Annotated in this window: 49 protein-coding genes and 1 other RNA gene (2 of these 50 only partly in view); 22 read left to right on the top strand and 28 right to left on the bottom strand. The window is 62.2% G+C overall.

The features are described 5' to 3' along the window. The 7 genes from HA052_RS01045 to dapC form a co-directional block, all read right to left on the bottom strand. A protein-coding gene (locus tag HA052_RS01045) for an STAS domain-containing protein (protein WP_043636725.1) crosses the window boundary here: on the bottom strand, window positions 1–172 show its 5' portion. Its footprint begins 122 nt before the window's first position; 172 of the gene's 294 nt are visible here — the first part of the coding sequence; the start codon lies at window positions 170–172; its stop codon lies off the left edge, out of view. After that, on the bottom strand, window positions 172–801 hold the full coding sequence (locus tag HA052_RS01040) for an MlaC/ttg2D family ABC transporter substrate-binding protein (RefSeq protein WP_166450449.1): 630 nt from the start codon (window positions 799–801) through the stop codon (window positions 172–174). Before HA052_RS01040 ends, HA052_RS01045 begins: the two co-directional genes overlap by 1 nt. Window positions 802–890: 89 nt before the next feature. Then, window positions 891–1,364 carry an outer membrane lipid asymmetry maintenance protein MlaD gene (gene mlaD / locus HA052_RS01035; RefSeq protein WP_081544975.1) on the bottom strand — a complete coding sequence of 158 codons (474 nt, stop codon included), beginning with the start codon at window positions 1,362–1,364 and terminating at the stop codon, window positions 891–893. Window positions 1,365–1,375: 11 nt separating this feature from the next. Further along, entirely contained in the window at window positions 1,376–2,161 is a 786-nt protein-coding gene (gene mlaE, locus HA052_RS01030) for a lipid asymmetry maintenance ABC transporter permease subunit MlaE (RefSeq protein ID WP_081544974.1), read from the bottom strand. Then, complete coding sequence (locus HA052_RS01025; protein WP_176219479.1) at window positions 2,154–2,972, bottom strand: ABC transporter ATP-binding protein; 819 nt, start codon at window positions 2,970–2,972, stop codon at window positions 2,154–2,156. Before HA052_RS01025 ends, mlaE begins: the two co-directional genes overlap by 8 nt. 379 nt (window positions 2,973–3,351) lie before the next feature. Then, window positions 3,352–4,173 carry a 2,3,4,5-tetrahydropyridine-2,6-dicarboxylate N-succinyltransferase gene (gene dapD, locus HA052_RS01020; protein WP_166450516.1) on the bottom strand — a complete coding sequence of 274 codons (822 nt, stop codon included), beginning with the start codon at window positions 4,171–4,173 and terminating at the stop codon, window positions 3,352–3,354. Window positions 4,174–4,257: 84 nt separating this feature from the next. Then, a complete protein-coding gene (gene dapC, locus HA052_RS01015) occupies window positions 4,258–5,460 on the bottom strand; it encodes a succinyldiaminopimelate transaminase (RefSeq protein ID WP_166450448.1) in 1,203 nt (400 codons plus the stop codon). 58 nt (window positions 5,461–5,518) lie between these two features. Here dapC and HA052_RS01010 point away from each other — a divergent pair, with 58 nt between their 5' ends. Further along, window positions 5,519–6,433 carry a DMT family transporter gene (locus HA052_RS01010; RefSeq protein ID WP_166450447.1) on the top strand — a complete coding sequence of 305 codons (915 nt, stop codon included), beginning with the start codon at window positions 5,519–5,521 and terminating at the stop codon, window positions 6,431–6,433. After that, the gene (locus HA052_RS01005; protein ID WP_166450446.1) at window positions 6,430–7,005 is read left to right on the top strand and encodes a GNAT family N-acetyltransferase; all 576 of its coding nucleotides are present in this window, start codon (window positions 6,430–6,432) and stop codon (window positions 7,003–7,005) included. The genes HA052_RS01010 and HA052_RS01005 overlap by 4 nt, the downstream gene beginning before the upstream one ends. A gap of 108 nt (window positions 7,006–7,113) precedes the next feature. On the opposite strand, the gene HA052_RS01000 is transcribed toward HA052_RS01005, so the two are convergent. Together HA052_RS01000 and HA052_RS00995 are read right to left on the bottom strand one after the other, a co-directional pair. After that, window positions 7,114–7,335 carry a SlyX family protein gene (locus HA052_RS01000; protein WP_166450445.1) on the bottom strand — a complete coding sequence of 74 codons (222 nt, stop codon included), beginning with the start codon at window positions 7,333–7,335 and terminating at the stop codon, window positions 7,114–7,116. Window positions 7,336–7,345: 10 nt separating this feature from the next. Then, window positions 7,346–8,659 (bottom strand): Na+/H+ antiporter family protein, encoded by a 1,314-nt coding sequence (locus HA052_RS00995; RefSeq protein WP_166450444.1) that lies wholly within the window; start codon window positions 8,657–8,659, stop codon window positions 7,346–7,348. A gap of 335 nt (window positions 8,660–8,994) precedes the next feature. On the opposite strand from HA052_RS00995, the gene HA052_RS00990 reads away from it, so the two are divergent. Next, window positions 8,995–9,291: a DUF2325 domain-containing protein gene (locus HA052_RS00990; RefSeq protein WP_166450443.1), complete on the top strand. Its 297-nt coding sequence runs from the start codon at window positions 8,995–8,997 to the stop codon at window positions 9,289–9,291. After that, on the top strand, window positions 9,288–9,443 hold the full coding sequence (locus HA052_RS00985) for a hypothetical protein (protein ID WP_166450442.1): 156 nt from the start codon (window positions 9,288–9,290) through the stop codon (window positions 9,441–9,443). The genes HA052_RS00990 and HA052_RS00985 overlap by 4 nt, the downstream gene beginning before the upstream one ends. A gap of 19 nt (window positions 9,444–9,462) precedes the next feature. On the opposite strand, the gene rlmH is transcribed toward HA052_RS00985, so the two are convergent. The 5 genes from rlmH to HA052_RS00960 form a co-directional block, all read right to left on the bottom strand. Further along, on the bottom strand, window positions 9,463–9,933 hold the full coding sequence (gene rlmH, locus HA052_RS00980; protein ID WP_019101316.1) for a 23S rRNA (pseudouridine(1915)-N(3))-methyltransferase RlmH: 471 nt from the start codon (window positions 9,931–9,933) through the stop codon (window positions 9,463–9,465). A 217-nt stretch (window positions 9,934–10,150) separates the two neighbouring features. Further along, on the bottom strand, window positions 10,151–10,519 hold the full coding sequence (gene rsfS, locus HA052_RS00975; protein WP_019101317.1) for a ribosome silencing factor: 369 nt from the start codon (window positions 10,517–10,519) through the stop codon (window positions 10,151–10,153). A gap of 173 nt (window positions 10,520–10,692) precedes the next feature. Further along, window positions 10,693–11,331 (bottom strand): nicotinate-nucleotide adenylyltransferase, encoded by a 639-nt coding sequence (gene nadD, locus HA052_RS00970; protein ID WP_217806190.1) that lies wholly within the window; start codon window positions 11,329–11,331, stop codon window positions 10,693–10,695. Between the two features lie 4 nt (window positions 11,332–11,335). Continuing rightward, window positions 11,336–11,914, bottom strand: a complete 579-nt coding sequence (locus HA052_RS00965) for a beta-class carbonic anhydrase (protein WP_081544966.1) — start codon at window positions 11,912–11,914, stop codon at window positions 11,336–11,338. A gap of 260 nt (window positions 11,915–12,174) precedes the next feature. Beyond that, a complete protein-coding gene (locus HA052_RS00960; RefSeq protein WP_206118729.1) occupies window positions 12,175–13,212 on the bottom strand; it encodes a DUF2804 domain-containing protein in 1,038 nt (345 codons plus the stop codon). A gap of 159 nt (window positions 13,213–13,371) precedes the next feature. Here HA052_RS00960 and HA052_RS00955 point away from each other — a divergent pair, with 159 nt between their 5' ends. From HA052_RS00955 to HA052_RS00910, 10 genes are all read left to right on the top strand, one after another. Beyond that, on the top strand, window positions 13,372–13,689 hold the full coding sequence (locus HA052_RS00955) for an ArsR/SmtB family transcription factor (protein WP_166450441.1): 318 nt from the start codon (window positions 13,372–13,374) through the stop codon (window positions 13,687–13,689). Further along, window positions 13,686–14,117, top strand: coding sequence for a YeeE/YedE family protein (locus HA052_RS00950; protein WP_166450440.1), 432 nt, complete (start codon window positions 13,686–13,688; stop codon window positions 14,115–14,117). Before HA052_RS00955 ends, HA052_RS00950 begins: the two co-directional genes overlap by 4 nt. Before the next feature lie 2 nt (window positions 14,118–14,119). Continuing rightward, the gene (locus tag HA052_RS00945) at window positions 14,120–14,548 is read left to right on the top strand and encodes a DUF6691 family protein (RefSeq protein ID WP_166450439.1); all 429 of its coding nucleotides are present in this window, start codon (window positions 14,120–14,122) and stop codon (window positions 14,546–14,548) included. After that, on the top strand, window positions 14,545–16,269 hold the full coding sequence (locus HA052_RS00940; RefSeq protein WP_166450438.1) for a SulP family inorganic anion transporter: 1,725 nt from the start codon (window positions 14,545–14,547) through the stop codon (window positions 16,267–16,269). Before HA052_RS00945 ends, HA052_RS00940 begins: the two co-directional genes overlap by 4 nt. Before the next feature lie 57 nt (window positions 16,270–16,326). Further along, window positions 16,327–17,763, top strand: a complete 1,437-nt coding sequence (locus HA052_RS00935; protein ID WP_166450437.1) for a M48 family metalloprotease — start codon at window positions 16,327–16,329, stop codon at window positions 17,761–17,763. Between the two features lie 312 nt (window positions 17,764–18,075). Then, window positions 18,076–20,739, top strand: a complete 2,664-nt coding sequence (gene aceE / locus HA052_RS00930; RefSeq protein WP_166450436.1) for a pyruvate dehydrogenase (acetyl-transferring), homodimeric type — start codon at window positions 18,076–18,078, stop codon at window positions 20,737–20,739. A gap of 120 nt (window positions 20,740–20,859) precedes the next feature. After that, complete coding sequence (gene aceF / locus HA052_RS00925) at window positions 20,860–22,497, top strand: dihydrolipoyllysine-residue acetyltransferase (protein WP_166450435.1); 1,638 nt, start codon at window positions 20,860–20,862, stop codon at window positions 22,495–22,497. A 114-nt stretch (window positions 22,498–22,611) separates the two neighbouring features. Then, window positions 22,612–24,411: a dihydrolipoyl dehydrogenase gene (gene lpdA / locus HA052_RS00920; protein WP_166450434.1), complete on the top strand. Its 1,800-nt coding sequence runs from the start codon at window positions 22,612–22,614 to the stop codon at window positions 24,409–24,411. A gap of 335 nt (window positions 24,412–24,746) precedes the next feature. Continuing rightward, window positions 24,747–26,489: an autotransporter assembly complex protein TamA gene (locus HA052_RS00915; RefSeq protein ID WP_166450433.1), complete on the top strand. Its 1,743-nt coding sequence runs from the start codon at window positions 24,747–24,749 to the stop codon at window positions 26,487–26,489. A gap of 13 nt (window positions 26,490–26,502) precedes the next feature. Next, complete coding sequence (locus tag HA052_RS00910) at window positions 26,503–30,315, top strand: translocation/assembly module TamB domain-containing protein (protein WP_166450432.1); 3,813 nt, start codon at window positions 26,503–26,505, stop codon at window positions 30,313–30,315. Window positions 30,316–30,372: 57 nt separating this feature from the next. Here HA052_RS00910 and HA052_RS00905 read toward each other — a convergent pair whose 3' ends face one another. Beyond that, the gene (locus HA052_RS00905; protein ID WP_166450431.1) at window positions 30,373–31,320 is read right to left on the bottom strand and encodes a LysR family transcriptional regulator; all 948 of its coding nucleotides are present in this window, start codon (window positions 31,318–31,320) and stop codon (window positions 30,373–30,375) included. Between the two features lie 164 nt (window positions 31,321–31,484). Between HA052_RS00905 and HA052_RS00900 the strand changes: the two genes are divergently transcribed. Together HA052_RS00900 and HA052_RS00895 are read left to right on the top strand one after the other, a co-directional pair. Beyond that, window positions 31,485–32,678, top strand: coding sequence for a M20 aminoacylase family protein (locus HA052_RS00900; RefSeq protein WP_166450430.1), 1,194 nt, complete (start codon window positions 31,485–31,487; stop codon window positions 32,676–32,678). After that, window positions 32,675–33,967 carry an MFS transporter gene (locus tag HA052_RS00895; RefSeq protein ID WP_166450429.1) on the top strand — a complete coding sequence of 431 codons (1,293 nt, stop codon included), beginning with the start codon at window positions 32,675–32,677 and terminating at the stop codon, window positions 33,965–33,967. Before HA052_RS00900 ends, HA052_RS00895 begins: the two co-directional genes overlap by 4 nt. Before the next feature lie 49 nt (window positions 33,968–34,016). On the opposite strand, the gene HA052_RS00890 is transcribed toward HA052_RS00895, so the two are convergent. Next, window positions 34,017–37,196 (bottom strand): bifunctional diguanylate cyclase/phosphodiesterase, encoded by a 3,180-nt coding sequence (locus HA052_RS00890; protein ID WP_166450428.1) that lies wholly within the window; start codon window positions 37,194–37,196, stop codon window positions 34,017–34,019. Between the two features lie 106 nt (window positions 37,197–37,302). Between HA052_RS00890 and rnpB the strand changes: the two genes are divergently transcribed. From rnpB to purD, 6 genes are all read left to right on the top strand, one after another. Further along, window positions 37,303–37,766, top strand: an RNA gene (gene rnpB, locus HA052_RS00885) — RNase P RNA component class A. A 128-nt stretch (window positions 37,767–37,894) separates the two neighbouring features. Beyond that, the gene (gene dusB / locus HA052_RS00880; RefSeq protein WP_081544955.1) at window positions 37,895–38,938 is read left to right on the top strand and encodes a tRNA dihydrouridine synthase DusB; all 1,044 of its coding nucleotides are present in this window, start codon (window positions 37,895–37,897) and stop codon (window positions 38,936–38,938) included. A 30-nt stretch (window positions 38,939–38,968) separates the two neighbouring features. Then, window positions 38,969–39,205 carry a DNA-binding transcriptional regulator Fis gene (gene fis, locus HA052_RS00875; RefSeq protein WP_019100932.1) on the top strand — a complete coding sequence of 79 codons (237 nt, stop codon included), beginning with the start codon at window positions 38,969–38,971 and terminating at the stop codon, window positions 39,203–39,205. Window positions 39,206–39,278: 73 nt separating this feature from the next. Further along, window positions 39,279–40,856: a bifunctional phosphoribosylaminoimidazolecarboxamide formyltransferase/IMP cyclohydrolase gene (purH, locus tag HA052_RS00870; RefSeq protein ID WP_166450427.1), complete on the top strand. Its 1,578-nt coding sequence runs from the start codon at window positions 39,279–39,281 to the stop codon at window positions 40,854–40,856. A 65-nt stretch (window positions 40,857–40,921) separates the two neighbouring features. Continuing rightward, on the top strand, window positions 40,922–41,479 hold the full coding sequence (pagP, locus tag HA052_RS00865; RefSeq protein WP_166450426.1) for a lipid IV(A) palmitoyltransferase PagP: 558 nt from the start codon (window positions 40,922–40,924) through the stop codon (window positions 41,477–41,479). Window positions 41,480–41,536: 57 nt separating this feature from the next. After that, entirely contained in the window at window positions 41,537–42,814 is a 1,278-nt protein-coding gene (gene purD, locus HA052_RS00860) for a phosphoribosylamine--glycine ligase (protein WP_081544953.1), read from the top strand. 69 nt (window positions 42,815–42,883) lie between these two features. Here purD and rfbC read toward each other — a convergent pair whose 3' ends face one another. The 12 genes from rfbC to HA052_RS00800 all read right to left on the bottom strand — a co-directional run. After that, a complete protein-coding gene (gene rfbC, locus HA052_RS00855) occupies window positions 42,884–43,429 on the bottom strand; it encodes a dTDP-4-dehydrorhamnose 3,5-epimerase (protein ID WP_166450425.1) in 546 nt (181 codons plus the stop codon). A gap of 16 nt (window positions 43,430–43,445) precedes the next feature. Then, window positions 43,446–44,333, bottom strand: a complete 888-nt coding sequence (rfbA, locus tag HA052_RS00850; RefSeq protein WP_081544951.1) for a glucose-1-phosphate thymidylyltransferase RfbA — start codon at window positions 44,331–44,333, stop codon at window positions 43,446–43,448. Next, window positions 44,330–45,256, bottom strand: coding sequence for a dTDP-4-dehydrorhamnose reductase (gene rfbD, locus HA052_RS00845; RefSeq protein WP_166450424.1), 927 nt, complete (start codon window positions 45,254–45,256; stop codon window positions 44,330–44,332). Before rfbD ends, rfbA begins: the two co-directional genes overlap by 4 nt. Beyond that, complete coding sequence (rfbB, locus tag HA052_RS00840) at window positions 45,249–46,310, bottom strand: dTDP-glucose 4,6-dehydratase (protein WP_081544949.1); 1,062 nt, start codon at window positions 46,308–46,310, stop codon at window positions 45,249–45,251. The genes rfbD and rfbB overlap by 8 nt, the downstream gene beginning before the upstream one ends. A 245-nt stretch (window positions 46,311–46,555) precedes the next feature. Then, window positions 46,556–47,788, bottom strand: coding sequence for a capsule polysaccharide biogenesis protein (locus HA052_RS00835; RefSeq protein ID WP_166450423.1), 1,233 nt, complete (start codon window positions 47,786–47,788; stop codon window positions 46,556–46,558). Window positions 47,789–47,798: 10 nt separating this feature from the next. Then, complete coding sequence (locus HA052_RS00830) at window positions 47,799–49,838, bottom strand: capsular polysaccharide export protein, LipB/KpsS family (RefSeq protein WP_166450422.1); 2,040 nt, start codon at window positions 49,836–49,838, stop codon at window positions 47,799–47,801. After that, window positions 49,835–50,707, bottom strand: coding sequence for a UTP--glucose-1-phosphate uridylyltransferase GalU (galU, locus tag HA052_RS00825; RefSeq protein ID WP_166450421.1), 873 nt, complete (start codon window positions 50,705–50,707; stop codon window positions 49,835–49,837). Before galU ends, HA052_RS00830 begins: the two co-directional genes overlap by 4 nt. Continuing rightward, a complete protein-coding gene (locus HA052_RS00820) occupies window positions 50,691–51,692 on the bottom strand; it encodes an acyltransferase (protein WP_081950242.1) in 1,002 nt (333 codons plus the stop codon). The genes galU and HA052_RS00820 overlap by 17 nt, the downstream gene beginning before the upstream one ends. Window positions 51,693–51,732: 40 nt before the next feature. Beyond that, complete coding sequence (locus tag HA052_RS00815; protein WP_081574767.1) at window positions 51,733–54,018, bottom strand: bifunctional glycosyltransferase/CDP-glycerol:glycerophosphate glycerophosphotransferase; 2,286 nt, start codon at window positions 54,016–54,018, stop codon at window positions 51,733–51,735. Window positions 54,019–54,055: 37 nt separating this feature from the next. Further along, window positions 54,056–55,132 carry a stealth family protein gene (locus HA052_RS00810; RefSeq protein WP_081574768.1) on the bottom strand — a complete coding sequence of 359 codons (1,077 nt, stop codon included), beginning with the start codon at window positions 55,130–55,132 and terminating at the stop codon, window positions 54,056–54,058. Further along, on the bottom strand, window positions 55,129–56,784 hold the full coding sequence (locus tag HA052_RS00805; RefSeq protein ID WP_166450420.1) for a polysaccharide biosynthesis/export family protein: 1,656 nt from the start codon (window positions 56,782–56,784) through the stop codon (window positions 55,129–55,131). The genes HA052_RS00810 and HA052_RS00805 overlap by 4 nt, the downstream gene beginning before the upstream one ends. A gap of 7 nt (window positions 56,785–56,791) precedes the next feature. Continuing rightward, window positions 56,792–57,528, bottom strand: partial view of a KpsE/RkpR family capsule polysaccharide export protein gene (locus HA052_RS00800; protein ID WP_206118728.1) — the 3' portion only. 382 nt of this gene lie beyond the right edge of the window; 737 of the gene's 1,119 nt are visible here — the last part of the coding sequence; its start codon lies off the right edge, out of view — the gene reads right to left on this strand; its stop codon occupies window positions 56,792–56,794.

The following is a 57,528-nucleotide window of genomic DNA, read 5'->3' as shown; positions in this document are numbered from 1 at the left end:
CGCCGAGCAGCAGAGCCAAGGCGGCGGAATCGGCTCCGGCTATGCCGGACAAGTCCAGCCGCAACGGCGCTTCGCCGGCGAGTTTGGCCAGCGGCGCGGCCAAGGGGCCGCAGCTGTCCATGTTCAGCCGGCCGCTGAGCCGCGCTTGGCCGGGAGCGGTGCGTTCCAACATCAGCTGTTGCCCTTGCTTGCGGGCGCCGCGGCCACGGGGGTGGCGTTCTTGTTCTGCAGCAGTTTGATCAGACCGTCCACGCCGCTTTTGCGCACTTCTTCATTGAAGGAGTTGCGATAGACGGTGACCAGGCTGGCGCCTTCCACGCTGACGTTATAGATCTTCCAGCCTTGCGCGCCCTTGTTCAGGGAGTAGTCCACCGTCACCGGGTTGGCGTTGCCCGGCAGGCTTACCGTGGTTTTCACCGTGGCGTCGCGATCGCCGTTGCTCATCACAGGGTTGGGCTTGACATCTACCTGGGCGGTTTTGAAGCGGGTCATGGTCGCGGAATAGGTGCGCACCAGCAGGGTCTGGAACTGCTGAGTCAGTTGGGCGCGCTGTTCGGCGCTGGCCTGACGCCAGCCCAGGCCCACGGCTAGCGCGGTCATGCGCGGGAAATCAAACATCGGCACCGCCACCGCTTCCGCCTGCTGGCGGACTTGCTTGGTGTTCTTGCCGTTGTCCTGTTTCAGCACTTCCAGCACCTGGCGGGATGCGTCTTTGATCACGTCGGTGGGGGCGTCGCCGGCGGCTTGGGCCACGGCGGACAGGCCGAACAGCAGACAGCAGAATGCGAGCAGTTTTTTCATCGTTTTTCCAATCGATTGCGAGTGAGCCGGCGGCGCGGACTGCGCGCCGGCCGGCAGTTTGTTGCGGGCTGCCCCGTCTTTGTGCCGCGCTATTTGTCAGCGCTCTTGTTGCTATCGGTAAAGCCCGTCATGAACTTACCGATCAATTGTTCCAGCACCATGGCGGAGGAGGTGATGGTGATGGTGCCGCCCGGGGCCAGATTAGTTTCCGAGCCGCCTTGCAGCATGCCGATATATTGTTCGCCCAGCAGGCCGGCGGTCAGGATGGACGCGCTGGTGTCGTCGCTGATCTGATAGGCCTTGTCAATATTCAGAGTCACGCGGGCGCGATAAGTTTTCGGGTTGAGCCGGATGTCGGCTACGCGTCCGATCACCACGCCGGCTTCCTTGACCGGCGCTTTGACCTTCAGTCCGCCGACGTTGTCGAAGTCGGCGTACAGCACATAGGTCTGGTTGGCGCTTTGCGGGACCAGGTTGGCCACTTTCAGCGACAGGAAGGTGACGGCGGCAATGCCCAGCGCCACGAAAATGCCTACCCACAAGTCAATAGTAGAGCGTTTCATTCGGGTTTTTCCTAGAACATGAAGGCGGTCAGGATGAAATCCAGCGCCAGGATGACCAATGCGGAGGTGACGACAGTCCGGGTGGTGGCGGCGGACACGCCGCTGGCCGTCGGAGTGGCGTCATAGCCTTCGAACACGGCGATCAGGGTGACGGCGACGCCGAAGCACAGGCTCTTGATCAGTCCGTTGACCACGTCGAAATGCAGGTCGACGTTGGCCTGCATCTGCGACCAGAACGTGCCGACGTCCAGGCCTATCATCACCACGCCCACCAGGTAGCCGCCAAAGATGCCGACCACGTTGAACAGTGCGGCCAGGATGGGCATGGAGATGACGCCGGCCCAGAAGCGGGGCGCCACCACGCGGGCGATGGGATCGACCGCCATCACGCTCATCGCGTCCAGTTGCTCGGTGGTTTTCATCAGGCCGATTTCGGCCGTCATCGCGCTGCCGGCGCGGCTGGCGAACAAGAGCGCGGCCAGTACCGGGCCCAGCTCGCGCAGCAGCGCCAGCGCCACCACCGCGCCCAGCGCGTCGGCGGAGCCGAACTTGGCGAGGGTGCTGTAGCCTTGCAGGCCCAGCACCATGCCGACGAAGAGGCCGGACACCAGGATGATGATCAAGGACATCACGCCGGCGAAATAGACCTCGCGTATGGTCAGCTGCGGCCGCAGCAGGCTCTGGCCGCTGCCCCGCAGGATGGCCACGAGGAAGCGGCAGGCGAAGCCCAGCCGCCAGACGGCGTTGATGGCGAGGTGGCCGAGCTTGCGCAGGGGCGCGGCGATCAAATCAAGCATGGCGGCCTCCGTTGAGTCCCAGATCTTCGGCGAGCGAGCGCTCCGCCGGGTAGGCGTAATGCACCGGGCCGTCGGCCTCGCCCCAGATGAACTGGTGAACCCATGGCGAATCCGAGTTGCGCACTTGGTCCGGCGTGCCCTGGGCGACGATCTCGCCGCCGGCTACGAAGAGCACGTGGTCCACGATCTCCAGCGATTTGTGCACGTCGTGGGTGACCATCACCGCGGTGGTGCCCAGCGCGTTGTTGAGCTTTTTGATCAGGTGGGCGATCACGCCCAGCGAGATCGGATCCAGGCCGGTGAAAGGCTCGTCGTACAGCATCAGCTGGGGGTCCAGCGCAATGGCGCGCGCCAGCGCCACCCTGCGCGCCATGCCGCCGGACAGTTCGGCCGGCATCAGCTGCTGGGTGCCTCGCAGGCCGACGGCTTCCAGTTTCATGGTCACCAGGTCGCGGACCATGCTGTCCGACAGCTTGGTGTGCTCGCGAATGGGGAAGGCGACGTTGTCGAACACCGACAGATCGGTGAACAGCGCGCCGAACTGGAACAGCATGCCCATGCGGCGGCGGTGTTGATAAAGTTCGGCCGAGCTCATCTTGGCGACGCTCTTGCCGTCAACCAGCACTTCGCCGCTTTGCGGACGGTTCTGGCCCGAGATCAGCCGCAGCAGCGTGGTTTTGCCACTGCCGCTGCCGCCCATGACGGCCACCAGCTTTCCGCGCGGAATAGCGAGGTTGAGGTTTTTCAGAATGGGCCGCTCGCCATAGGCGAAGCTGACGTTTCTGAATTCGATGAAATTGTCAGAAGACACAAAGTTTCCAGATAGCATGCGTGAAGCCGCGGACGGCTTCGGTTGAAACGGCGGACCCGGAGCGGTGCGATGGCGGGCCGTTCAGGCAAAGCGGCTCTTGAAGCCCGTCACCCCAGCGCTGATCTTGCGCTGCGCCTTGGCTTCCGGCGCGTCGCGGCCTGGGCTGAGCGGTGCTTGGAGAGCGGCCGCTTTTTTGCCGATTCTTTTCGAACTGGAGATTTTATAGACTTGTCGTGGACTAGCCAAATTTCAACAGCATTCGCGATGCAAATATGCTGCACCGCAATGCGGTTGGAGACGCCGAGAGGCGACGACGGAGGGGAGAAAGGCGGGCAGCGGGCGAACCGACTGTCCGCCCGGGCCGGCGGACGGAGGGGGGTTACACGCCGCGCAGCAGCTCGTTGATGCTGGTTTTGCTGCGAGTCTGAGCGTCCACCTTCTTAACGATCACCGCGCAGTAGAGGCTGTGGCTGCCATCCTTGCTGGGCAGGTTGCCGGACACCACCACCGAGCCCGGCGGCACGCGGCCGTAGCTGACCTCGCCGGTTTCGCGGTCGTAGATCTTGGTGGATTGACCGATGTAGACGCCCATGGAGATCACCGAACCTTCGCCGACGATCACGCCTTCGACGATTTCAGAGCGCGCGCCGATGAAGCAGTTGTCCTCGATGATGGTGGGGTTGGCCTGCAGCGGCTCCAGCACGCCGCCGATGCCGACGCCTCCGGACAGGTGCACGTTCTTGCCGATCTGGGCGCAGGAGCCGACGGTGGCCCAGGTGTCCACCATCGCGCCTTCGTCGACGTAGGCGCCGATGTTGACGTAGGACGGCATCAGCACGGTGTTCTTGGCGATGAAGCTGCCCTTGCGCGCCACCGCGCCCGGCACCACGCGGAAACCGGCTTCCTGGAAGCGGGCCGGGGTCCAGTCGGCGAACTTGGTGTCAACTTTGTCGAAGTAGCGATTGACGCCGTCGTCGGAGATGTCATTGTCGCGGATGCGGAAGGACAGCAGCACCGCCTTCTTCACCCACTGGTTCACCACCCAGTCGGCCCCCTGTTTTTCCGCCACGCGCAGGCGGCCGGCGTCCAGTTCGGCGATCACCTGACCGATGGCGGCCTTGAGTTCGGCGGAGACGGTGGCGGGCGTGATCTCAGCGCGCTTCTCAAACGCTTCTTCGATCAGGGTCTGGATCGGATGCATGGTGTTCAGTCCTTTAGCAATGTGGATGGAAGTCGTCATTCAATTCGCTTTCAAGCGGCCGCGCCAGAGGCGGACCGCGTGGATTCAGGGGGTCTGGCGCTGTCTGCGTTCGGCGAAGGCGACGATGCGCTCGACGCCGGCCACGCACTCTTCCAGCGTGGCCACCAGCGCGACGCGGACATAACCGGCGCCGGGGTTGACGCCGTGGGCGTCGCGCGCCAAGTAGCTGCCCGGCAGCACGGTGACGTGTTCTTCGGCGAACAGCGCCTTGGCGAAGTCTACATCATTCCCGTCCGGCACCTTGGCCCACAGGTAGAAGCTGGCGTCCGGGCGGCGCACCTCCAGCCCCATCGCCAGCCGCGGGGTGACCGCGTCGAACTTGGCGATGTATTGAGCCCGGTTGGACTCCACGTGATCCTCGTCGTTCCAGGCCGCCACGCTGGCCGCCTGTATCGCCAGGCTCATCGCGCTGCCGTGGTAGGTGCGGTAGAGCAGGAATTTCGCCAGGAGCGCCGCGTCGCCGGCGACGAAGCCCGAGCGCATGCCGGGGACGTTGGAGCGCTTGGACAGGCTGGTGAACATCGCCAGCCGCTCAAAGCCGCGGCCCAGCTTGCGCGCCGCTTCCAGTCCTCCCAGTGGGGGCCGGCCGAAGTGAATTTCGGAATAGCACTCGTCGCTGGCGATGACGAAGCCGTAGCGATCCGACAACTGGAACAAGGTTTCCCAGTCGGCCAGCGACATCACCGCGCCGGTGGGATTGCCGGGGCTGCACACGATCACCAGCTGGGTACGCCGCCACACGGTTTCCGGCACCTGGCTCCAGTCCGGCTGGAAGCGCTGTTCGGCCAGGCAGTTGACATAGTAGGGTTCGGCCCCGGCCAACAGTGCCGCGCCTTCGTAAATCTGGTAAAAAGGATTCGGGGATATCACTACCGGCGCCGGCTCAACGCTTGCGTCGATCACTGTCTGCACAAAAGCAAACAAGGCTTCACGGCTGCCGTTGACCGGCAGTATCTCGCTTTGCGCATCCAGGTTCAGATCGTAGCGTCGCCGCATCCAGGCGGCGCAGGCCTGGCGCAGCGCTTCGCTGCCCAGCGTGGCCGGGTATTGCGACAAGCCGCCCAGATTGGCTATCAGCGCCTGTTCCACCAGCGCCGGCGTCGGGTGCTTGGGTTCGCCTATCGACAAGTTGATGTGCGCCTTGTCCGCGGGCGGCGTCGCGCCGGCGAGCAGGGCGCGCAGGCGTTGAAACGGGTAGGGCTGCAATTGGGCCAGGCGAGGGTTCACGGGTATCTCCAGAAAAGCGGGCGCAAGCAAACGAACAGCGAACATCTTAAGAACAGCAATGACACCTGTAAAACAAAAGTTTCTGGCCACCACCGGCATTCTGACCACTGCGCTGGTGTGGGGGCTGATGTGGTATCCGTTCCGGAGTCTCAATCAGAGCGGCGTCAGCGTGGCGATGACCTCGCTGGTGGTGTATCTGGTGGCGATCACCCTGGGCGTGATCACCTTTTTCGATGTCTATCGCCGCCAGTTCCGGCTGCAGCCGGTGCTGCTGGTGCTGACCGCGGTGTTCGGCTGGTGCAACTACAGCTATACCTGGGCGGTGTCCGAGGGGCAGGTGATGCGGGTCTTGCTCTTGTTCTACCTGTCGCCGCTGTGGACGGTGTTCCTGTCGCGGCTGATCCTGAAGGAGCGTTTGACCCGCAGCGGCTGGCTGGTGGTGGCCTTGTCGCTGCTGGGCTGCTTCATCTTCATATATCGGCCCGGCCTGCTCGCCGGCGAACTGCCGCTCAGCCATCGCTACGAATGGCTGGCGCTGTCCGGCGGCATGGCCTTTGCGTTGGGCAATGTGATCAGCCGAGGCGCCCAGTCCATCCCGGTACCGGTCAAATCGGCGTCGATCTGGTTTGGCGTGGCGTCCATCGGCGCGATCAAACTGGCGCTGGCCGGGCAGTTGGGCGGCATCCTGCAAATACCGCCGCAAAGCTGGCTGGTGTTGGGCATTCTGGGCGTGACCCTGTTATGCACCAGCGTGATATCGCAGCACGGCGTGTCCATTCTGCCGGCGACGCAGACGATGACGCTGATGCTGATGGAGCTGTTGTTCGCTGCGGCGTCGGCCTATCTGTTGGCCGGCGAGGCGATGACGCCGCGCGAATGGGCGGGCGGCGCCTTGATCGCCAGCGCCAGCTTGTTGTCCGGACGCATGACCAGGAAGCCGGGGACGGCGCAACTGAAACAGGAGGCGGCATGATTACGATCCGACCGATGAACGACGGCGATTTCGAGCGTTTCTGGCCCGTGTTCCACGCGGTGGTGGCGGCTAGGGAGACCTATGCTTTCGATCCGGAAATAACGTGGGAGCAGGCGCGAGAGCTGTGGCTGCGGTTGCCCTTGCACACGCTGGTGGCGGAGGAGGATGGCGTGCTGCTGGGTTCGTATTTTCTCAAACCCAATGCGGCCGGCCCGGGCGGCCATGTTTGCAACTGCGGCTATATGGTGGCCGTGGAGGCGCGCGGCAAAGGCGTGGCGCGGCTGATGTGCGAGCATTCTCAGAAATTGGCGCGGGACAGCGGCTTTCTGGCGATGCAGTTCAATTCGGTCGTGGCCAGCAACGAAGTGGCGGTGGCCTTGTGGCGCAAGCTGGGCTACGAGCAGGTGGGGCGTGTGCCGCGCGCTTATCGTCACGCGCGGCTGGGGCTGGTGGACTGTCTGGTCATGTACAAGTGGCTGGGAGACGCCGCGCCGGAGATGCCGGAGCCGGCGCCGCTGATTGGCCGCAAGAACATTGAGGCGACGGTGTCGCGGCGCAAGGGCGGCCGCTAGAACCTGTTCAAAGCCCGCTGCGCGTAGGCGATACGGCGTTGAAACCGTCTTCGCCTTGTCTCGCTCTTGCTCGCGAGATCGTAAACACGTTCTAAAGCCGCCGTCGGTTCAATAATGCGGCGGAAGCTCGTCGCGCAGGCTGAGGCCGGACGTGGCGTCGTCCGGTTGGGCCTGACGGAATTGCTGGTAGAGCAGGCGTATTTGCTGTTGCAGCAGTTCCATGTCTTTTTGCTGACGCGCCACGGTGGCGTTCAGCGCGTCCAATAGTTCGTCCTGGAAGGCGAGCTTCACTTCCATTTCGGCCAGGCGGGCATCAATTTGATCATCCATGCCGGCCATTCTACAACACCATCGCCGCAATCCAGCCGGCCGCCAGTACCGGCAGGTTGTAGTGCAGGAAAGTGGGCAGCACGGTGTCGCGGATATGGTCGTGCTGACCGTCCACGTTCAGGCCCGAAGTCGGGCCCAGCGTGGAGTCCGACGCCGGCGAGCCGGCGTCGCCCAAGGCGCCGGCGGTGCCGATAATGGCCACCGTGGCCAGCGGCGAGAAGCCCAAGTGCATGCACAGCGGAACGTAGATGGCGGTGAGAATGGGCACGGTGGAAAAGGACGAGCCTATGCCCAGGGTCACCACCAGGCCAACCAGCAGCATGGCGAAGGCGGCCACGCCCTGATTGCCGGCGAACAGGCCGGCGCTGGCGGTCACCAGCGCGCCCACCTGGCCGGTGGCCTTCAGCACCTCGGCGAAGCCTTGGGCGGTGATCATGGTGAAACCTATCATCGCCATCATCTTCATGCCTTCGTTGAACAGACCGTCCGCGTCCTTCCATTTCACCACGCCGGTGGCGAGGAACAGCAGAAAGCCCGCCAGCGCGCCCATGATCATCGAATCGGTGTACAGCTGCACTGCGAAGGCCAGCGTGATCGCCAGCAAAGCGGTGGCCAGCGATTTGCGGCTGACCTTGGCGCGGGTGCGCTCGGCGTTTTCTATCTTGCCCAGGGCGTACTGGCGCGGTTTGCGGTAGCTGACCAGCACCGCCCACAACAGGCCGGCCAGCATGCCCAGCGCTGGAATCGCCATCGCGTGCATCACATTGAGGCCGCGCACGTCCATGCCGGATTTGGCGATGTTGCCGAGCAGGATCTGTTTCAGAAAAATGTCGCCGAAGCCCACGGGAAACACCATATAGGGCGTGACCAGGCCGAAGGTGATCACGCAGGCGACCAGGCGGCGGTCCAGATGCAGCCGCGCCATCACATAGAGCAGCGGCGGCACCAGCAAGGGAATGAAGGCGATGTGGATGGGCACCAGGTTCTGGCTGGCGATGCTGACCAGGGCCAGCAGCAGGATCAGCGCCCATTTCAAGCGGCTTTGGCCGCTGTCGCGCTCCAGGCGCTTCACCGCCAGGTCCGCCATCGCGTGCGGCAGGCCGGATTTGGCGATGGCCAGCGCGAAGGCGCCCAGCAAGGCGTAGGACAGGGCCACCGCGGCGCCGCCGGTGATGCCGTTATTGAAGGCTTCCAGCGTGCGTGACAGGGACAGGCCGCCGCTAAGGCCACCGATCAAGGCGCCGAGCAGCAGGCTGATGACGACGTGGGTGCGCAACAGCGCCAGCCCGAGCATGACGATGACGGCCAAAAGAACTGCGTTCATTTGTATATACAGATCAATAGGTTGGGCGAAGAAGCCGAGGGCGCGCAGCGTAGCGGGTTTCGGTTTTTCTGTCGATAGTCTGGCTTGAAACTAAGGGTGGAAGGCTGTGGTGGGGCGCCGGCCGACGCTGCAAGGACGGGATCTTGCTTTGAGCCGTAATTTCAAAGACTTGCCTATTTATCGCCGGAGGAAGGGGAGAGGCGGGACCATAGTGGCATTTATATACTTGTTGGAAATAAAAAACTAATTTTATATGTCTTTACTGTGTTATTACGTCCGCTTAGAGTGGGTGCATGTCAAGGCGGCGTTCCGCGTCGCGAGAGAGGAGGTGGCCGATGAACGCCCTGTTGATAGGCGCGGACAGCCTGGGGAACATTCCGGCGGTTCTGCAAAGCTACGATATCCGGATCGCCCGCCACATTTGCGGGCGCAACGTCGCGCATCAGCGCAAGGCGCCGCTGCCGGGCAAGCCGGATCTATTGATCCTGCTCACCGATTTCCTGGGACACAATGTGATGCGCAATTACCGGGACAGCGCTCACGCGCTGGGCATCCCGGTGGTGGCCTGCCGCCGTTCCGCCACTGCGGTGGAACGGCGTTTGCAACATGAGGGCTGGAGGAAGCTGTCATGATTTTTTCGGGCAATGAAAACTGGCTGGCCAGCTTGGCGCGCGCAGAGGACTCGGCGCTGCCTTTGCGCGACGATACGGTGGCGGTGGAATGGACCGGGCTGGCGCAGCCGCCCTTGCCGCCGACGGCGGCGCAGCCGTCGCAGCCGGCTTGATTCGGCCGCGCGCCGGTTCTTATTCGCGGTGGTAGGGGTGGTTGTTGAGAATGGAGTAGGCGCGGTAGATCTGCTCGGCCAACATCACCCGCACCATGCCGTGCGGCAGCGTCATCGCCGATAGTTGCAGCAGCACGTCGGCACGCTGCTTCAATTCCGCCGCCAGGCCGTCGGCGCCGCCGATGATGAAGGCTACGTCATCGCCGCCGGCCATCCATTCCTTCAGGCCTTCGGCCAGGCGCACCGAGGTCCAGTTCTTGCCGCGTTCGTCCATCACCACCAGCCTTGCGCGCGGCGGAATGGCGGCGAGCAAGCGTTCGTGCTCGGCGGCAATGCCTTTTTCGGCGGTGACGCCGCCGCCCCGCTTCTCCGGCTTGATTTCCTTCAGCTCCAGCGTGATGTCGCGGCCAAAGCGCTTGGCGTAATCGCCGTAGGCCTCGTCGACCCAACGCGGCATCTTGGTGCCGACGGCGAGAATAGTGATTTTCATCGTGAGTGAACCAGGGAATAAACGCAAACGGGGACTTGCGTCCCCGTTTCGATGAGTGGCTTAGAACCTGTTTACGATCTGCTACGCGTTGGCGATACAGCGTTGAAACCGTCCTAGAAATGCTCATGTATCACTTGTACATTCCGCTTTCTCAGCCGTTTTCGCCTTGTCTCGCTCTTGCTCGCGAGATCGTAAACACGTTCTTAGCGCAGCCGGATCAGGTCGCCGACCACGGACGGCCGCCGGCCGGCAGGAAGCTGGGCTTCTGACCGCCCCACAGCGCTTCGATGTCGTAGTAGTCGCGCACGGCGGGCAGCATCACGTGCACCACCACGTCGCCGGCGTCCACCAGCACCCATTCGCCGCTTTCATGGCCTTCGCTGCCGACGATGTCCACGCCGGCTTCCTTCAGCTTGACGTGCACGCTGTTGGCCAGCGCCTTGACCTGGCGGTTGGAGTCGCCGGTGGCCACGATCATGCATTGGAACAGCGAGGTCAGCTTGCTGGTGTCCAGTTCGATGATGTCCTTGCCCTTGACGTCTTCCAGGGCTTCGATCGCCAGTTTGGCAATGTCTTGCACTTCCATAATGTCCTTTTCCTATGCGGGGTTCGCGTCGGCCGGGCCGGCGCAAAGCTGCCGCAAAATGGCGGGCGGGGCCGGCGCGCGTAGCGCGACCGGCAGGCCTGCCGTATTGCTTTAAAGTGAATCGCAGCCGGCCGTCTGCTGACGGCCTGGCGGAAAGTGGCCGGACACGGCGGCTACACTGTCTGGTATAGCCGGTGTTGGCGGATATAGGCCAGCACCGCGGGCGGCAGCACATCGTCCACCGCGTCGCCGCGCGCCAGGCGCTGGCGGATGTCGGTGGCCGCGATGTCCACCGGCGGCAAGGCCAAGGGGCGGATTGTACCGGATGCGGTTCGATTTGAAAAATCAGAGACTTGCCGGGCGCGCCACAAGGCTTGCACCGGCGCGGACAGCCGGGCCGGATCGAAGCCGGGGCGCAGGGCCACGGCGAGGTTGGCGAAACGCAACAGTTCGTCCCAGCGCTTCCAGGTGTGCAGCGCGGCAAGCGAGTCGCCGCCGATCAAAAACCACAGTTCAGCGTCCGGGCCCAGTTCGGCGCGCAGCTCTTCCAGCGTGTCTATGGTGTAGGCGGCGCCGGGGCGGCGCACTTCGCGCTCGTCCACCGTCAGCCGCGGATGGTCCGCCACCGCCAGCTTCGTCATGGCGAGGCGTTGCGCCGGGGCGGCGTACGGCCCCTGGCTGCGATGATAAGGCCGGCCGGCCGGAATCAGTCTGACCCGATCCAGCGCCAACTCCGCGGCGAAGGCGTCGGCCATGCGCAGGTGGGCGTTGTGGATGGGGTCGAAGGTGCCGCCGAACAAGCCCAGGCGCACCGGCTTATTCCTGCGCGTCGTCGTTCTGGTAGCCGTCGACGATGACTTCCAGCCGGCCGGTGGACGGATGGATCACCATGCCGTGCACCGGCACGTCCTTGGGCATCAGCGGATGGTTGCGGATGGTCTGCACGGTGTGGCGCACGCTGTCGGACACGTTGTCGAAGCCTTTCAGCCAGCCGTCCAAGTCAATGCCGGCCGCGCGCAGCGTGGCGATGGTGTCTTCCGACACGCCGCGTTCCATCGCGTGGTCCAGCACGCGCTGCGGGTCGACCGCGCGCATGCCGCAGTCGCGGTGGGCGACCACGCAGATCTCGTCGGCGCGCAGTTCGTACACCGCCATGATCAGGCTGCGCATCACCGATCCCCACGGATGGGTGATCAGCGCGCCGGCGTTCTTGATCAGCTTGGCGTCGCCGTTCTTCAGGCCCATGGCCTTGGGCAGCAGTTCCACCATCCGCGCGTCCATACAGGCCAGGATGGCGAGACCCTTGCCGGGAAACTTGTCGGTCTTGAATTGCTCGTATTCGCGGTTTTCCACGAAGTGGCGATTGTGCTCGAGCAAAGCGCTTAATCTATCCATGATGGCAATCTCCTACTGAGAGTCTGTTCATGAGCGTTCTGGCACACAGACGCAAAAGGATCATGGACAGGCTCTGAAGGTTTGTTTGGTTTGGTTGTTTAGAGAGAATACTCGGTTGCGGGCGCATCCTACCACTGTTGCTCCAGCCGGTCTTGTGTTTTTGCAAACTAGGAATTTCCCTGCTTACGGCAGGGAATGGCGATGAACTCCAGTTAATGGCGGCGAAAGGCGGCGGGCGGGCCGCATCGAGCGGGCTACGTTCACCAACGCGACAGATGGTCCTCGGTCACGCCCAGCAAGTCGCTCACCACATGGACGGCGCCGCCGTCCGGATCCCGGATCTGGCCGCTGAAGCGGCCGATGGGCTGCACATAGCGGCTGGCGGCGATCAGCAGATTCTTGTCTTCGCGCCGCGCGCCCTCCGGGGCGAAGTTCAGGTCCAACAAGCCGTTGTCGCTGCGTATGCGCCAGCCTTGCAGCGGGTCGTCCGGTTGGTAGTCGAAGCTCACCGGTCCCAGCCGGATCAGCTTGCCTCGCAACCAGGCGGCGTTCTCGGTGTCGCCCATATAGCCTTGCTGCAGATTGAAACCCAGGTCCAGAGCATGCGCGCTGGCCCAGCGCCAGCGGGTTTCCCGCGCCAGCAAGCCGTTGGAGTAGTCCAGCGAAGCCACCGCGCCGTCCAGCGAATAGCGCCGGTCTTGGCAATCGGCGAAGCCGCTGATTTTGAGGCCGCCGCTTTTATGGGTGGAATGGGCCAGCCAGTTGGCCGGCGCAATCACCGCCAGCACCGGCGGCATGTCCGCCAATTGGATATGCGCGGCCACTTTCAATTGCGGCGAGTCCACCGCCAGTTCCAGCCGTTCGCCGTCGCGGCGAAAGCTCAGCCGGCAGCGGCCGGCCTGGAAGGCGGCGTCGCCGAAGGCGCGGTCCTCTATTTGCGTGGAGAGGCCCGGCAGGCCGTTGGCGCTGGCGGCGGCAATGACCTCGCCGCTCTTGCGGTCGAACAGATAGGCGAAGGCGGTGCCGGTCCAGCCGACGTCGACGATGGCGACGCCGATGAAAAAGGCGGGGTGGGCGATGGCCGCGTATTGCCAGCGCTTGTGATGCAGCCGGCGTGTCAGCCGTTGATAGGGCGTGGTTTTCAGCGCGCGCCAGTCCAGCCGGTCGATGATGCCCTGATACACGCCGAAGGCGGGAATGCCGCGTTCGTGCACCAGTTGCCTGGGGGCGGGCGGGAGTCGAGTCGAGGGCATGGCGCTGGGAGGCCGGGCCGGCGCCGCGGCTGGAAATAGGTTCATGGCCTTGAGTCTACAACAGTTTTTCCCGGCGCGATGGTGACTGATAGGCCATGTGACGGTGTGTGGACAGTGTGGCGCGGCGGTAACAGTTGGTTGATTTACATTATATTATAAAACATAATGTTTGCGACGCCGGATGCCGGCGGCGGGAGAAGGAATATGGATTTGAACATGCTGCGCGCCAATGCCGGCCGCGCCGCCTTGTTGTTGAAGGGCCTGGCCAACGAGGACAGGCTGCTGCTGCTGTGCCAACTGGTGGACGGGGAAAAGTCGGTGTCGGAACTGGAGCGTTTGACCGGCATCCGACAGCCCTCCTTGTCGCAGCAGTTGGGCGTGTTGCGCAATGAAGGCCTGGTGGCGACGCGGCGCGAAGGCAAATGGGTTTATTACAGCGTGGCCAGCGCTGACGCCTTGGCTTTGCTGAATGCCTTGCACGCGCTGTTCTGCGCCGACCAAGCTGGGGGAGAGGCGAGATGACCGTGGATTGGGCGGCGTTCACGCCGTGGCCTGCTGTGTTGGGCGGGGTATTGATCGGAGGGGCGGCGGGCTGGCTTGTCTTACTGCATGGCCGCGTCGCGGGCATCAGCGGCATGGCGGCGGGCCTGTTGGAGAGGCGTGCGGACTGGCGCGCGCGGCTGGTTTTTCTCTTGGGTTTGATGGTGGCACCGGCCTTGTGGCGTCTGGGCGTCGGCGAATGGCCGGCCGTCAGCGTAGAGGCCGGCGGCATGCGCTTGTTGGCCGCCGGCTTGTTGGTGGGCATCGGCGCGCGGTTGGGCTCCGGCTGCACCAGCGGCCACGGCGTTTGCGGTCTGGCGCGGCAGTCGCCTCGTTCGCTGGCGGCGACGGCGGCCTTTATGCTCGCCGGCTTCGTTACGGTGGCGGCGCTTCGGCATTGGGGGGCGTGAAAATGACGGCGGAGTGGAAGCGTTTATTGTCTATGGCGGGCGCGGGCCTGTTGTTCGGCCTAGGCTTGTTGCTGTCCGGCATGGGCAATCCGGCCAAGGTATTGGCTTTCCTGGACTTGGGCGGCGCTTGGGATCCCAGCTTGGCGCTGGTGATGGCCGGAGCCGTCGCCATGGCCTGGCCGGCGTTCCGTCTGGCCGAACGCCGCCCGCGCGCGCTGCTGGACGAACCGACGCAGTTGCCGGCCAAGACGCCGCTGACGCGTCGGTTGATAGGCGGCGGCCTCTTGTTCGGCGTGGGTTGGGGTTTGGCCGGCATCTGTCCGGGACCGGCCTTGCTGTTGGGCGGCATGTTGTCGCCGCAGAGCGCTTGGTTTTTGCCGGCGATGGCGGCCGGCCTGTGGCTGGCCGGACGATGGGAGCGGCGCGGATGAGGCTTTGGTTGCCGGGCTGGCTGCGCAGCTACCGGCGCGCCTACTTGCCGGGGGATTTGGGAGCGGGTCTGGTGGTGACCTTGCTGCTGGCGCCGCAAGGTCTGGCTTACGCACTGGTGGCCGGTTTGCCGGCGCAGGCGGGCTTGTACGCCAGCATCGCGCCCTTGCTGATTTACGCTTTGGCCGGACGCAGCCACGCGCAGTCGGTGGGGCCGATGGCGATGACTTCCTTATTGGTGGCGGCCACGCTGGCGCGGCTGGCCGAACCGGGCTCGGGCGATTATCTGGCGCTGGCCATTGGTCTGGCGCTGTTGTCCGGGGCGATGCTGGCGGCGCTTGGCCTGCTGCGGCTGGGTTTCATCGCCGACCTGTTGTCCGAACCGGTGTTGGCGGCCTTCACTTCGGCGTCGGCCTTGCTGATCGTACTGTCGCAGCTGGGGCCCTTGCTGGGCGTGCAGGCCGGCGGCGCATCCTTGCCTCAGTTGCTGGCCGGGCTGTGGAAGGCGGCCGACGGGCTCAATCCGTTGGCGCTGATGTTTGGCGCTACGGCGCTGGCCATGCTGCTGTTGGCACGTTGGCTGGGCGAGCCGTTTTTGCGCCGCTGCGGCCTAAGCGGACCGACGCGACAACTTTGGCTGCGTTTGGCGCCGCTGCTGGCGGTGCTGTTGGGCATGGCGCTGGTGGCGGGCCTGGGTTTGCGGTCCGTCTTGCCGGTGGTAGGCGGGATTCCGCCGGGCCTGCCGGCGCCGACCTGGCCGGGCTTGAGCCTGGATCAGTGGTCACAGTTGGCGCTGCCGGCCTTTTTCATCGCTTTGATCAATTATGTGCAGAGCCTGGCGGTGGCTCAGGCGTTGGCGCAGCGCCGCGGCGACGAGGTGGATCCGGACCGGGAGTTGTTGGCGCTGGGCCTATGCAATATCGGCGCGGGGCTGTCCGGCGGTTTTCCGGTCACCGGCGGACTCACGCGTTCCATGGTCAACGCCGAGGCCGGGGCCCAGACTCAGCTGGCCTCGGTGGTAGCCGCCCTGGGCATCATGCTCTTGGCCAGCTTCGCCGCCGGCGCGCTGGCTTTGCTGCCGCTGGCGGTGCTGGCGGCGATGATCATCGCCTCGGTCAGCGTCATGATACGTTTTGACAGCCTGAGGCTGGCTTGGAGAGTCGACCGTGCCGACGCGGCGGCCTTCGCGCTGACCTTTGTTCTGGTGCTGTGGCTGGGAGTGGACTCCGGCATCGTCGCCGGCGTGCTGATGTCGCTGGCGGCCATGTTGTGGCGCAGCAGCCGGCCGCACATCGCCGAGCTGGGCCGGCTGCCGGGCAGCCATCATTTCCGCAACCGGCTGCGCTTTGCGGTGGAGAGCCTGCCCGGCGCGCTGTTTCTGCGCGTGGACGAGAGCCTGTTCTTCGGCAACGCCCGCCAGGTGCGAGGCGAGGCGTTGCGCCGGCTGGCCGCTCAGGTTGGGACTACGCGGCTGGTGTTGATCATGAGCGCGGTCAATCGCGTGGATACCAGCGCCTTGCTGATGCTGGCGCGGCTGGACGCGGAGCTGGCGGCGCGCGGCGTGACGCTGCACCTGGCCGAGATCAAGGGGCCGGTGGCGCAGCGCATGGAGGGCGGCGGCCTGTTGACCGGCTTCGCCGGCCGCGTGCATTTGAGCGCGCAAGCAGCGTGGGAAGCGCTGGCCGCGGCGCGGCGGGGAGGCGGGGAAGCTCATACTCTTTGACAGTTGATGTTGCGCCGCCTCATGCAACTTGTGGCGGATCATGGCTATCATAGCCGGATGACCAAACAGACCCTGCTGGCCGGCGTGCTGGCGCTGAGCTTGTTGCACCCGTCCGTCAGCTATGCCGATTTGCCCGATCTGGGCGAGGTGTCGGACGCCTCGCTGACGCTGGCGGATGAGAACCGCATTGGCCGGCAGGCCTGGCGCGCGATGTTGGAGGCGGGAGACATCGTCGACGACCAGGAGGTCAACGATTACCTCAACGACATCGGCGGCCGGCTGTCCAGCGGCGTCAAGCTGCCCGGCGTCGGTTTCACCTATTTTTGCGTCAACGACACCGGCATCAACGCCTTCGCCATGCCCGGAGGTTATATCGGCATCAATATCGGCCTGCTGCTGGCGACCCAGAGCGAAGGCGAACTCGCCTCGGTATTGGGGCATGAAACCGCCCACGTCGCCCAGCGCCACATTGCGCGGATGAAGGCGGCCAGCAGCGCCACCAGCCCCTTGCTCTTGCTGGGCACCATCATCGCCGCCGCGCTGGCGGCCAAGGCCGGCAGCGGCCAGGGCGCGATGGGCGTGGTGTCCGCCGGCATGGGTCTGTCGATTTCCAATCAGCTGGCGTTTTCGCGTGATTTCGAACGCGAAGCCGACCGCGTCGGCATGCAATACATGAGCCAGGCCGGTTTCGACGTGCGCAGCATGCCGGCCTTCTTCCAGAAGCTGCAGCAGAACGAGCGTTACAGCGACAACGCGGCGCTGGCCTTTCTGCGAACCCACCCGGTGACGCTGGAGCGCATCAGCGAAGCGGAAAACCGTGCGTTGGATTACCCGGTGAGGATGCGCGCGGACAGCGTCGACTACCTGCTGGTGCGGGAGAAGCTGCGCGCCGCGACGCTGACGCCGGACGAGGGGCTGCGTTATTACGAAGCGGCGTTGGACCGAGGCCTGTACCTGAACGAGGGCGCGCAGTGGTATGGTCTGGCTCAGGTCAAGCTGCGTCAGCGCGATATCGCTGGCGCGCGTCAGGCGCTGGCCAAGGCGCGGACCAAGCTGCCGGACCATCCGATGCTGCGGGGGCTGGACGTGGCGATAGAGCGCGAACGCAAGGACTGGTCGGCCGCCCGCAACGCGGCGCGCGCAGGCTTGGCCCGTTTTCCGCAGAGCTTGTCGCTGCAACTGCTGGACATCGACGTCGCCGTCGCCAGCGGGGACAGCCAGGGGGCGTTGAGCCTGATCAAGACTCAGTTGAGCCGCCATCCGGAGAACGCGGGCCTGTATCGGCGTCAGGCCAGTTTGTACGCCGACCGCGATCCGCTGCGTTACCACGCGGCGCTGGGCAACGCCTTCTATTATGAACAGCGTTACCAGCCGGCTATGGAGCAGTTCCAACTGGCCGGCAAGGCCAAGGGCGACGATTTCTACCTGCGCTCCTCAATCGAAGCGCGCATCCGCGAACTGGATAGGCTGGTCAGGGACGAAAGGAAGAAGTAAGCGCGCAACTGAAACGAATGTTTCAATTTGCGACAGAAAATCGCAAAAAAACAACATGGTGCGCTGCAATAACCGCTGTTTTCCACCCCGAAACAAGCGTTAGTACGCTTGACCTATTCCTTTGTGAAAGCGGGAAGACGTACACTTGCTCAAGATACGGCGCTCTTTTCGTAAATGAACATTTTTATTTGCGATTGCGTTCGTTTATAATCTGAAGCTAATAAATTGGTTCGAATTCGAGCCGATTGCAATAACGCGGGGCCGCGCATTGCTACATACGGCCCCCGATCCACCTTGCTGTGAGGACCAGAGATGGCTGCAACTTTCCCTGACGATATCGATCCGTTGGAAACCCAGGAATGGACTGAAGCGCTGGAGTCGGTGCTGGACGCCGAAGGCCCGGAACGCGCGCATTACCTGTTGGAGAAACTGGTCGAGCGCACCCGCCGCCGCGGCGCCCATCTGCCGTTTGACGCCACCACCGCATACCAGAACAGCATTCCGCTCGGCAAAGAAGTCAAGTCGCCGGGCAACCACGAGATGGAGCACCGCATCCGCTCGATCAATCGCTGGAACGCCGCCGCTTTGGTGCTGCGCGCCGGCAAGAAGGATCTGGAGCTGGGCGGCCACATTGCCTCCTTCCAATCCTCCGCCACCCTGTACGACGTGGGTTTCAACCACTTCTGGCGCGCTCAGAACGATGAGCAAGACGGCGATCTGATCTACTTCCAGGGCCATATTTCCCCGGGCGTGTACGCACGCGCCTTCATGGAAGGCCGCCTGTCCGCCGAGCAACTGGACAGCTTCCGTCAGGAAGTGGACGGCAACGGCCTGTCCTCTTACCCGCACCCGTGGCTGATGAAGGACTTCTGGCAGTTTCCGACCGTATCGATGGGCCTGGGCCCCTTGATGGCCATCTATCAGGCCCGCTTCCTCAAGTACCTGGAAAGCCGCGGTCTGGCCAAGACTCCGGGTCGCAAAGTATGGTGTTTCTGCGGCGACGGCGAGATGGACGAGCCGGAATCCCTGGGCGCGATTTCGATGGCGTCCCGCGAAGGCCTGGACAACCTGATCTTCGTGATCAACTGCAACCTGCAGCGTCTGGACGGCCCGGTGCGCGGCAACGGCAAGATCATCCAGGAGCTGGAAGGCGACTTCCGCGGTTCCGGCTGGAATGTGCTGAAAGTGATCTGGGGCTCGCGTTGGGATCCGCTGCTGGCGATGGACAGCAAGGGCCTGCTGAAGAAGCGCATGGACGAGTGCGTGGACGGCGATTATCAGACTTTCAAATCCAAGGACGGCGCTTACGTTCGCGAACACTTCTTCGGCAAATACCCGGAGCTGCGCGAAATGGTCGCCAATATGTCCGACGATGAGATCTGGGCGCTGAACCGCGGCGGCCATGACCCGCACAAGGTGTACGCCGCCTACCACGAGGCGTCCCACAACGCCAACGGCCGTCCTACCGTGATCTTGGCCAAGACCATCAAGGGTTACGGCATGGGCGCGTCCGGCGAGGCCAAGAACATCGCGCACCAGGCCAAGAAAATGGACCTGGATTCGCTGCGCAACTTCCGCGACCGCTTCGGCATTCCGGTGTCCGACGCAGATCTGCCGAACGTGCCATACTACCTGCCGGCCGAAGACAGCCCGGAAATGAAGTACATGCGCGAACGCCGCGCCGCGCTGGGCGGCTACCTGCCGGCGCGCAAGCCGGTGACCACCGCGCTGCAAACCCCGGAACTGTCCGTGTTCGACGCGCAGCTGCAAGCGTCCGGCGACCGCGAGTTCTCCACCACGATGGCCTTCGTCCGCATGCTGGGCACCATCATGAAGGACAAGAACATCGGCCAGCGCGTGGTTCCCATCGTGCCGGACGAGTCCCGCACCTTCGGCATGGAAGGCATGTTCCGCCAGTACGGCATCTGGTCCACTCAGGGTCAGAACTACGTGCCGCAGGATCATGACCAACTAATGTTCTACAAGGAATCCAAGGACGGCCAGATCCTGCAGGAAGGCATCAACGAGCCGGGCGCGATGGCCGACTGGATCGCCGCGGCGACCAGCTACGCCAACAGCAGCCAGCCGATGATTCCGTTCTACATCTACTACTCGATGTTCGGCTTCCAGCGCATCGGCGATCTGGCCTGGGCCGCCGGCGACATGCGCGCCCGCGGTTTCCTGCTGGGCGGCACCGCCGGCCGCACCACGCTGAACGGCGAAGGCCTGCAGCACGAAGACGGTCACAGCCACATCCAGGCCGGCCTGATTCCGAACTGCATCAGCTACGACCCGACCTTCGCTTATGAACTGGCGGTGATTGTGCAGGACGGCCTGCGCCGCATGTACGGCGAGCAGGAAGACGTCTTCTACTATCTGACCCTGATGAATGAAAACTACGTTCACCCGGCCATGCCGGCGGGCGCGGAAGACGGCATCCTGAAGGGCATGTACCTGCTGCAGGACGGCGGCGACGCCAAGGTGAAAGTGCAGTTGATGGGCTCCGGCACCATTCTGCGCGAAGTGATGGCCGCGGCCGACTTGCTGAAGGCTGATTTCGGCATCGGCGCCGACATCTGGAGCGTGACCTCCTTCAACCAGTTGCGCCGCGACGGCATGGAAGCCGAGCGTCACAACCTGCTGAACCCGACCGCCGAAGCGCGCGCCTCCTACGTGGCGCAGCAGTTGTCCGGCCGTCAGGGCCCGGTAGTGGCCGCAACCGACTATATCCGCAACTACGCCGACCAGATTCGCGAATACGTTCCGGGCCGTTACGTGGTGCTGGGCACCGACGGCTTCGGCCGTTCCGACAGCCGCGCCAACCTGCGTTCCTTCTTCGAGGTGGATCGCTACCACGTGGCTCTGGCGGCGTTGTCCGCTCTGGCGCGCGACGGCAAGATCGAAGCGTCCAAGGTGGCCGAGGCGATCGCCAAGTACGGCATCAAGACCGACAAGCTGCCTAGCTGGAAGGTGTAATCGCAGAGCGGAAGCCCCGGTTGAGGCCGGGGCCTTCCGCCTTTGCATGGCAAGCGAATCTGTAGCGGATATCCGGCGGCAAGCCCCGAGAGGGGCTTCCGCCTTACGAATGGAAAGCTCATGAGCAATCTGATCGAATTGAAAGTGCCCGACATCGGCGGTCACAGCAATGTAGACATCATCGAAGTATTCATCGTCCCGGGCCAGACCGTGTCCGTGGACGATTCCCTGATCACGCTGGAAACCGACAAGGCCACCATGGAAGTGCCGGCGGAAACCGCGGGCGTGATCAAGGAAGTCAAAGCCGTCGTCGGCGGCAAGATCTCCGAAGGCGACGTGATCGCCATCCTGGAAGTGGGCGCCGCAGCGTCCGCACCGGCCCCGGTCGCCGCAGCTCCGGCTCCCGCCGCCGCGCCAGCAGCGGCTCCGGCTCCGGTGGCAGCAGCTCCGGCCGCAGCGCCCGCGGCCTCCGGCCGCAGCGAAATCCGCGTGCCGGACATCGGCGGTCACAACGGCGTCGACGTGATCGAAGTCACCGTCAAGGTTGGCGATGACATCGCCGTCGACGACAGCCTGATCACGCTGGAAACCGACAAGGCCACCATGGAAGTGCCGGCCTCCGCCGCCGGCCGCGTGGTGGAAGTTAAAGTGAAAGTGGGCGATAAGGTCAGCGAAGGCGATCTGATCGTGGTGGTCGAAGGCGCCGTTGCCGCCGCCGCCGCTCCGGCAGCCGCCGCTGCGCCGGCTCCGGTTGCCGCCTCGGCTGCCCCGGCCCCGGTGGCCGCCGCGCCCGCCGCCGCTCCTGCTAAGGCCGCCGCCGTCATCGACGAAGCCTCCTTCTCCAAAGCCCACGCCGGTCCGTCCGTGCGCCGTCTGGCGCGCGAACTGGGCGTGGACCTGGGCAAGGTCAAGGGCAACGGCCGCAAGGGCCGCATTACCGAAGACGACGTCAAAGCCTTCGTCAAGGGCGTGATGCAGAACCCGGCGGCGCTGGCTCCGGCCGCAGCGGCCTCCTCCGGCGGCGGTCTGGACTTGCTGCCGTGGCCGAAAGTCGATTTCGCCAAGTTCGGCCCGATCGAAACCAAACCGCTGTCCCGCATCCAGAAGATCTCCGGCGCCAATCTGTCGCGCAACTGGGTGATGATCCCGCACGTAACCTTCAACGACGAGTGCGACATCACCGAGCTGGAAGACTTCCGCAAGACCGTGGGCAAGGAATGGGAAAAGTCCGGCCTGAAGATCAGCCCGCTGGCCTTCATCATCAAGGCCGCCGCCGAAGCGCTGAAGGCCTTCCCGAACTTCAACAGCTCGCTGGACGGCGACAACCTGGTGCTGAAGCAGTACTACCACATCGGCTTCGCCGCCGACACGCCTAACGGCCTGGTGGTGCCGGTGATCAAGGACGCGGACAAGAAGGGCCTGCGCCAGATCGCGCAGGAACTGACCGACCTGTCCAAGCTGGCCCGCGAAGGCAAGCTGAAGCCGACCGACATGCAAGGCGCGACCTTCACCATCTCGTCCCTGGGCGGCATCGGCGGCACCAGCTTCACGCCCATCGTCAACGCGCCGGAAGTGGCCATCCTCGGCGTCTGCAAGTCGCAGATCAAGCCGGTGTGGAACGGCAAGGAATTCGCGCCGCGCCTGATGTGCCCGCTGTCGCTGTCCTTCGATCACCGCGTGATCGACGGCGCCGCCGCCGCGCGCTTCACCGTGCATCTGGGCAAACTGCTGTCCGATGTGCGCCGCCTGATTCTGTAATCGCCAGCCGGGCGGACGCCCCGGCCTGGCCGGAGCGCGCCGCTCAAGCGAACGACTCTGCTGAATAGCGGCGGAGGCCTCCGGGCTTCCGCCTTACGTTGCGGATGGAAAACCATGAGCAATCTGATTGAACTGAAAGTCCCGGACATCGGCGGCCACAACAACGTGGACGTGATCGAAGTCTTCGTCAAGCCGGGCGACGTGATCGAGAAAGAAGCCAGCCTGATCACACTGGAAACCGACAAGGCCACGATGGAAGTGCCGGCCGAAGCTGCCGGCACCGTCAAGGAAGTGCGCGTCGCCGTGGGTGGCAAAGTCTCCGAAGGCGACGTGGTTGTCATCCTGGAAGCCGCCGGCGCAGCCGCCGCGGCCCCGGCTGAAGTGAAGCCGGTGGAAACCACCGGCGTCGCTTCCGCCACCACCCAGGCCGGTTTCGCGCCGCAAGCCGCTCCGGTGGCCGCCAGCCATAGCGGCGGCGCCGACATCGAGTGCGACGTGATGGTGTTGGGCGGCGGCCCCGGCGGTTATTCCGCCGCCTTCCGCGCGGCCGACCTGGGCCTGAAAGTGGTCATCGTCGAGCGCTACGCCACCCTGGGCGGCGTCTGCCTGAACGTGGGCTGCATCCCGTCCAAGGCGCTGCTGCACAATGCGGCGGTGATCGACGAAGTCAGCCATCTGGCCGCCAACGGCATCAAGTTCGGCAAGCCGGAAGTGGACATCGACATGCTGCGCGGTTACAAGGAAAAGGTCATCGCCAAGCTCACCGGCGGCCTCGCCGGCATGGCCAAGGCGCGCAAGGTGGAAACCGTGCGCGGCAACGGCCGTTTCATCGATCCGCATCATATCGAAGTGTCCGCCACCACCGGCAAGGGTCGCGAAGAGAGCGGCGAGAAGAAGATCGTCAAATTCAAGAACGCCATCATCGCCGCCGGTTCCCGCGTGGTGAAGCTGCCGTTCATTCCGGACGATCCGCGCGTAGTGGACTCCACCGGCGCGCTGGAACTGAAGGGCGTGGCCAACCGCATGCTGATCATCGGCGGCGGCATCATCGGCCTGGAAATGGGCACCGTCTACTCCACGCTGGGCGCGCGCCTGGACGTGGTGGAAATGATGGATGGCCTGATGCAGGGAGCGGACCGCGATCTGGTCAAGGTTTGGCAGAAGTGGAACGCCCATCGTTTCGACAACATCATGCTGAACACCAAGACCGTGGCCGTGGAGCCCAAGGACGACGGCGTGTGGGTGACTTTCGAGGGCGACCAAGCCCCGAAAGAGCCGCAACGCTACGACCTGGTGCTGTACGCCACCGGCCGCGCGCCCAACGGCAAGCTGCTGGGCGCCGAGAATGCAGGCATCGCGGTGACCGACCGCGGTTTCATCCCGGTGGACAAGCAGCAGCGCACCAATGTGCCGCACATCTTCGCCATCGGCGACATCGTCGGCCAGCCGATGCTGGCGCACAAGGGCGTGCATGAAGGTCATGTGGCGGCGGAAAACTGCGCCGGCCAGAAGTCCTACTTCGACGCGCGCGTGATCCCGGGCGTGGCCTACACCGATCCGGAAGTGGCTTGGGTCGGGGTTACCGAAGACGAAGCCAAGAAGCAAGGCCTGAAGATCGAGAAGGGCGTGTTCCCGTGGGCCGCCTCCGGCCGCGCCATCGCCAACGGTCGCGACGAGGGCTTCACCAAGCTGATCTTCGACGCCGAAAGCCACCAGATCATCGGCGGCGGCATCGTCGGCCCGCACGCCGGCGACATGATAGGCGAAGTCTGCCTGGCCATCGAAATGGGCTGCGACGCCACCGACATCGGCAAGACCATCCACCCGCATCCCACCATGGGCGAGTCCATCGGCATGGCGGCGGAAGTGGCGCACGGCACTTGCACCGATTTGCCGCCGCAGCGCAAGAAGTAAGCGCGGCTCGGCAAGGAAAAGGGCGAACCTCCGGGTTTGCCCTTTTTTTATGCGCCTTACCATTTTGAGCGGGCGCGATAAAAAGCGCTTGAGGGCAAAACTATTGCCGGCGCGGCCGGTCATACCGCCTTGCGCCTGAATGGCGCGCGTGGCCGGGTTGCGATGAGCAAAGCGAATGCCTGCGCGCTGTTTCTCTAAATTTACATTGAATATAAATTAAGCTTTTGGTTTAAGAAAACGCCGGCCTGTCCTCGCGATTTTGAAGCCGCCCAGCCGCTTCTCGCCAGCCGCCGCAAGTTTCGTTACCATGGCCTCGACACCAAACGAATCGGACCATGCCAAGCTCCCGCCTGCTTATTTCATTGATCTTATTGCTGTCGGCTACGCCCGTTTGGGCCAAGCTCGATTACAGCGTGCGCGTCGACGCGCCTTCCGGCCTGGCCGGCTTGCTGCAAGACAATCTGGAATTGGTCACCAGCCGTCTGGAAGAAGAAATGGACGAAACGCTGCTGACCGAACTGGTGCGAAGCACCCCGGAGGACGCGCGCAAGCTGCTGGAGACCGAGGGCTACTTCGACGCGCGCGTTAATGTGCGCGAAGAAAGCGCCCGGCAGTACGTGGTCGAGGTCAAGCCCGGCGAACCCACGCTGATCGACGACGTCGTCATCCGCCTCAACGGGCCGATACGCGACGAAGGCGATTTCCAGCAACGCTTCGCCGCGGTGCTGGAGGCCTGGTCGCTGCCGATGGGCGCGCCTTATCGGCAATCCGACTGGGACGGCAGCAAGCGCGCGGTGATGCGGCTCATCACCGCCGACCGCTTTCCCAGGGCGCAGATCAGCAAAAGCGCGGCGGAAATCGACCCGGCTACCCGCCGCGCGCAGCTGGTGGTGGACATCGACAGCGGGCCGGTGATCCTGTTCGGCGACATCACCGTCAAAGGCATGAAGCGTTATCCGGAAAAGATCGCCACCGGCCTGGCGGATTTCTCCCCCGGCACCGCCTACCGGCTGCAGAAAATTTTCGATTACCAGTCGGCGCTGGAGCAGGCGCCGCATTTCTCCAATGTGGTGGTCAGCGCCGACATGGCCCATATCGACCCGGACACCCATCGGGTGCCGGTGGAGGTGGACGTCACCGAGATGCCGCGCCAGAAGCTGGAGCTGGGCTTGATCTACGACTCCGGCGACGGCCCCGGCGTGCGGGTCGGCTACGATCATTACAATATCTTCCGCCGCGGCTACACCGGTTCTCTGGTGACCAACTGGAAGAAGAACCAGCAATCGTTGTCGCTGGGTTTGGGCTTTCCGCGCCAGTCCGACGGCTATTCCCACTCCATCACCAGCGCTTTCAAGACCGACGACGTGCAGGGCCTGAAAACCCGCAGCAGCGACGTGGGCGGCTGGCGCACTCGCACCCGCGGCAATATCGAGGCGCGCCTCGGTCTGCAGTACTTGCTGGAAAGCGAGGAGGCCGGCGGCGTTTCCAACAAGGACACCCGCGCCTTGCAACTGGTCTACGGCTGGACCCAGCGCGCGGTGGACGATTTGATGCGGCCGCGTTCCGGCGTCTTGCTGGACTTCCAGCTTTCCGGCACCGTCGGCAGCGCGCTGTCCTCCACCTCCTATGTGCGCGGCTACGCCCGAACCGTCGGCTACTGGTCGCCGTTCCCCAAGTACGGCACTTTCGTCGGCAGGCTGGAATTGGGCCAGGTGTGGGCCAACGACAAGGACGCGGTGCCGTCCTCCATCCTGTTCCGCGCCGGCGGCGCCAACAGCGTGCGCGGCTACGATTACCAGAGCCTGGGCCTGCCGGGTCCCAACGGCTCGGTGCTGGGCGGCCGCGTGGTGGCCACCGGCAGCCTGGAGTATCAAATTCCGATCAAGCCGGACTGGTATCTGGCGCTGTTCACCGACGCCGGCAACGCCAGCCAGAGTTGGAAGGGCTTCCAGGTGGAGCGCGCCAACGGCGTCGGCGTGCGTTGGATGAGCCCGGTGGCCCCGCTGGCCTTCGACTTCGCCAAGGCGGAGCGCGACGGAAAAATCCGCTGGAACCTCAGCCTGGGCCTGGCCTTCTGACCCGAATGCATTCATGAGCGAAATCGACACCTCCCCCACTCCCGACACCGCCCCGCCGCCGCCGGCCAAGCCCAAGCGCCGTCGTTGGCGCTGGCTGCTGTGGCTGCCCTTATTGTTGGTCGCGCTGCTGCTGGCCGCCAGCGCCTGGCTGACCGGAAGCCGCGCCGGCTTCGCCTGGCTGATGCAGTCGCTGGGCAGCCTCAGCGGCAACGCCGTCAGCGTCAAGCAAGCCGAAGGCACGCTGTGGGACGGCTTCAAACTGAGCGAGGTGCGCGTGCGCAGCGCCGGCAGCGACGTGGACATCGAATCCGTACAACTGGACTGGCGGCCGAGCGCTTTGTGGCAGCGCCAATTGTGGGTGCGGCAATTGGCGGTGGGCCACGTCAAGGTGGCGGTGAAGCCGACGCCGGCCGCTCCGCCCAGCGGCGCGCCGGAATCGCTGGCCTTGCCCCTGGGCATCCGTCTGGACAGGCTGAGCGTGGCCAGCGTGACGCTGGAACCGGCCAAGCTGCGGCTTTACGGCCTGGAAGCCGGCTACCTTTACGACGGCCGGCGCCACGATCTCAAGCTCAAGCGCCTGGGCTCGCCCTGGGGCGAGGCCGCGGCGGTGCTGCAATTGGCCGACGCCAAGCCCTTCGCGCTGCGGGGCAAGCTCAGCGCCGAGGGCGAGCTGGACAAGATTCCCTATCAGGCGAGGCTGGCGCTGGGCGGCGATCTGTTGCACCTGAGTTTCGACGGCGAGTTGTCCGGCAAGGACCTGGTGGCCGACGTCAAGGGCGGCCTGCTGCCCTTCGCCAGCAATCCCTTCAACAGCTTCACCCGGCTGGACGCGCGCATGGCGGGCATCAATCCGCAAGCCATCCTGCCGGAATGGCCGCGCGCCAAGCTCAGTTTGGCGGTGTTCGCCGAGCCGGACGCCGGCCAGCGAGTCAAAGGCGGGCTGACCCTGCTCAATGAGCTGGCCGGCCCCTTGTCCGAGCAGCGCTTGCCGCTGTCCTTGCTGGCCGGCGAGTTCCGCGCCGACGACAAGGCGCTGGAGCTGTTCAACACCCACGCCCGGATCGCCGGCGGCGAAATCGGCCTGGCCGGCCAGGTGCGGCCGGACCGGCTCAAGCTGGCGTTGGATATTTCCAAGCTGGGCCTGCGGCAATTGCACGCCGACGCGCCGGACGACAGTCTGGACGGCCGAGTGACGCTGGACGGCCCTCTGAGCGGTCCGAACATCCTGGCCCAGCTTAAGGGCAAAACCCTGCAGGCCAAGGCCGATGTCGGCTTTGCGCCGGCGCCGTCTCCGGCGCTGCTGGTTCGCCAGGCGGAATTGACCGCCGGTGTGGGCAGCCTGGCTCTGTCCGGCCAATTGGGCCTGGACGGCAAGCAATTGTTCGATTTCAACGGCAAGCTCAATCGCGCAGACCCGTCCAAGCTCAAGCCCGGCCTGCCCAGCGGCGACCTCAACGCCAGCCTGCAGGCCAAGGGCCAACTGGCCAGCCCGCTGAACGTGGCGGCCAAGCTGCAGTTCGCCCCCAGCAAGCTGTCCGGCGCGCCGCTTAGCGGCGCCGCCGACCTGCAATTGCAGGGCGAACGGCTGAAATCGCTCAGCGCCGACCTGAGGCTGGCGCAGAACCGGCTGCAGGCCAACGGCGCTTACGGCGCCGCCGGCGACAAGCTAAAACTTTTGATCGACGCGCCCAACCTTGGCCTGATCGGCCCCGGCTTCTCCGGCGTGGTTAAGGGCCAGGGAGAACTGGCCGGCACGCCCAAGGCGCCGTTGATCAGCGCCAATCTGCAAGCCGACCGCCTGAAGCTGCCGGGCAATATCGCCGTGCAGAGCATGCAATTCAGCGGCAACGTCAAGGCCGACCAGAACAGCCCGTTCCAGCTCAAGCTGGATGTGGCCGCGCTGCAAGCCGGCGGTTTCCGCGCCGAGCAGCTGCGCGCCAGCGCCAACGGCACCCGCGCGCGCCACGGCCTGCAACTGGACGGTCGTTTCCGTCTGGCCGACCACCCCTATGCGCTGCAACTGGCGGCCAGCGGTGGCCTGCGCGGCGAGGCCGGGCCCTGGGCCGGCACCTTGAGCAAGCTGGAGCTGAGCGGTCGTCCCGGCCTCAGCCTGCTGGCGCCGGTGACGCTGGAGCTGGGCGAGCAGATCAAGGTGGGCAACGCCCGCTTGGCTGCGCTGGGCGGCAGCATTACCTTGGCCGAACTCAACCGCGGGACCAACGGAGCGCTCAGCACCCGCGGCTCCGCGCGTGGCTTGAGGCTGGCGGAGCTGGGCCCCTTGCTCAGCCTGCCGGTGAAGCAGGATCTGAGCTTCGATTCCGATTGGAACCTGAATCTGGCGGCCAACGCCAAGGGCCAGTTCACGCTGCGCCGCGCCGGCGGCGACGTGCAGCTGCCGGGCGACAAGGGCAAAGACGTGGCGTTGGGGCTGAAGACCGCCGCCGTCACCCTGACGCTGGACGGCGGCCGCGCCTTGTTCGACCTGAATCTGGACAGCCGCTATGCCCAGTTACAAGGCAAAGGTTCCGTGCCGTGGAACGGCGGCGCCATCGACGCCAAAACCCCGCTCAACGCCACCGTCAGCGCCAGCGTGCCCTCGCTGGCGACGCTGGCCAGCTTCGCCGGGCCTTCTTTGGAACTGGGCGGTCAGATCGGCGCCAATCTGGCGCTGACCGGCGCGCTGAGCCAACCTATGGCGCAAGGGACGATACGCGGCGACAAATTATTGCTGGCTGACCGCCGCACCGGCATCCGCCTGGGCGACGGCAGCCTGCTGGCGCGGTTGGACGGCCGCAAGCTGGTGTTGGAGCGCTTGCGTTTCGCCGGCGGCGAAGGCGAGGTGGCGGCCAACGGAGCGCTGGATCTCAGCGGAGACACCCCGGATGCGCGGGTGGCGGTGGAGTTGCGCAAGTTCGGCGTGTTCGACCGTCCCAACCGCCGCTTGGTGGTGTCCGGCCGCACGGAGCTGGCGATGGTGGCCGGCAAGTTGTCGCTGACCGGCCATATCCGCGCGGATCAAGGCCGTATCGGCCTGCCCAAGTTCGGCGCGCCCAGCCTGAGCGACGACGTGATGGTCAAGGGCCGGCCGGAGCTGGAGCCGTCGGCCTTCGCCAGCATGCCGCTGACGGTGGCGCTGGATCTGGACCTGGGCGATCACTTCCGTTTCTCCGGTCAGGGCCTGAACGTGGACTTGACCGGCTCGGTGCGGGTTAGCGCCAACCCGGGCGAAGCGCCGGGCGCCAAGGGTCAGGTGCGCGTGGTCAAGGGCCGTTACAAGGCTTACGGCCAGGACCTGGACATCGAGTACGGCGCCATCACTTTCAACGGCCCGCTGGATAATCCGCTGCTCAATGTGCGCGCCAAGCGCCGCCTGTCGCCGGTGGGCGCCGGCGTGGAGGTCAGCGGTTCGGTGTCGGTGCCCAAGGTGCGCCTGATCGCGGACGAGCCGATGTCGGAAAAGGACAAGCTGGCCTGGCTGGTCTTGGGCCGGGCGGCGAGCGGCGAGCGCGACGACAACGATTTGGCGGCCTCCGCCGGCATGATGTTGGCCGGCTCGCTCAACGACCAGATCGGCTTGTTCGACGACTTGGGCGTGTCCAGCCGCAAGGAAAAAACCTTGGCCAACGGCACGGTGAGTCCGGCGGAGCAGGTGGTGACGGTGGGCCGTCAGCTGACCCGCGAACTGTATCTGGGCTACGAGTACGGCGTAACCAGCGCGAACCAGGCGGTGAAGCTGGCCTATCAACTGAGCAAGGGCTGGTCGATGGTGTTGCGGGCCGGCACCGACGCCTCGGTGGAGTCGCGTTACACCTTGCGCTTTGATTGAGCGACGCAATCGCCGGTCAACGCCGTATCGACGGAGCGCAGCGGTTTTGAACCGCTTCTAAAACCGCAGCGTCAGCATCCGCGCCAAAGCCCGGTCTTCCGGCTGGGCCGAGCGCATGCGTTGGCGCAGCGTCTGCCGCAGGCAATCGATGAAACCGCGCGCGGCATAGCCGTGAGCCTGCCCTTGCAGGCTGATCACGCCGATGACGATCTCCTCCATGTCTTCCCGCAGCGACAAGGCCTGGGCCTTGCCGGCGAATTCCGGACACAGCAACAAGGGCTCCGGCCCGTAGCTGAGCATGCCGGCCTGCACCAGGCCGGCCAGCAGCGCCATCGACTGCGCGCAGATCAGCCGTTCCGGCGCGATTGCCAGGCCGTGGCGGGTGAATAGACGGTCCAGCACGTGGCGGTAGCTGGCCGGGCTGTAATTGACCACCCAATCCTGCTCCAGCAGCGCGGACAAGGACTGCGCGCGCAAGGCAGGATGGCCGTTGCGGGCGAACACTCGGCCGCCGTGACTGAACAGCGGCTGGCAATGGAATTCCTGTGCCAGCGGTTCGAACAGCGGACCGATGGCGAAATCCATCTGGCCGTCGCGCAAGCGCGGCAGCGCCACCGCCAGCAAGCCTTCGAACAATTCCAGCCGGATTTCCGGCAGACGTTGGCGAAAGCGCAACACCACTTCCGGCAATAGCGTGGGCACCAGCCAGGGCGTGACGCCTATGCATAGCCTGGCGTCGCGTTGGCCGCGCATCGCCTCCATTTCGCCGTGGGCGCGCTCCAGCTGCATCGCCACCTGGCGAGCATGGATCAGCAGCGTCTGACCCGCCTCGGTCAGCCGCGCGCCGCTGGCGTGACGCTGCAACAGGGGCAGCCGCTGTTCTTGCTCCAGCTCGCGCAGCGTCTTGCTGACCGCGGCCTGGGACAGACCCAACATGCGCGCGGCGGCGCGAATGCCGCCGCCGTCGGCCAGCGCGATCAGCGCTTGCAGTTGCTGCAGTTTCATCTCTTCTCCAAGTGGACAACCAGAAGTGTTCTCGACCACTTTCTCAAGTCTATTCACCTATTAAGTATTGCCGCTAGTCTGTGATCGCTGTCGCGGCGTCGCGTCCATCGCCGCCAAGACAGTGTGCGACAAGAGGCCCATAGACACCATAAGGAGACGACGCCATGAACGCTCACATTCTGCCCGGCATCCGCGATATCGCCCCGGCGATGATCACGCTGCGCCACGATATTCACGCCCACCCCGAATTAGGCTTCGAGGAGGTGGAAACCCGTAGCCGGGTGATCCGCTGCCTGCGCGACTGGGGCTACGAGATCCACGAAGGATTGGGCGTCACCGGCGTGGTCGGCACCCTGCGCCGCGGCGAGGGGCCGCGCATAGGTTTGCGCGCGGATATGGACGCGCTGCCGATCCAGGAAAGCACCGGCTTGCCCTGGGCCAGCCGCGTCGAGGGAAAAATGCACGCCTGCGGCCATGACGGCCATACCGCGATGCTGCTGGCCGCAGCCTGCGAGCTGGCGCGGCGCGACAGTTTTAGCGGCACCGTGCATCTCTTTTTCCAGCCCGCGGAGGAGGGGCATGGCGGCTCCGGCGCCAAGCGCATGCTGGACGACGGCCTATTCCGCTTGTTCCCCTGCGACGCCATCTTCGCCATGCACAATATGCCGGGCTTTCCGGTGGGGCAGCTGGGTTTCCGGCCCGGCCCGTTCATGGCTTCCACCGACACCGCGGTGATTCGCATCCACGCCACCGGCGGTCACGGCGCGATGCCGCACAAGGCGGTGGATCCCATTGTGGTGGCGGCTTCGCTGGTGATGGCCTTGCAAAGCGTGGTGGCGCGCAATGTGCCTCCGCTGGACATGGCCGTGGTGACGGTGGGGGCGATCCTGGCTGGGGAGGCGCCGAACGTGATTCCGGAGAGCGCGGAAATGCGTTTGAGCGTCCGCGCCTTGCGGCCGGAGGTGCGCGCTTTGCTGCGCCAGCGCATCGAAGCGTTGGCCGAAGCGCAGGCCGCCGGTTTCGGCGCGCGCGCCGAGGTGGATTATCAATACGGCTATCCGGTGTTGATCAACGACGAGGCGGCCACCGCGCTGGCGCGGCAGGTGGCGCTGGACTGGCTGGGCGAGGACGGGGTGGCGGCGGAGATGCCGCCGCTGACCGGCAGCGAGGATTTCGCCTTCTGGCTGGAGCGGGTGCCGGGCTGTTATCTGATCATCGGCAACGGCGATGGAGAGGGCGGCTGCATGGTGCATAACCCCGGCTACGACTTCAACGACCAGGCTTTGCCGGTGGGCGCCAGCTACTGGGTTAAGTTGGTGGAGCGTTATCTAGGCGGCGCGGCGGGGGGCGGACAATGACGGCGGCGCAATGGGCGGCCGCGCGGCCAGCCGCGCCCAGCCGGCGCGCGATCATCGCCATCACCGTGGGCAATGCGTTGGAGTTCTACGATTTCATCGTCTACAGCGCGCTGGCCACCTTGATGGGGCGCTTGTTTTTTCCGTTCAGCGACGAGCCGTTGTTGCAGCTGATGCTGTCCTTCGCGGTGTTCGGCACCGGTTTCATCAGCCGGCCGATAGGCGGCATCGTCATCGGCCTGTACGCGGACCGCAAGGGACGCAAGCCGGCTTTGCGGCTCAGCCTGTGGTTGATGGCGATAGGCTCGCTGTTGTTCGTGGTGGCGCCCACCTATGCGCAGGCCGGCTTGTTTGGGCCGGCGCTGGTGGTGGTGGGGCGGCTGGTGCAGGGCTTCGCCGTCGGCGGCCAGGTAGGCGCGGCCACCTCCATGCTGATGGAGTACGCCGATGATAAGTCGCGCGGCTATTACTGTAGCTGGCAGTTGTTCAGCCAGGGGCTGGGGGTGTTGGCCGGCACGCTGACGGTGAGTTTACTTAGCGGCTTGTTGTCCGCGGCCTCGATGGATGCCTGGGGTTGGCGGCTGGTATTCGCCATCGGCGTGTTGGCGATCCCGGTGGGCGAGTACATTCGCCACCAACTGGACGAGACCGCGTCGTCGGCGGTTGCGCCGCGGGCGGCGGTGGAGCCGGCCGGCCCTTTGTTGCGGCGGCATTGGCGGCAGTTGCTGGCCGGGGTGTTGTTGACCATTGGCGGCACGGCGCCTACCTTCATCGTCGGCCATTATCTGGCCAACCACGCGGTGACGGTGCTAGGCATGCCCTTGGCGGTGGCGATCTGGGCCGCGTCGACCGCGGCCTTGCTGCAAGTGCTGTTGTCGGTGCCGGCCGGGCGCTGGAGCGACCGCATCGGCCGGCGCAAGTCCATCCTGTGGCCGCGCTTGTTGCTGCTGCTGTTGATCTATCCGGGCTTCATGTTGGTCAACGCGGCGTCTAGCTGGCCGGTGCTGCTCTTGGTGGTGGCGATATTGACCTTGCCGCTGGTGTATACCTCGGTGCCCAGCATCGCCTTGCTGCCGGAGCTGTTTCCGCGTCGCATCCGCGCCAGCGGCATGTCCATTGTTTATTGCGTGGGGGTGATGATTTTCGGCGGTTTCGCTCAGTTCTTCGCCGCCGGTCTGATCAAGTTGACCGGAGATCCCAATGCGCCGGCCTTGTACGCGGGGCTATGCATGTTGGCGTCGTTGATTGGGCTGGCGATGGTGCCGGAAACGGCGAACCGGCCGCTGGATTGAGGCTGGCGGCCTTCGTCTGAATCCGGCCCCGCCATGCGCCGGCCTGGATTCAGACGGACAGTCGCTGCCGCAAGGCGTCCATCCGTTGTTCCATCGCCTCGGCCGACAGCGGCGCGCCCAGCAGATAGCCCTGCATCGCCGAGCAGCCCAGCTTGCCCAGGTAGATTTGCTGCTGCGGGTGTTCGACGCCCTCGGCCAGCGTGTCCATGCCCAGCGCGTTGGCCAGGTGAACGATGGCGGAGACGATGGCCGCGTTTTCTTCGTCCTGCGGCAGATCGATGATGAAGGAGCGGTCTATTTTGATGGTGTCCGGCGCAAAGCGTTTCAGATAGGCCAGGCTGGAGTAGCCGGTGCCGAAATCGTCTATCGACAAGCGCACGCCCATCGCCTTGATCACCGCCAATTGGCGCGCGGCGAAATCCGCGTCCTCCATCAGCGTGCTCTCGGTGACTTCGATCTCAAGGCAGTAGCCGGGCAAACCGCTGCTTTGCAGTGCGTCGCGCACGTCGTCGACGAAGTCCGGCCGCGTCAGTTGCCGCGCCGAGACATTCACCGCCATGCGCACCGGGCGCAGGCCGCTGTCGTACCATTGCGCCGCCTGGCGGCAAGCTTCGCCCAGCACCCAGCGTCCCAGCGGCACCACCAGGCCGGTGTCCTCTGCGATGGGAATGAAGCGCGAGGGCATGATCAAGCCGTGTTCCGGATCGCGCCAGCGCACCAGCGCCTCGCAGCCGAGCAGGCGCTCGCCGCTCATATTGAACTGCGGCTGATAAACCAGATAGAGCTCGCCATGTTCGATGGCGCGGCGCAGCCGGGTTTCCAGATGCAGCCGTTCGGCCACTTCCACGTTCATTTCCCGGGTGTAGAAGCGGAAGGTGCTGCGACCGTGCGCCTTGGCGTGGTACATGGCGAGATCGGCGTTCATCAGCAGATTCTGCAGGTCGCGGCCATCGTCCGGCATCAGGCTGATGCCTATGCTGCAACTGACGGTAAGCTGGTGGGCGCCGATGTCGAAGGGGCGTTGCATCGCGGCCAGCACGCGTTCGGCCACTTGCGCGGCCTCGCCGGGCTGATCGATGGACGGCAGGATGAGCACGAACTCGTCGCCGCCGGTGCGGCCGACAGTGTCCAGCGCGCCCACCGCGGCGCCCAGGCGGCCGGCCGCCTGTTTCAACAGCTCGTCGCCCAAGCCGTGGCCCAGGGTGTCGTTGATGTTCTTGAAGTGATCCAGATCGACGAACAGCACCGCCAACTGGCCCTGACGCAACTCGGCCTGGCGGATCGCCTGCTGCAGCCGGTCGTTGATCAGCACGCGGTTGGGCAAGTCGGTCAGCGCGTCGTACTCGGCCAGGTGCTGGACCCGCGCCTCTTGCTCCTTGCGTTCGGAGATGTCGGTGAACAGCGCCACGTAATGGCTGATTTCGCCCTGTTCGTTTTGCAGCACGCTGATGTTCAGCCATTCCGGGAAGATGTCGCCGTTCTTGCGGCGGTTCCAGATCTCGCCGGACCATTGGCCGCGCTGGGTCAGCTGCTGCCACATGTTTTCGAAGAAGGCCGGTTCGTGACGGCCGGAGGCGAGCAGGGCGGGAGTCTGGCCCAGCGCCTCGTTCTCTTCGTAGCCGGTGATCGCGCAGAAGGCGCGGTTGACCGCCAGGATGCGGTTGTCCGGGTCGGTGACCAGGATGGCCTCGTTGCTGGATTCGAACACCTTGGCGGCCAGCCGCAGTTGGCGGTCGGTCTGGCGGCGGGCGGTGATGTCGCGGCCGGTGGCGCACAGATAGTCTTCGCCCTGGTAGTTGAGCGGGCTGACGGTGACCTCAAGCCATTGCTCTTCGCCGCAGCACTGCAGCCGGGTGTCGAAGGTGCGAGGCAAGGCATCCGCGGCTGGACGGAACAGCGCGCGGGTCAGCGTTGCGGCGTCGCAACCGCAATCCAGCCGTTGGCGCGCCGCTTGATTGCAGTAGACGATGTCGCCGGCGGAGTTGCGCAACGCGATCAGATCGGTGGCGTTGTCCACCATGAAGTGGCTGAGGCGCAGGTCGCGCGAGCGCTGTTCCAGCGAGAGGTGGCTTTGCTGCAGGTCCTGGCGGTAGCGCTGCACCAGCGCGTTGAGCCAGCGCAGGAAGAACCAGCAGAAGGCCGCGGCGACCAAGAGGGCGGCCAGGGTCAGCAGCAAGGTGGCGACGATGCGTTCGCGCAGGCTGCGCTCCAGTTCCTGTCGCGCCCGTTGGCTGCTGTCTTCGATGGACTGCACGCGCAGGCTGGTGACCAGGGTCCAGTCCCAGCCCGGCAGTTGGCGCGCGTAGGACAGATAGCGCTCGCCTTGCGGCGCGTCCAGGCTGCTGATCAGGTATTCCATGAAACCGCCTTGCTTGCCGCGGCGGATCAGTTCAGCAATGCGGCCGCGGTCGGCGCCGGGCAGGGCGGAGTAGTGCTTGCCGTTCATCGTCGGATTGGACGGGTCCAGCAAGATCACGCCGTGGCGGTCTATGATCATGAAGTCGCCGCTGTCGTGGCCGAAGCGCATCCGCGCCAGCATCTCCAGGCCTTGCTTCTGCATATCGGTTTCGACGTTGTTCAGATACTCGCCGCTGCCTATCAGCCAGTTGTAGGGCCCGAAACGGCGGGCATAGGCGACTTTCTCGCTCATCTCGCCTCGGCCCGGCTGGTACCAGCGGTAAGAGCTGAAGCCGCGCTGTTGAGGGTTGTCCACGGATTCGATCAGCGCGCGCATGATGTAGCGGCCTTGGTCGTCGCGGTTGGCCAGGAGCGAGCCGCCTTCCAACTGCGGCGCGGTGGGCAGCAGCACGCAGCGCCCGTCCAGGCCGTCGATGAAGAAGTAGCCGCGACCGTCGAAATAGCGCAGCGGCCGCAGCGCCTCCGCGATCAGCCGCTGCACCTGATGAGGCGGGCGGCGAAGGCGTTCCTGGCGCCAGATGGCGTCGGCCAGGCTCCAGGCCTGGTCCACCTGTTCGCGCAGCCTTTGCTTTAGAGTGTCGTTGGTGCGTTCGCGCAGCGCGGACAGGGTTTGAGCGGCGTGGTCGGCGTAGGAGCGCAGGTAGTCGCGCGCGCGGGCGTAAGCGTCCTGGCGTATGGTGTGCTGGCGGGTCTGGAAGTCGTTCCAGCTGCTCAGCAGGAAGTAGCTGGACAAGGTCAGCGCCAGCATGAACACAATGGCGAGCGTGCCAAACAATTGCAGACGGGACAGCTTGGCCTGATTCAGCTCCATGTTTTTGTCGTTATCGCTCGGTGGACCGGCCAGTATAAGGGATTATCGCGTTTGTCATGGCAAAATGTCGGGCCGGCCGGGGCGGAATCGGGTAGAATGGCGGCCGGAAGTTGGCCAGACAGTCGCCGCGCGAATTCGCAAGAAGGAGCGGGGAGGAAAGTCCGGGCTCCGTAGAGCAGGATGCCGGTTAACGGCCGGACGCCGTGAGGCGATGGAAAGTGGCGCAGAGAGCTGAACCGCCGATGGCCGGAAGAAGCGCCCGCAAGGGCGTGGATTCTTTATTTCGCCGCGCAAGCGGCGGGACGGATCAGGCAAGGGTGAAAAGGTGTACTGGCCGGGCGAGAGTCCGGTCGGACAGGTAGGGTGTGGTGCCCTATTCTGCGGTAAGAGCGCACCGCGGACGTGGTAACACGGACGGCAGGCAAAACCCCATCCGGAGCAAGACCAAATAGGGGGAATTGACGTTGCTCGCGTATATCCCCGGGTAGGTCGCTTGAGCCTGTCGGTAACGGCAGGCCTAGAGGAATGACTGTCCAACGACAAGACCCGGCTTATCGGCCAACTTCCACCTCATCCCCGCGATCCCATGGCTTGACGCTATGGGGTTTGCTCAAAAAATAAGCAAAAAAAATCCACGTCCCAGGGAAAAAGCTTTACAATACCGGCCCTTCAGTCAGCTATCCCAGAGTTTTGCAAGCATGCGCATTGGTTCGTACACATTGAAAAACCGGCTGATCGTGGCGCCCATGGCCGGGGTGACGGATAGACCGTTCCGCATGCTGTGCAAGCAATTGGGCGCCGGCATGGCGGTATCGGAAATGATCACCTCCAACAAGGCGCTGTGGACCACGGCCAAGACCTTGCGCCGCGCCGATCACGCCGGCGAGGTGGAGCCGATCTCGGTGCAGATCGCCGGTTCCGATCCGGCGCAAATGGCCGAGGCGGCGCGGCTCAACGTGGAGCGCGGCGCGCAGATCATCGACATCAATATGGGCTGTCCGGCCAAAAAGGTGTGCAATGTGGCCGCTGGTTCGGCGCTGCTGCGCGACGAGGCGCTGGTGGGCCGCATCCTGGAGGCGGTGGTCAAGGCGGTGGACGTGCCGGTGACGCTGAAGACGCGTACCGGTTGGAGCCCTGAGCACCGTAACGCGTTGAGGGTGGCCAGGCTGGCGGAGGATTGCGGCATTGCCGCGCTGGCCTTGCACGGCCGCACCCGCGAGGATATGTATCGCGGCGCGGCCGAGTACGACACGATACGCGAGGTGAAGCGGCAGATCCGGATTCCGTTGATCGCCAACGGCGACATCGATACCCCGCAGAAAGCACAGTGGGTGCTGGAACATACCGGCGCCGATGCCATCATGATAGGACGGGCGGCCCAGGGCCGGCCGTGGATTTTCCGCGAAATTCAGCATTTTCTGGATAGCGGCGAATGCCTGCCGCCGCCGGAGGTGAGCGAGATCCGCCAGCTCTTGCTGGGGCATCTGGATGAGCTATACCAGTTTTACGGCGAATACTCGGGCTGCCGCATCGCCCGCAAGCACATCGCCTGGTACACCAAGGGACTGCAGGGCGGAAATGCGTTCCGCCAGCAGATGTACCAACTCGAGTCCACGGCGGAGCAGCGCTTGGCCGTGGCGGCTTATTTCGACCGTTTGGCGGGGGACTCCGAACGGCTGGTGTACTTGGATGGCGCTGGGGAAGCGTTGGACCACGACCTGGAGACGGTGGTGGATGGCTAATTCCAATCAGACTTGGACAGAATAATAACCATGCAGAACAATGACCATATCTCGCAGTCGGTGCGGCTGGCGATGGAACAGTATTTCAGGGACCTGGATGGCGAGAACCCCTCCGCCATCTACGACATGGTGTTGGCTTGCGTGGAAAAGCCATTGCTCGAGGTGGTGCTGATACACACCCAGGGCAATCAGACCCGGGCGGCGGAGTTGCTGGGATTGAACCGCAACACCCTGCGCAAAAAGATGAAGTCTTATGATTTGATATGAAGACAAACCGGCCATACCGAATAGGGTGGCCGGTTTTTTTTGTGTTCCTTTTTAGTTAACGCGGTAGAGAACCATGAGCAAAATCGAACGCGCGCTGATCAGCGTCTCCGACAAGAGCGGCATTCTGGAATTCGCCCAGGCCCTGGCCTCCCAAGGCGTGCACATCCTGTCCACCGGCGGCACCGCCAAACTGCTGGCCGACGCCGGCGTGCCGGTGACCGAGGTGTCCGACTACACCGGCTTCCCGGAAATGCTGGACGGCCGGGTCAAGACCTTGCATCCGAAAGTGCACGGCGGCATCCTGGGCCGCCGTGATCTGCCGGAACACGTGGCCAAGATGGCCGAGCACGATATCGGCAACATCGATCTGGTCTGCGTCAACCTCTACCCGTTTGAAGCCACCATCGCCAATCCGGACTGCGAGCTGGAAGACGCGATTGAGAACATCGACATCGGCGGGCCGACCATGGTGCGTTCCGCCGCCAAGAACTGGGCGCACGTGGCCATCGTCACCGACGCCGCCGATTACGCGGCGCTGGCCGAGGAAATGCGCGCCAACGGCGGCGCGCTGTCCAAGGCCACTCGCTTTGAGTTGGCCAAGAAGGCCTTCACTCACACCGCGGCCTACGACGGCGCCATTTCCAACTATCTGACCAGCCTGGCCGACGGCGCGCTGGCGGGCAAGCCGGAACGCGTGGCCTTCCCCAAACGCCTCAACGCTCAGTTCGTCAAAGTTCAGGACATGCGTTACGGAGAGAACCCGCACCAGGCGGCCGCCTTCTACCGCGATCTGGACCCGGCCGCCGGCTCCATCGCCAATTACCGCCAGCTGCAAGGCAAGGAACTGTCCTACAACAATATCGCCGACGCCGACGCCGCCTGGGAGGCAGTGAAGACCTTCGAGGATACCGCCTGCGTCATCGTCAAGCACGCCAACCCCTGCGGCGTGGCGGTGGCGGGCGACACGCTAAGCGCCTATCGGCTGGCTTTCGCCACCGACACCACCAGCGCCTTCGGCGGCATCATCGCCTTCAACCGCCCGGTGGACGCCCCCACGGTGGAAGCGGTGACCGGCCAGTTCCTGGAAGTGTTGATCGCGCCGGCTTTCACCGAGGAAGCCAAGGCCGTCATCGCCGCCAAGAAGAATGTGCGCGTGCTGGAAATTCCGTTGGAAGCCGGCTCCAACCGCTTCGAACTGAAGCGCGTTGGCGGCGGCGTGCTGGTGCAGACGCCGGACATCCGCAATGTGGGCCTGGACGAGTTGCGCGTGGTGACCCAACGTCAACCGACGCCGCAGGAGCTGTCCGACCTGTTGTTCGCCTGGCGCGTGGCGAAATATGTGAAGTCGAATGCAATTGTTTTCTGTAAAAATGGTCAGACGGCCGGTATCGGCGCCGGTCAGATGAGCCGCGTGGACTCCACCCGCATCGCGGCGCGCAAGGCGGCGGACGCCGGCTTGAGCCTGCAGGGCGCGGTGGCGTCGTCCGACGCCTTCTTCCCCTTCCGCGACGGCATCGACGTCATCGCCGAACAGGGGATCAAGGCCATCATCCAGCCGGGCGGTTCGATGCGCGACGAAGAAGTCTTCGCCGCCGCCGACGAGCACGGCATCGCGATGGTGCTGACCGGAGTGCGTCACTTCCGCCACTGAGTTTTTCCGATTAACCGGAGGAGGCCGGCATGCCGGCTTCTTTGCATGGATTTGTTGTTTTTCTGATGAGAGCAATTGTTTGTTGGCTGGGCGCCGGCTTGTTGGCGTCCTGCAGCCTGGCGGCGCGGGCCGAAGAGCCGGCCGCCGAATCGCAAGGTTTCTGGCAACGCGGCCGCGCCAATATCGAGGCGGCCTGGCGTTCCGACCAGTACGAGCTGTATGTGCCGGCGGTGACGTGGCACAACCGGGCCTTCTACGATAGAGAGAAGATCAAGCAGTTCAACGAACGGCCGTGGGGCTTGGGCCTGGGGCGCTATCGCTACGACGCCGACGGCGATTGGCACGCGGTGTACGCGATGGCCTTCCTTGATTCGCATAAGGACGTGGAGCCCTTCGTGGGCTACGCCTTCCAGAAAATGTGGCGTCCGCTGGATGGCTGGCGCTTGGGCGCGGGTTTTACCGCCGGCGTCACCGCGCGCTCGGACTACAGTTACGCGCCGCTGCCGGCGGTGCTGCCGCTGGTGTCGGTGGAATACCGCCGCCTGGCCTTGCAGGCCACTTATATCCCGGGCGGGCATAACAACGGCAATGTCCTGTTTGCCTGGTTGCGTTGGCAATTGTGATCGAATGAGAAATCCGGCGCGCCGAGGCGCGCCGCAAAAACGAGTGGAGCATCGCACATGAAAGTACTGGTAATCGGCTCCGGCGGGCGCGAGCACGCGCTGGCCTGGCGCATCGCCAAGTCGCGCCGGGTGTCCAAGGTCTTCGTCGCGCCCGGCAACGCCGGCACCGCGCTGGACCCCAATCTGACCAACGTCGAGCTCGGCAGCGTGGCGGAATGGGTGGCTTTCGCCAAGCAGGAGAAAATCGAGCTGACCGTGGTGGGCCCGGAAGCGCCGTTGGCGGCCGGCGTGGTGGACGCCTTCCGCGCCGAGGGGCTGCGGATATTCGGCCCCACTCAATACTGCGCGCAGTTGGAAAGCTCCAAGGATTTCGCCAAGGCCTTCATGAAGCGCCACGGCATCCCCACCGCCGCTTATGAAACCTTCAGCGACGCTGCCGCCGCCCATGCTTATGTCGACGCCAAGGGCGCGCCCATCGTGATCAAAGCCGACGGCCTGGCCGCAGGCAAGGGCGTGGTGGTGGCCTTGACGCTGGACGAGGCGCACGCGGCCATCGACGACATGCTGGTGGGCAACAAGATGGGCAGCGCCGGCGCGCGCGTGGTGATCGAGGACTTCCTGCAAGGCGAGGAGGCCAGCTTCATCGTGATGGTGGACGGCGACCACGTGCTGCCCATGGCCACCAGCCAGGACCACAAGCGGCTGCTGGACAATGATCAGGGCCCGAACACCGGCGGCATGGGCGCGTACAGCCCGGCGCCGGTGGTGACGCCGGCGGTGCACAACCGGGTGATGCGCGAAATCATCCTGCCCACGGTGCTGGGCATGAAGAAGGACGGCCACAGCTATACCGGTTTTCTCTATGCCGGGCTGATGATAGATGCCCAGGGCAATCCTTATACCATCGAGTTCAATTGCCGCTTCGGCGATCCTGAAACCCAGCCCATCATGGCGCGGCTGAAGTCCGATTTTACCGTGCTGCTGGAAGCCGGCGTCAACGGCCGCCTGAACCAGGTGGAGGCGGAATGGGACCGGCGCGTGGCCTTGGGCGTGGTGCTGGCGGCCGAAGGCTATCCGGAAGCGCCGCGCAAGGGCGATCTGATCAGCGGTCTTCCGCCGGAGAGCGAGGACGGCATGGTGTTCCACGCCGGCGTCAGCCTGGACGCGGGCAAGCAGCTGCGCAGCAACGGCGGGCGCGTGCTGTGCGCGGTAGGCCTGGGCGACAGCGTCAAGATGGCGCAGGGCAAGGCTTACGTGTTGGCCGACCAGATTCAGTTCGCCGGCAAGCAGTTGCGCCGCGACATAGGCGCGCGCGCGATCGGCCGCAAACATTAGCGTCTTGCCGTTTGATAGAGAAACAGCGCCGCAAGCGGCGCTGTTTTCATTTCCGGGCTTGGATCCAGCTCAGCCCAGTTCGGCCTGGCGCAGGCCAGGCGCGGCGCCGTCCTTAGGCGACAGTTGGGGCTCTTCGTCCAGCGGCCAGGCGATGCCCAGCTCTGGGTCGTTCCAGGCAATGGCGCGTTCCAGATCCTTGAACCAATAATCCGTGGTCTTGTACAGAAACTCGGCGCTGTCCGACAGGGTGAGAAAGCCGTGGGCGAAGCCCGGCGGCACCCATAACTGACGCTTGTTGGCGGCGGACAGGCGCGTGCCCACCCATTGGCCGAAACTGGCCGAGCCGCGGCGGATGTCGACGGCGACGTCGAAGACCTCGCCTTCGATCACCCGAACCAGCTTGCCTTGAGCGTGCGGCGCCAATTGATAGTGCAGGCCGCGCAGCACGCCTTTGGCCGAACGGCTGTGATTGTCCTGAACGAAGTGGACTGAGCAGCCGACGGCGGCTTCGAAGCGCTGCTGATTGAAGCTTTCGAAGAAGAAGCCGCGCTCGTCGCCGAACACGGTGGGCTCAATGATTTTGACGTCGGAAATGACGGTGTTGATGATATTCATGCGTTGCTCGTCGGTATCAATAAACTGGCTGATCCAGCATCGCCAACAGATAACGGCCGTAGCCGGTTTTCTGCAGCGGTTTGGCTAGCTGGCGTACCTGTTCGTCGCCTATCCAGCCGGAGCGGTAAGCCACTTCTTCCGGGCAGGCCACTTTCAGGCCTTGGCGACTTTCGATGGTGGCGATGAACTGGCTGGCTTCCAGCATCGATTCATGCGTGCCGGTGTCCAGCCAGGCGTAGCCGCGGCCCATGGTTTGCACCGATAGCTGTCCCTGTTGCAAATAGACGTTGTTGACGTCGGTGATCTCCAGTTCGCCGCGCGGCGAGGGTTTGATGGACTTGGCGATGTCGACTACCTGCTCGTCGTAGAAGTACAGGCCGGTTACCGCGTAATTGGATTTGGGCTGCGCCGGCTTTTCCTCGATGGACAGGGCCTGGCCGTCGGCGTCGAAGGCCACTACGCCGTAGCGCTCCGGGTCGTTGACGCGATAGGCGAACACGCTGGCGCCGCTACGCTTGGCGTTGGCGTCCTGCAGCAAGGCGGAAAAGTCGTGGCCGTAATAGATGTTGTCGCCCAGCACCAACGCGGACGGCGCGCCGGCCAGGAAATCCTCGCCGATGATGAAGGCCTGGGCCAGGCCGTCCGGGCTGGGCTGCACCGCGTATTGCAGCTGGATGCCCCATTGGCCGCCGTCGCCCAGCAGCTGTTCGAAGCGCGGCGTGTCCTGCGGGGTGGAGATGATCAGGATCTCGCGGATGCCGGCCAGCATCAGCGTGGTCAGCGGATAGTAGATCATCGGCTTGTCGTAGATGGGCAGCAATTGCTTGCTGACCGAAATGGTGGCCGGGTAGAGCCGGGTGCCGGAGCCGCCGGCCAGGATGATGCCTTTGCGTGCCTGAGTCATTGGATCTCTTTCTGTTGCGGCTGGGCGGCGAGTTCGGCCAGCACTTGTTCGACGCCGCTTTCCCAGCATGGCAGCGCGAGGGCGAAGGTCCGCTGCAGCTTGGCGCAGTCGAGCCGGGAGTTGGCGGGGCGGGGAGCCGGCAATGGGTAGTCGGCGGTGGCGATGGGCGCGATGTCGGCGGGCGACAGCCGCAGCGTGCAGCCCAGTTTTTCCGCCTCGGCGACCAGGAAGCGGGCATAGCCGTGCCAGCTGGTTTCGCCCTGCGCCGCCAGGTGGTAGCTGCCGTAGGCGAAGTCGGCCGGCTTGCGCAGATAGTCGCGCAGCAGGGCCACGGTGACGTCGGCGATCAGCGCGGTGGAGGTGGGCGCGCCGATCTGATCGGCGACCACCCGCAAGCTGTCGCGCTCCCGGGCCAGGCGCAGAATGGTCTTCAGGAAATTGCCGCCATGGGCGCCGAATACCCAACTGGTGCGGAGGATCAAATGCCGAGGCGCGGCGGCGCGCACCGCCTCCTCGCCCTCCCATTTGCTCTGGCCGTAGACCGAGCGCGGCCGGGCCGGGTCGTCCTCGCGCCAAGGCCGTTCGCCGGCGCCGTCGAACACATAGTCAGTGGAGTAATGCAGCAAGAGCGCTTGCCGCCGCGCCGCCCACTGTGCCAGCAGCCCCGGCGCGGCGGCGTTGACCGCATGCGCTTGCTCCACCTCGCTCTCGGCGCGGTCCACTGCGGTGTAAGCGGCGGGGTTGACGATGATGTCGGGCTGGTGGCGCTCCAGTGCCTGGAGGATGCTGGCGGCCTGGCTCAGGTCCAGTTCGGTCCGGTTCAACGCGACGATATTGCCCAGCGGCGCCAGCGCGGTCCGCAGCTGATGACCGAGCTGGCCGTTGACCCCGGTCAGCAGTATGGTGGGAGCGCGTTCAGCCATAGTGCTGGTTCACCCAGTCGCGATAGGCGCCGCTGCTGACGTTGGCCACCCAGTCTTGATGTTGCAGATACCAGGCTACGGTTTTGCGAATGCCGCTATCGAAGGTTTCCTGTGGTTTCCAGCCCAATTCACGCTCCAGCTTGCGCGCGTCTATCGCGTAGCGGCGGTCGTGGCCGGGGCGATCGGCGACGAAGGCGATCTGCTCGGCGTAGCGGCGAGCCGGGTTGGCGTGCGGCGCCAGTTCGTCCAGCAGCGCGCAGATGGTCTTCACTACGTCCAGATTGGTTTTTTCGTTCCAGCCGCCGACGTTATAGGTTTCGCCCGGCGCGCCGGCTTCCAGCACGCGGCGTATGGCGGAGCAATGGTCTCTGACGTAGAGCCAGTCGCGCACCTGGCAGCCGTCGCCGTAGATGGGCAGCGGCTTGCCGGCCAGGGCGTTGAGGATCACCAGCGGAATCAACTTTTCCGGGAAATGATAGGGGCCGTAGTTGTTACTGCAATTGGTGGTCAGCACCGGCAGGCCGTAGGTGTGGTGCCAGGCGCGCACCAGGTGGTCGGACGCGGCCTTGGACGCCGAGTAGGGGCTGTTGGGCTCATAGCGGTGGCGCTCGGAGAAGGGCGCGTCGTCGGGTCCCAGCGTGCCGTAGACTTCGTCGGTGGACACGTGCAGCAGGCGGAAGGCGGTGCGGTCCGCGTCCGCCAGCCCTGTCCAGTAGCCGCGCACGCTCTCCAGCAGATTGAAGGTGCCCACCACATTGGTCTGGATGAAGTCGCCCGGCCCGTGGATGGAGCGGTCGACATGGCTTTCCGCGGCGAAATTGATCACCGCCCGCGGCTGGTGCTCTGCCAGCAGGGCGCTGACCAGCGCGTGGTCGCCGATGTCTCCGCGCACGAAGACGTGGCGCGAGTCCTGTTCAAGCGTTTTCAGAGTGTCGAGATTGCCGGCGTAGGTCAGCGCGTCGAGGTTGATGATGCGTTCATCGCTCTGTGCCAGCCAGTCCAGCACGAAATTGCCGCCGATGAAGCCGGCGCCGCCAGTGACCAAAATGCTCATATTGTTCTTTCAGTATTGCTGCGTGCTCAAAAATAAATATTAGAGAGGGCGGCTGTTTGTAAGGCCGGGTAGCGTTTTTGACCTTATCGTCCCTCAACTGCCAATTCTGAGTTTAAAGCCCCTGGAGTTCAATACGTTTTCTGTGATGCGCTGTGTGGGCAAAGCCGGCCGACGATTTGTAAAAGGCAGCGGTTTGGGGCGGGGCATGAATAAGCGGCGTTTACACCGCCAAGCCTTGGGCGGCGCTAGCGGACGGTTTGATTCACCGCCGCGAGCGGGTCAGGGGAAAAACGTTGCTTCAGCCAGGGCGAATGGCCAAAGTAAGCGCCGTTCAACTGGGTATGTTTGACGAGGTAGGAACGCAGTTTCCGGTACAGCCGGGCTTGGGGAGGCGTTGGCTTGCGCCAGAATCGATGCAGCTCGGTTTGGCAAGTCAGGCCCGGAATATCGTATAGCGCACGCCCCATGGTGATCAAAGGCTTGTCGTGATGCAAGGAGGACAAGCCGACGGTGCTATTGATGGTGACCACGCCCAGGCTATGTTTCAGCAGGCTGGGCAAATGGCCGTCGTGGATGTAGAACACGCGGGATCCGACATGATTTTGACGGGCCAGCCCACGGATATAGGTGGCGTAGTTTCTGTGTCCGCGGTCCAAAGGATGGTGTTTCAGCACCAGAGCTGCATGCTCGGGAGCGTATTGCGAAAAAGAAAAGATCACTTCCGCGATGAAGTCGCGCACATCCCGATAAGGGCTGTGATGCAGTACCTGGCTATCGTTGAAGACTTGCAAAGGCACTAGAAAATAGCGTTGGTCCCATTCCCGCAGGATACGGCGGCGCAGCTTGTGCTCTAGCGCGTGATACAGCGCTTTGCGCCAACCGGCGCGCAGCCAGCAGAAGCACTCGCGAAAAGGCGAAAAGTCCTTGTGATGACGATAGTGCGGGTAGCGCGTGCGCCAAAACCAGCCCGCGGCATAATAGGCAGCGGCGCTGCAAGCCATCCGGCGAAAAGAGGCTCTGGTGGGGATGGGGGTGGGGAGCTTGTCGGCCTCATAACGCAGCATGGCGGCTGGATCGGAGGCCAAGCGGGAGTGGGCATTGACCCCGTTTTGCTCCAGGGTGATGTAGTCGGGCCGCAGATAGCCTTCCTCGAAGGCATAGAAAGCCATGGCCTGTTCCTTGCAGATTTGGGCCGCCGCGCGGTGGTAATGGCGGCAATCGCCAAAGCAGACGACGGCGTCGATGCGATGAGCCTGTAGAAACGCCCGCAGCCAAGGGGTGAAATCCTCAGGGCGTCCACGGTAGTCGGTGGCGTCCAGATGCCGGTGATAAAGCCGATCCCCGCCGTTGAAATTGATCTTGGCCACGTGAGCGCCATGGCGGCGCAACCAACAGGCCAGTTGGTTGAAGAAGTGGCCCATCGGTCCTTGCAATAGCAGTAGGCGGTGATGGGAGAGCAGGGCTTGAGCGGCGAGCATGGACGCGTGCTCAGCGCAGCGTGCGCAACAGGCCCAGGCCCTTGCGCCACTGTCTCGCCAGCCAGTGCGAACGGGTGCGTCCAGGCTTGAGTTGCTGTTTGCGCCGCCATAGGTGTTCAACCACAGCTTCGGCTCTGGCGAAGCCCGGCTGGCCCGGGATCATATAACGGGGGTAGGCAATCAACACGCCATAGACCAACTGCTCCAGCGTGAGCCGGCGTTGTCTATGGAACACGGGCAGATGATCGTGAGTCAGGCCCCAGCCTGCATAGAAGGGCATGCCGTAGCAATGTACCGGCTTGCCGCGCAGCAGGGCTTCGAAACCGGCCTGGGAGGTCATGGTGTGGACCTCGTCCGCGACGCTCAGGCAGGCAATGATGTCGGCGTTGTCCGCCACTTGGTCCGCCAAGCATGCAAGCTCCTGCTCAGAGACCGCCCCATGCCGGTTGCCGGACGTTACGTCGGGATGCGGTTTGTAGATCAACCAGGCGTGCGGCCGCAGCCGGCGCACTTCGCGCAACAGCGACAGATTGTCTTTTAGCCGGGGAGAGCCTTCACGGAGGGAGGCGTCGTTTTCCACTTGGCCGGGAACCAGAACAATGGTTTTCCCGGCGGCCCCGGCGGCGAGCTCGAATGCGTCGCCCACATTGTATTTGCTGATTCGCAGCTCAAGCAGCCGTTGTCTGAGGCGCTGGGCGCGGAGGATCTGCTGCGGCTCCAGCCGGAGTTCTCCGAGCAATCGTTCCAGGCGCGAGCGGGGCGTCGGCGCGTAATAGAGGCCGGCATCGTCCACCACCACGGATATGGGGGGCCGCAGATCGGAGCCCAGTCCCAACGAGCGCACAAAGCCGTCTTCCATCCTGAGCAAGGGCAGGCCGCGCCGCGCCGCCAGGGCGGCGGCGTCCTGCGCCATGCCCCAGGCCACCAGCTTGCTGCCGGGAGGAGGCTGCGGCGGCAGCTTGCCTGGCTGGGAGATAAATCGGACCTGGTTGTCGGGGTGCTTCAGGAAGGGCCACACCACCGCGCGTTTCCACCAGCTCATGCCGACGCACCACAGCACGCCGCCAGTTTGCTGTCGCAAGTTCCGATTCAGATGAATCCACTCCGCGACGTCGAAGAAGGTGCCGGGTTCGCCGGTTTCCGGATGAATGTAGCGGGCATAGCGCAGGTAGGCGGCGTGAAACAGCTGTTCCAAGGATCGATGGCAGTACCGGCGCAGCTTCAATGTCGGCATCTCCGGATGACGATCATCGGTCAGCCCCCAGCCCGCATACCAGGGCATGCCGAAGCAGACGACCTGGCAGCCGGCGATCAAGGCTTCGAATCCCATGTGCGAGGTGGCGGTGTAGACCACATCCACCTGGGACAGCAGCGATTGAGGACAGGCGTCCTCAGCGATCAACTTCACGTCGGGCGGAGGGAGAGGCAGATAGCCTCGTTTTTTGCCGGCGATCACGTCGGGATGCGTTTTTACCCAGATTTCCGCTGCGGGATGCTCGCGGTAGGCGGCTTCCAGCATGGCTTGAAAAGTGCATGTGTCCGCACCGCCCAGTCGCACGGACACGTCGCCTTTGGTTTGATCCAGCACCAGCACGCGTGGGCATCCGCTTCGTGGAGGCAGGGCAATGGTTGGCGCGTGGTTGTATTTGGAGAGCCGGTCACGGCGCATCCGTTCCAGACCGCTTTGAGCGTTCTGCCGCTCGGAGCCGGATAGCGATGTGGAAGCAATCAGCTGTTCCAATTGAGATGGGCGGGTGGCGTCGTAGTAGATGCCTAGCTCGTCGATCAGCAGCGACACCGGCGGCTCGCCGTTGACGCCTAGGCCGAGTGAGCGCAGAAAACCGTCTTCCAGCGCGATATAAGGCAGGCCGCGTTGCTGGGCGAAGGCGCGGGCGCGACGAGCGGACGAACGCAAGCCCCAGCCGGCCACGGCCGTCAGAGGCCTGGTTGAGGGCAGCGATGACCAGCGGAGATGGCATACCGGCAGACCGATCAGCGCCCGCAGACGAGGAATACGGGCAATGCCGGGTGAAAGGACGGCAATCGTCACCGCAGATTTTCCGCCAAAAAAGCAGAGAATGCTTGATGCGTTTCAGGATGTTTCAAGCCAAATTTTACTGTAGCTTGCAGATAACCCAGTTTGGAGCCGCAGTCATAGCGAATGCCTTGCAGCGGGAGCGCCAGTACTGCTTCCTCCTTCATGAGGGCCGCGATGCCATCGGTCAGTTGAATTTCGCCGCCTACCCCGGGTTTCAGGTGTCTAAGCCTGTCAAAAACACCTGGTGTCAGGATATAGCGTCCCACTACGGCCAGCGTGGAAGGCGCGATGGAGGGGTGGGGCTTCTCCACAATGCCGGTGATACGTTGCACGCCCTCATTCTGCATGGATGTTTCCACAATGCCGTAAGAACTAGTGGCTTCGCGCGGCACGTTTTCCACGCCCAGGATGGAGGTGGGTTGCTGTTCATACAGCTTTACCATTTGCGCCAAGGCACCGGGCTCGCTGTCTATCAGGTCATCCGCCAGAATTACGGCAAATGGTTCATTGCCTATCGCGGGCTGGGCACACAATACGGCATGTCCCAGTCCTAGCGCCTCGGCTTGGCGGATATATAGACAGGAGACATGCGGCGGCAGGATGCCTTGCGCCAGTGGCAAAAGTTTGTGTTTGTTGCGCAGCTCCAGTTCGGTTTCCAGCTCGTAAGCTTTGTCGAAATGGTCTTCGTTGCTCCGCTTGTTGCGGCCGGTGATGAAAATCAGCTCAGTCATGCCGGCTGCAATCGCCTCCTCCACCGCGTATTGAATCAGCGGCTTGTCGACAATCGGCAGCATTTCCTTGGGGCTGGCCTTGGTGGCAGGCAAAAAGCGGGTGCCCATGCCTGCTACTGGGAAAATGGCTTTTCTAATTTTTGATTTCATGCTTTAACCTATATAGCAATGACTTGCCCGTGTTATTTTTTTCAATGATTGATCGTTCAATGGTCGTGTCCATGTTGATGGTTTCTCCTAAAGCAATGGTGAGCGCCCCGGCAGGGATGTTGCTGTTTTTAGATATTTCAAAACATAGTTTGAAAATAGAATAGATGTCTTGTCGTGTGACAAGTATTCCATTGATGGTTGTTTTTGAATGGGTGCATAGATGCTCGTAATATATGGCGCAGGCCAAATAATAAAATAGGGAATAATTTTCGATGGAGCACTCTCTCCATAAATGAATGTATTTAATTCCTTGTGAGATTGCACTTTTATATTTTTTGTTTTGAGAGTCAGATAGGAAGTTTGAGATTGAGAAGTCATCTTCAAATTGTAGCGGCGCATGCTGGCAGAGTGCTCGGCTCCAAACAATACCATGCTTGATGGTCTGTGCAGGCTGCCCAGCAATAACACAGTTGCTCTCGTGAGAGCGAGTAACGACAGCACCTGCGGAAACCACACAGTCAGAGCCAATCGTGCAGCCTTTTAATATCATGCTGTTCTTTGCAGCCCATACCCTATTGTTAATTTTTATAGATTTGGCAGGGTTTAATCGAGTGCCGGACTGCAAGTCGAATATGCTGTGAAAATCAGTTGTGCTGATTATTGTGTTGTCGAATAAACAGTCGTTTCCAATATTTATGTCGCTATATTCCCGTGCTGTTATGGATACGTTGCCGTTGCAGGCAAGTCCATGGCCTATTTCTATTTTTGATGACTGAGAAGCGTTGAAGCTGCCTTTGATTTTACAAGCATTGCCAAACTTGACAAAGCTGTTTTCTTTTATTGAAATAAAGCCATTTAAAATAAAGCCATCACCGCATTCAAAGTGACTGTTGGCATCAATTTCGATGTGACCATGCTCTATTTTGCAATTGATTCCAATAGATATATTGGAGGGGAGGTTTGAAAATGATTTTATGGTTGCCATGGTGTTTTGTGTATCGGTTGATATAATTTAAGAATTAAATTTAGGTGTGCTCTAGTATTAAACCGGAAACGGTTTTTTCTATGCGCATGGAATTGTTGTTGTCTATGTGTGAAAAAAATTTACGGGAAGTGCGCAATTGTTCTTGAGAAATCTTAAAGTTATTATTCTTATACTCTATGATGGTATTTATCAGATCGTTGGCATTGTTGAGTATGGGGCCAGGTATGCCATTGATAGGGCATACTAGAGGCCCTCCACGAGAGGCAAAAAATTGTTGCTGATCGAACCAATAAAAGAGGACTGGTTTTTTTTGATATAACATGTCAAATGATGCGGATGAGTAGTCTGTCACCATTAAGTCGGATTTTATAATTAGTTGTTGAATGTCAGTGTTGTTCATTTGCACCATTTCTATTTCGATGCTTTTGTCGAGCATGTTGAGATGTTTGTGCATCTTATGATGTAAACACATAATTATTTTTGTTTTATGGGTTTGGATGAATGAAATTAATTTTGGATGAGTGATCAATTCGTATATTTTTTTGAAATACTGAGACTTTTCAAACTCGGTAGCATTTTTTTGAGATAGCCAGTCTCGCCATGTCAATAATATTAAAATTTGATTGTTTGTTTTTTTTCTGAATTTTGGCAGGCTGTCAAATCTTGATAAACCAGTCACGGATACTTCATTGTTCTCAAAACCAAACTGCTCACAAATGAGTTTTTTTTCAAAATCGGAACTGACGATAAACTTATCGGGTAGCTCATTTCTTCTTTGCATAGAATTTTTGTCGTAATAACCTTTGGCACGACTGGTGGCGAATATGCCATGCTGCAGAAATACTTTCTTTTTGTCGGAGAATTGATGGCTGACGCGCCTCCATTGATGCAATACATCTCTCATAGAGTCACTAAATATATAGGCGGCAGCTTTGTGGAAAATAATAAAATGCTTCAAGCTGCCATAGTGGACAACGTTTTTGTATGGCGCTAGATTTTTTATTGTTTCGGCGTTCTTTTCTATAACGAAATAGTGCGCTAAATCGGTAGATTTTTTTTCTTGCGTGTGTTTGAAATAGTAGTAGCTGGTGTCGTTTGCAGTTTGGCCCAGGCGTTCTCCGACCAAGACGATATTGTTCTTCTGCACAGACTTGGCCGCAATGAATTTTGCGATATTGAATTTTAACCACCATCCCAGCAAGCGATATTTGTTTAGAATATTGGTTTTTATTTCTCTTGTCAGAGTGAAACGATTTTTTCTTACTATGCTTAAGTAGTCTTTTATGATGGTGGCGTCGTTTATTTTCTTGCCTCGTCTCAAACAGCTTCTCTTTATTTTCTCGTTTGCAACCCGATAAGCCTCACTGTAAAAACCATGAAATATCAAAGTGAGCAGTAAGCGCCGTTCAGGAGTAAATATACCTATCATTGAGTAACCAATTTCGTTTTTTATGAAACTCCTGACGGATTTGTAGATAGGTTTTGTGACTGTAAAGCTATTGTCTTTTGAAAATTTCCCCAGCCGATAGAGTAAACTTTTTAATATAAAAATCTTTATATATCGAATTTGAGGGTCAGGAAGATTGAATTGCTTGGTCAGCTCGTAAACAATGAGCAAGTCGTTAAAGACTTTTTCATTGACAATCTGTGTGCACGAAGGATTGTTTTCATCGTCTCTTCCTTGGTAGAGATAGGTAATGTCTGGAGTTGTCGAGATATGATTTGCACGATAAAGTGCATGGATGACAAAAATCCAGTCCTCAGCTAATTTGATCCCTTCAGGAAAAGTGATGTTGTATTTTTCGATAAGCTGTTTCTTGAATAGCTTTGCCCATGGCGGACTGGTTTTTATTAATATGGATCTATGGGTGAATTTGACCTTTCTGAATGCCGCACTTGCAACTTCGGCATGATCATCAATAAACCAGCTACGTCTATTGTTGAAAGCCTTGCTTTGAGCAATGACGACTTCGGATTGAGTTTCTTTTGCTAATTTATATAGCGGCGTTAGCGCATTGGGTGGAAGTAAGTCGTCAGAATCCAGGAAGTAGATGTACTCGCCGCTGGCAATTTTTAAGGCATTGTTTCGGGCTGAGGATTGCCCGGAATTGGGTTGCCGTAAAAGTGTTATGTTTTTATATTTTCGGACGTACTGTTTAATGATCTTTATGGAGTCGTCAGGTGTGCCATCATCTACGACGATAATTTCAATGCACTCTTCTGCTGGACGGCCTTCTAGTTTTTGAGAAATAACGGAGTCTAGACATTTGGCAATGTACTTTTCTACATTGTATACGGGGATGATGACGGAGATTGCGTAGTTCATTTCATGGTCCGGAATAATGGTGATTTAATAAAATATGCTACGATTGCCAGTATTGCTTGATGGCAAGGTGTTGTTTATGTTTATTTGTTTGAGAGTTGAAATCATTTGCGCAAAATGAATGAGGTGAGCATGGTGTTCCTTTTCTTTTTTTTAAGTCCAGCCAGAAAGAATTTGCACTCGCTGAGCTTATGTTGAAGTAATAGCAAATGTCTCTAGCTGGCGACGCCTGAGCTTGGGTGTACATTAACCAGGGCACAAGAAAGGTTGCCAAATTTAAATCATTGTTTTGCCGAAATCGGTTGTTAAGAAATTGAAGAATTCTATAATTAAATCGGTGCCATGACTCTTCAAATGCGCTTTTTCTTAAAGGTATGTAGCTATGAATGAGAGGCGTATCTATTTTTAAGCCAAAGCTCATTTCCAATAATGCGGCGCACTGGGTAGCAGCATGTAAAGTTGGTGTCGATATACCTCGTGCCCACATGGCCTTGAGGCTTTTGTGTGATAGGAAAAGTGATGCGATGCCGTTGCTACGAAAAAAATGACCGGGGGGAAGTGGACGTGCGACAAAAACATCATCGTTGAAATAAATGAAGTGCTCGCTTAACTCAGGAATACGGTGCAAGTGCGCTTCAATCACATGAGAGTTGAAGGTAGGCAAGTAACAGGGTGATATCAGTTCCTGATGGTCTATCACGCGGACACGGTTATTTGGAGTCAGCCATTCAGGGCATTGTTGGTCAGTGACGATGTAAATGCGGCGAACCCATGGAAGGTAAGTCTGAACGCTGTTCAGGGAATAGCGCAGCTCGTCATGATTGTTGAAGCGGGCGGGGTCGTTGGCGTATAGCCCTAGGTGTTCAGGGCTATGGCTTGCCAATGTTTTTGTGCGGCGGGCTTGCCACTGAGGATCGTCACCGTTGACCCAAGTAAAGACCACATCAATTTCCAATGTATTGTCCAGCAAGCTTTCCAGTGCCAAGTCGTGCTTGAGCAAGATGGCTTCTTCATCTTGCGGACAGGCGATCTCGTTGCGAATGATTGGATATTGTTTGTTGAGATAGTCTCGGAAAAAAATCCCGGGATGCCGTAGCAATTTCTTCAGTTTTCTCATAAATTGAAAATCACTTTCGCCGCTACTGCGATCTGGTAAAGAATCTGCGTAATGCCGCGTGTTATTTCAATATTCTTGGTTTCGAGCTTAGGCATGACCATGACTTCGTCACCGGCATCCACTTGGATGCGTTCACCGACAGGGAGAGCGCTACCGTTTTGCTTCATCAAGATTAATCGGGACTTGTCCGCGGTTTGGTTGTAGCCGCCGACGCGTGCGATGTAGTCACCTATAGTCAGGCCTGCTTGCCAATTGACGGCGTTGGGAAACAGCACGTCGCCATGGACCATCACGACGCTGGTTTTTTCAGGAATGCGAATGACATCTCCATCTTCCAGCAGAGTGGTCGGCAGGTTTTTCTCGTCAAGCACGACCTGTCCGCGTGGTTCAACCTTGCTGGCCTTGGAGACGAAGCGTTCGATCAGTTCGGCTTCGCGGGTGCGCAGGTCCGCCTCTTCCTTGGTGGAGGAGCGAGCGGAGAACGCGGTTTCCTGCAGCTTTTGCAAGGACAAGGTCAGCATGGTTTTCTGCCGCTCGGCTACGGATTTGCGGAACAGCTGCAGCGCGCCCATCTGCGACATGCTGTTGGCTTGAATCTTGGTCAGCACGTCGGCCATGCTGGCGCCGTAGGGCAGCACGATGGCGTGTTCGCCGGAATGAGCGCCTTCCACTCGAACCTGGATGGTGCCGGCGTAGCGGTCGGCGCTGATCAGCAACTGGTCCCCGTCTTGCAGAACCACGTCTCCAGCCTGTTCCAGCGGGTAGTATTCGCTGCGCTTCTGCGTGCCTTGGCGACGGATGATGCTGGCGTGGGTGGCTCCGGGTTTGGGGCGAGAGACTTGCAAGGCTTGTTGCAGGCTGATGCTGTTCTGCCCGAATTCGAAGTCATAGGCGTTGAATACCTGACCGCTGACTGAGAAGGTATGTTGGCGCGGGCCCACCACGATGACGTCGCCATCGGAGAACTGCACCATGTCCATCCTGCCCTGAAGCAGGAAGTCGTAAAGGTTGACGCGTTGACGCACGAGGTCGCCGCGCTTGATCTGAATGTCGACATAGCTGCCGCGCTCGGCGTCGACGCCGCCGGCCTTGTCCAGATAGCTGAGCACGCTGTCGGCGGCAATGCCGGGGTAGAGGCCGGGTTGTTTCACGAAGCCGGTGACGAAGACCTTGACTGGTTGAGCGATATCGAGAGCCGCGTACACGTTGACATTGGCCTTGTAGACCCGGCGCACTTGGTTGGACACCGCCGCGTTCAGTTCGCCGTTGCGAATGCCGGCAACCGGCACCGGACCGATATTCGGGATGAAGATATTGCCCTGGGGGTCGACGAGCAGTTGCGCGTCGAAATTGAAGGCTCCCCATAGGCGCAAGGCGATGCGGTCGCCGATGCTCAGTTGATAGTTGGGGTTGAAGCCTTGGCCTGCGCTATTGCGGAAGGCGCCGCCAAAGAGCTGCGAGCCGAACATGCGGCCAGGCGCTTGCGGCGGGACGACGAACGGGATTTCCTGCGACACGGCCGGCGCGGCGCGCTCGGCGGGCTGCTGTCGCGAGGGCGGTTCCGGTTCCGCCGGCGTGCCGGTCAGCAGGGAAACCGCGTGAGCCTGGCCCAGAACCAGGCAGAGAAGCGGGATGAGCTTGGCGCGTTGCATAGTGAAGTTAAATCTTGTGGTCTTCGATAATGGACAGGGCCAGGCGCGCGCAGCCGTAGAGCAGGCTGCAGGCGATCAACAGCGTGGCCAGGGTATAAAGTCTGCGCGGGTATTCCGCGTCTTCGGCCAACTGCGGCGAGGTCACGACGGCGAGGCTCTTGCGCTTGTGGCTGGCTTCCACGCGGCTTTTCTCCAGCGCGGTCAGCGCCAGCTTGTACAGGTCGGCCTGAAAATCGACTTTGGCCTTCAGTTCCTGATACTGGGCGGCTTGACGGTTCAGCCGTCCATCTTCAGGAGCGGCCAGCTTGCTTTTTTCATGGAGAATCTGGGCCTTCAGCGCCGCCAGTGCGCCGGCCAGAGCCGTGATCTGGGGGGCGTCGCTTTGCAGATAGCTTTGCAAATTGCGCAATTCGGCCTCTAATTGCGCCTGCTTGGCCTGTAGCTCCGCCAGCAGTTGGCCGGCGGCCTGAGCCTGGGCGACGGGGTCGAGCTGGCCATGGCTGTTCTGATACCTCAGCAAGGCTTCCTTGGCGGCGTTCAGGGCTTGGTAGGCGCGCTCTGTCTCTTGTTGGGCGAAGGCAAGCTCGTTGCGGCTGATGGTTTGCGACAGTCCGTTGATGAAGCGCTCGCATTCTTGCAGGATGGCGAGGTTCAAGCCCTGGGCGAACCGCGGGGTGAAGCCCTGGCTGCGTATCGTCAGCAAGGAGGTTTTGTCGTCGAACATCACACCCACCTTGTTGCGAT

Origin of the sequence: Chromobacterium fluminis (assembly GCF_011602385.1) — a bacterium.
GTDB classification, from domain to species: Bacteria; Pseudomonadota; Gammaproteobacteria; order Burkholderiales; family Chromobacteriaceae; genus Chromobacterium; species Chromobacterium fluminis.
This window is presented reverse-complemented; position numbering and strand designations above follow the sequence as displayed.

Coding starts and splice junctions, on each gene's coding strand:
- HA052_RS01040 (WP_166450449.1), bottom strand. CDS start 801: ATGAAAAAACTGCTCGCATTCTGCTGTCTGCTGTTCGGCCTGTCCGCC.
- mlaD (WP_081544975.1), bottom strand. CDS start 1,364: ATGAAACGCTCTACTATTGACTTGTGGGTAGGCATTTTCGTGGCGCTG.
- mlaE (WP_081544974.1), bottom strand. CDS start 2,161: ATGCTTGATTTGATCGCCGCGCCCCTGCGCAAGCTCGGCCACCTCGCC.
- dapD (WP_166450516.1), bottom strand. CDS start 4,173: ATGCATCCGATCCAGACCCTGATCGAAGAAGCGTTTGAGAAGCGCGCT.
- HA052_RS01010 (WP_166450447.1), top strand. CDS start 5,519: ATGACACCTGTAAAACAAAAGTTTCTGGCCACCACCGGCATTCTGACC.
- HA052_RS01005 (WP_166450446.1), top strand. CDS start 6,430: ATGATTACGATCCGACCGATGAACGACGGCGATTTCGAGCGTTTCTGG.
- HA052_RS01000 (WP_166450445.1), bottom strand. CDS start 7,335: ATGGATGATCAAATTGATGCCCGCCTGGCCGAAATGGAAGTGAAGCTC.
- HA052_RS00995 (WP_166450444.1), bottom strand. CDS start 8,659: ATGAACGCAGTTCTTTTGGCCGTCATCGTCATGCTCGGGCTGGCGCTG.
- HA052_RS00990 (WP_166450443.1), top strand. CDS start 8,995: ATGAACGCCCTGTTGATAGGCGCGGACAGCCTGGGGAACATTCCGGCG.
- HA052_RS00985 (WP_166450442.1), top strand. CDS start 9,288: ATGATTTTTTCGGGCAATGAAAACTGGCTGGCCAGCTTGGCGCGCGCA.
- rlmH (WP_019101316.1), bottom strand. CDS start 9,933: ATGAAAATCACTATTCTCGCCGTCGGCACCAAGATGCCGCGTTGGGTC.
- rsfS (WP_019101317.1), bottom strand. CDS start 10,519: ATGGAAGTGCAAGACATTGCCAAACTGGCGATCGAAGCCCTGGAAGAC.
- HA052_RS00965 (WP_081544966.1), bottom strand. CDS start 11,914: ATGGATAGATTAAGCGCTTTGCTCGAGCACAATCGCCACTTCGTGGAA.
- HA052_RS00960 (WP_206118729.1), bottom strand. CDS start 13,212: ATGAACCTATTTCCAGCCGCGGCGCCGGCCCGGCCTCCCAGCGCCATG.
- HA052_RS00955 (WP_166450441.1), top strand. CDS start 13,372: ATGGATTTGAACATGCTGCGCGCCAATGCCGGCCGCGCCGCCTTGTTG.
- HA052_RS00950 (WP_166450440.1), top strand. CDS start 13,686: ATGACCGTGGATTGGGCGGCGTTCACGCCGTGGCCTGCTGTGTTGGGC.
- HA052_RS00945 (WP_166450439.1), top strand. CDS start 14,120: ATGACGGCGGAGTGGAAGCGTTTATTGTCTATGGCGGGCGCGGGCCTG.
- HA052_RS00940 (WP_166450438.1), top strand. CDS start 14,545: ATGAGGCTTTGGTTGCCGGGCTGGCTGCGCAGCTACCGGCGCGCCTAC.
- HA052_RS00935 (WP_166450437.1), top strand. CDS start 16,327: ATGACCAAACAGACCCTGCTGGCCGGCGTGCTGGCGCTGAGCTTGTTG.
- aceE (WP_166450436.1), top strand. CDS start 18,076: ATGGCTGCAACTTTCCCTGACGATATCGATCCGTTGGAAACCCAGGAA.
- aceF (WP_166450435.1), top strand. CDS start 20,860: ATGAGCAATCTGATCGAATTGAAAGTGCCCGACATCGGCGGTCACAGC.
- lpdA (WP_166450434.1), top strand. CDS start 22,612: ATGAGCAATCTGATTGAACTGAAAGTCCCGGACATCGGCGGCCACAAC.
- HA052_RS00915 (WP_166450433.1), top strand. CDS start 24,747: ATGCCAAGCTCCCGCCTGCTTATTTCATTGATCTTATTGCTGTCGGCT.
- HA052_RS00910 (WP_166450432.1), top strand. CDS start 26,503: ATGAGCGAAATCGACACCTCCCCCACTCCCGACACCGCCCCGCCGCCG.
- HA052_RS00905 (WP_166450431.1), bottom strand. CDS start 31,320: ATGAAACTGCAGCAACTGCAAGCGCTGATCGCGCTGGCCGACGGCGGC.
- HA052_RS00900 (WP_166450430.1), top strand. CDS start 31,485: ATGAACGCTCACATTCTGCCCGGCATCCGCGATATCGCCCCGGCGATG.
- HA052_RS00895 (WP_166450429.1), top strand. CDS start 32,675: ATGACGGCGGCGCAATGGGCGGCCGCGCGGCCAGCCGCGCCCAGCCGG.
- HA052_RS00890 (WP_166450428.1), bottom strand. CDS start 37,196: ATGGAGCTGAATCAGGCCAAGCTGTCCCGTCTGCAATTGTTTGGCACG.
- dusB (WP_081544955.1), top strand. CDS start 37,895: ATGCGCATTGGTTCGTACACATTGAAAAACCGGCTGATCGTGGCGCCC.
- fis (WP_019100932.1), top strand. CDS start 38,969: ATGCAGAACAATGACCATATCTCGCAGTCGGTGCGGCTGGCGATGGAA.
- purH (WP_166450427.1), top strand. CDS start 39,279: ATGAGCAAAATCGAACGCGCGCTGATCAGCGTCTCCGACAAGAGCGGC.
- pagP (WP_166450426.1), top strand. CDS start 40,922: ATGAGAGCAATTGTTTGTTGGCTGGGCGCCGGCTTGTTGGCGTCCTGC.
- purD (WP_081544953.1), top strand. CDS start 41,537: ATGAAAGTACTGGTAATCGGCTCCGGCGGGCGCGAGCACGCGCTGGCC.
- rfbC (WP_166450425.1), bottom strand. CDS start 43,429: ATGAATATCATCAACACCGTCATTTCCGACGTCAAAATCATTGAGCCC.
- rfbA (WP_081544951.1), bottom strand. CDS start 44,333: ATGACTCAGGCACGCAAAGGCATCATCCTGGCCGGCGGCTCCGGCACC.
- rfbD (WP_166450424.1), bottom strand. CDS start 45,256: ATGGCTGAACGCGCTCCCACCATACTGCTGACCGGGGTCAACGGCCAG.
- rfbB (WP_081544949.1), bottom strand. CDS start 46,310: ATGAGCATTTTGGTCACTGGCGGCGCCGGCTTCATCGGCGGCAATTTC.
- HA052_RS00835 (WP_166450423.1), bottom strand. CDS start 47,788: ATGCTCGCCGCTCAAGCCCTGCTCTCCCATCACCGCCTACTGCTATTG.
- galU (WP_166450421.1), bottom strand. CDS start 50,707: ATGAAATCAAAAATTAGAAAAGCCATTTTCCCAGTAGCAGGCATGGGC.
- HA052_RS00820 (WP_081950242.1), bottom strand. CDS start 51,692: ATGGCAACCATAAAATCATTTTCAAACCTCCCCTCCAATATATCTATT.
- HA052_RS00815 (WP_081574767.1), bottom strand. CDS start 54,018: ATGAACTACGCAATCTCCGTCATCATCCCCGTATACAATGTAGAAAAG.
- HA052_RS00810 (WP_081574768.1), bottom strand. CDS start 55,132: ATGAGAAAACTGAAGAAATTGCTACGGCATCCCGGGATTTTTTTCCGA.
- HA052_RS00805 (WP_166450420.1), bottom strand. CDS start 56,784: ATGCAACGCGCCAAGCTCATCCCGCTTCTCTGCCTGGTTCTGGGCCAG.